General features: G+C 37.9%; 50 protein-coding genes (2 of these 50 cut by a window edge). 22 read left to right on the forward strand and 28 right to left on the reverse strand.

All coding sequences use genetic code 11. The features are described 5' to 3' along the window. On the reverse strand, positions 1–1,215 hold the 5' portion of the coding sequence (locus DSM106972_RS40255; RefSeq protein WP_127085961.1) for a serine/threonine-protein kinase. 552 nt of this gene lie to the left of the window's left edge; only the first 1,215 of its 1,767 coding nucleotides appear in the window; the start codon lies at positions 1,213–1,215; its stop codon lies beyond the left edge, outside the window. A 711-nt stretch (positions 1,216–1,926) separates the two neighbouring features. Between DSM106972_RS40255 and DSM106972_RS40260 the strand changes: the two genes are divergently transcribed. Then, positions 1,927–2,967, forward strand: coding sequence for a ribose-phosphate pyrophosphokinase (locus tag DSM106972_RS40260; protein ID WP_127085962.1), 1,041 nt, complete (start codon positions 1,927–1,929; stop codon positions 2,965–2,967). 172 nt (positions 2,968–3,139) lie between these two features. Here DSM106972_RS40260 and DSM106972_RS40265 read toward each other — a convergent pair whose 3' ends face one another. From DSM106972_RS40265 to DSM106972_RS55160, 3 genes are all read right to left on the reverse strand, one after another. Continuing rightward, positions 3,140–3,379: a hypothetical protein gene (locus DSM106972_RS40265; protein ID WP_127085963.1), complete on the reverse strand. Its 240-nt coding sequence runs from the start codon at positions 3,377–3,379 to the stop codon at positions 3,140–3,142. Between the two features lie 395 nt (positions 3,380–3,774). Next, positions 3,775–5,097: a serine/threonine-protein kinase gene (locus DSM106972_RS40270; RefSeq protein WP_127085964.1), complete on the reverse strand. Its 1,323-nt coding sequence runs from the start codon at positions 5,095–5,097 to the stop codon at positions 3,775–3,777. Positions 5,098–5,380: 283 nt separating this feature from the next. After that, positions 5,381–5,506, reverse strand: coding sequence for a hypothetical protein (locus DSM106972_RS55160; protein WP_267901214.1), 126 nt, complete (start codon positions 5,504–5,506; stop codon positions 5,381–5,383). 307 nt (positions 5,507–5,813) lie between these two features. On the opposite strand from DSM106972_RS55160, the gene typA reads away from it, so the two are divergent. The 4 genes from typA (at position 5,814) to DSM106972_RS40295 (ending at position 10,998) form a co-directional block, all read left to right on the forward strand. Continuing rightward, complete coding sequence (typA, locus tag DSM106972_RS40280) at positions 5,814–7,607, forward strand: translational GTPase TypA (RefSeq protein WP_127085965.1); 1,794 nt, start codon at positions 5,814–5,816, stop codon at positions 7,605–7,607. Between the two features lie 152 nt (positions 7,608–7,759). Next, on the forward strand, positions 7,760–8,134 hold the full coding sequence (locus DSM106972_RS40285) for a hypothetical protein (RefSeq protein ID WP_127085966.1): 375 nt from the start codon (positions 7,760–7,762) through the stop codon (positions 8,132–8,134). 90 nt (positions 8,135–8,224) lie between these two features. After that, positions 8,225–8,428 carry a hypothetical protein gene (locus DSM106972_RS40290; RefSeq protein WP_127085967.1) on the forward strand — a complete coding sequence of 68 codons (204 nt, stop codon included), beginning with the start codon at positions 8,225–8,227 and terminating at the stop codon, positions 8,426–8,428. Positions 8,429–8,646: 218 nt separating this feature from the next. Continuing rightward, a complete protein-coding gene (locus tag DSM106972_RS40295; RefSeq protein WP_127085968.1) occupies positions 8,647–10,998 on the forward strand; it encodes a serine/threonine-protein kinase in 2,352 nt (783 codons plus the stop codon). 19 nt (positions 10,999–11,017) lie between these two features. Here the strand turns inward: DSM106972_RS40295 and DSM106972_RS40300 are convergent, their stop codons facing one another. Genes DSM106972_RS40300 through DSM106972_RS40310 form a run of 3 tightly spaced genes read right to left on the reverse strand, consistent with a single transcriptional unit; the run spans position 11,018 to position 18,313 of the window. Beyond that, positions 11,018–13,729: a CHAT domain-containing protein gene (locus DSM106972_RS40300; RefSeq protein ID WP_127085969.1), complete on the reverse strand. Its 2,712-nt coding sequence runs from the start codon at positions 13,727–13,729 to the stop codon at positions 11,018–11,020. After that, the gene (locus DSM106972_RS40305) at positions 13,681–15,450 is read right to left on the reverse strand and encodes a ShlB/FhaC/HecB family hemolysin secretion/activation protein (protein ID WP_127085970.1); all 1,770 of its coding nucleotides are present in this window, start codon (positions 15,448–15,450) and stop codon (positions 13,681–13,683) included. The genes DSM106972_RS40300 and DSM106972_RS40305 overlap by 49 nt, the downstream gene beginning before the upstream one ends. After that, on the reverse strand, positions 15,440–18,313 hold the full coding sequence (locus tag DSM106972_RS40310) for a two-partner secretion domain-containing protein (RefSeq protein WP_158632958.1): 2,874 nt from the start codon (positions 18,311–18,313) through the stop codon (positions 15,440–15,442). The genes DSM106972_RS40305 and DSM106972_RS40310 overlap by 11 nt, the downstream gene beginning before the upstream one ends. A 140-nt stretch (positions 18,314–18,453) precedes the next feature. Between DSM106972_RS40310 and DSM106972_RS40315 the strand changes: the two genes are divergently transcribed. The 4 genes from DSM106972_RS40315 (at position 18,454) to DSM106972_RS40325 (ending at position 22,575) form a co-directional block, all read left to right on the forward strand. Further along, a complete protein-coding gene (locus DSM106972_RS40315) occupies positions 18,454–19,056 on the forward strand; it encodes a hypothetical protein (RefSeq protein WP_127085972.1) in 603 nt (200 codons plus the stop codon). Between the two features lie 299 nt (positions 19,057–19,355). After that, positions 19,356–21,533, forward strand: coding sequence for a serine/threonine-protein kinase (locus DSM106972_RS40320; RefSeq protein ID WP_127085973.1), 2,178 nt, complete (start codon positions 19,356–19,358; stop codon positions 21,531–21,533). Positions 21,534–21,562: 29 nt separating this feature from the next. Then, complete coding sequence (locus tag DSM106972_RS55165; protein ID WP_267901215.1) at positions 21,563–21,691, forward strand: hypothetical protein; 129 nt, start codon at positions 21,563–21,565, stop codon at positions 21,689–21,691. A gap of 122 nt (positions 21,692–21,813) precedes the next feature. Beyond that, complete coding sequence (locus DSM106972_RS40325) at positions 21,814–22,575, forward strand: Uma2 family endonuclease (RefSeq protein WP_127085974.1); 762 nt, start codon at positions 21,814–21,816, stop codon at positions 22,573–22,575. A 142-nt stretch (positions 22,576–22,717) separates the two neighbouring features. Here DSM106972_RS40325 and DSM106972_RS40330 read toward each other — a convergent pair whose 3' ends face one another. Further along, a complete protein-coding gene (locus DSM106972_RS40330) occupies positions 22,718–24,028 on the reverse strand; it encodes an ABC transporter substrate-binding protein (RefSeq protein ID WP_127085975.1) in 1,311 nt (436 codons plus the stop codon). Positions 24,029–24,074: 46 nt separating this feature from the next. Between DSM106972_RS40330 and DSM106972_RS40335 the strand changes: the two genes are divergently transcribed. Continuing rightward, positions 24,075–24,830, forward strand: coding sequence for a YebC/PmpR family DNA-binding transcriptional regulator (locus tag DSM106972_RS40335; protein WP_127085976.1), 756 nt, complete (start codon positions 24,075–24,077; stop codon positions 24,828–24,830). Positions 24,831–25,214: 384 nt separating this feature from the next. After that, positions 25,215–25,907, forward strand: a complete 693-nt coding sequence (locus tag DSM106972_RS40345) for a glycoside hydrolase family 24 protein (protein WP_127085977.1) — start codon at positions 25,215–25,217, stop codon at positions 25,905–25,907. Here the strand turns inward: DSM106972_RS40345 and menH are convergent. Both menH and DSM106972_RS40355 read right to left on the reverse strand, forming a co-directional pair. Beyond that, the gene (menH, locus tag DSM106972_RS40350) at positions 25,884–26,705 is read right to left on the reverse strand and encodes a 2-succinyl-6-hydroxy-2,4-cyclohexadiene-1-carboxylate synthase (protein WP_127085978.1); all 822 of its coding nucleotides are present in this window, start codon (positions 26,703–26,705) and stop codon (positions 25,884–25,886) included. The two genes, DSM106972_RS40345 and menH, sit on opposite strands and share 24 nt — an antisense overlap. Before the next feature lie 65 nt (positions 26,706–26,770). Beyond that, on the reverse strand, positions 26,771–27,175 hold the full coding sequence (locus tag DSM106972_RS40355) for a metal-sensing transcriptional repressor (RefSeq protein WP_127085979.1): 405 nt from the start codon (positions 27,173–27,175) through the stop codon (positions 26,771–26,773). A 323-nt stretch (positions 27,176–27,498) separates the two neighbouring features. Here DSM106972_RS40355 and DSM106972_RS40360 point away from each other — a divergent pair, with 323 nt between their 5' ends. After that, positions 27,499–28,719 (forward strand): HhoA/HhoB/HtrA family serine endopeptidase, encoded by a 1,221-nt coding sequence (locus DSM106972_RS40360; RefSeq protein WP_127085980.1) that lies wholly within the window; start codon positions 27,499–27,501, stop codon positions 28,717–28,719. Between the two features lie 175 nt (positions 28,720–28,894). Here the strand turns inward: DSM106972_RS40360 and DSM106972_RS40365 are convergent, their stop codons facing one another. Continuing rightward, positions 28,895–29,962, reverse strand: coding sequence for a WD40 repeat domain-containing protein (locus DSM106972_RS40365; RefSeq protein ID WP_127085981.1), 1,068 nt, complete (start codon positions 29,960–29,962; stop codon positions 28,895–28,897). A gap of 950 nt (positions 29,963–30,912) precedes the next feature. On the opposite strand from DSM106972_RS40365, the gene lysS reads away from it, so the two are divergent. The 5 genes from lysS to DSM106972_RS40390 all read left to right on the forward strand — a co-directional run bounded on the left by lysS (position 30,913) and on the right by DSM106972_RS40390 (position 35,050). Further along, positions 30,913–32,439 (forward strand): lysine--tRNA ligase, encoded by a 1,527-nt coding sequence (lysS, locus tag DSM106972_RS40370; RefSeq protein ID WP_127085982.1) that lies wholly within the window; start codon positions 30,913–30,915, stop codon positions 32,437–32,439. A gap of 104 nt (positions 32,440–32,543) precedes the next feature. Further along, positions 32,544–33,236 carry a hypothetical protein gene (locus tag DSM106972_RS40375; protein WP_127085983.1) on the forward strand — a complete coding sequence of 231 codons (693 nt, stop codon included), beginning with the start codon at positions 32,544–32,546 and terminating at the stop codon, positions 33,234–33,236. A gap of 91 nt (positions 33,237–33,327) precedes the next feature. Then, complete coding sequence (locus DSM106972_RS40380; RefSeq protein WP_127085984.1) at positions 33,328–33,750, forward strand: hypothetical protein; 423 nt, start codon at positions 33,328–33,330, stop codon at positions 33,748–33,750. A 134-nt stretch (positions 33,751–33,884) separates the two neighbouring features. Next, entirely contained in the window at positions 33,885–34,463 is a 579-nt protein-coding gene (locus DSM106972_RS40385) for an HdeD family acid-resistance protein (RefSeq protein WP_127085985.1), read from the forward strand. A 344-nt stretch (positions 34,464–34,807) separates the two neighbouring features. Further along, positions 34,808–35,050 carry a hypothetical protein gene (locus DSM106972_RS40390; RefSeq protein ID WP_127085986.1) on the forward strand — a complete coding sequence of 81 codons (243 nt, stop codon included), beginning with the start codon at positions 34,808–34,810 and terminating at the stop codon, positions 35,048–35,050. Positions 35,051–35,106: 56 nt separating this feature from the next. On the opposite strand, the gene DSM106972_RS40395 is transcribed toward DSM106972_RS40390, so the two are convergent. From DSM106972_RS40395 to DSM106972_RS40410, 4 genes are all read right to left on the reverse strand, one after another. After that, positions 35,107–35,862 carry a DUF4058 family protein gene (locus tag DSM106972_RS40395; protein ID WP_127085987.1) on the reverse strand — a complete coding sequence of 252 codons (756 nt, stop codon included), beginning with the start codon at positions 35,860–35,862 and terminating at the stop codon, positions 35,107–35,109. Positions 35,863–36,014: 152 nt separating this feature from the next. Then, positions 36,015–36,902, reverse strand: a complete 888-nt coding sequence (locus DSM106972_RS40400) for a hypothetical protein (protein WP_127085988.1) — start codon at positions 36,900–36,902, stop codon at positions 36,015–36,017. 3 nt (positions 36,903–36,905) lie between these two features. Next, positions 36,906–38,051: a GNAT family N-acetyltransferase gene (locus DSM106972_RS40405; protein WP_127085989.1), complete on the reverse strand. Its 1,146-nt coding sequence runs from the start codon at positions 38,049–38,051 to the stop codon at positions 36,906–36,908. A 12-nt stretch (positions 38,052–38,063) separates the two neighbouring features. Continuing rightward, entirely contained in the window at positions 38,064–38,471 is a 408-nt protein-coding gene (locus DSM106972_RS40410; protein ID WP_170213640.1) for a GNAT family N-acetyltransferase, read from the reverse strand. A 485-nt stretch (positions 38,472–38,956) separates the two neighbouring features. Between DSM106972_RS40410 and DSM106972_RS40415 the strand changes: the two genes are divergently transcribed. Continuing rightward, positions 38,957–39,331: a DUF4870 domain-containing protein gene (locus tag DSM106972_RS40415; RefSeq protein ID WP_127085991.1), complete on the forward strand. Its 375-nt coding sequence runs from the start codon at positions 38,957–38,959 to the stop codon at positions 39,329–39,331. A gap of 123 nt (positions 39,332–39,454) precedes the next feature. On the opposite strand, the gene DSM106972_RS40420 is transcribed toward DSM106972_RS40415, so the two are convergent. The 4 genes from DSM106972_RS40420 to DSM106972_RS40435 all read right to left on the reverse strand — a co-directional run bounded on the left by DSM106972_RS40420 (position 39,455) and on the right by DSM106972_RS40435 (position 42,753). Beyond that, a complete protein-coding gene (locus DSM106972_RS40420) occupies positions 39,455–39,874 on the reverse strand; it encodes a pentapeptide repeat-containing protein (protein ID WP_127085992.1) in 420 nt (139 codons plus the stop codon). 177 nt (positions 39,875–40,051) lie between these two features. Beyond that, positions 40,052–42,148, reverse strand: a complete 2,097-nt coding sequence (locus tag DSM106972_RS40425) for a GUN4 domain-containing protein (protein ID WP_127085993.1) — start codon at positions 42,146–42,148, stop codon at positions 40,052–40,054. A 114-nt stretch (positions 42,149–42,262) separates the two neighbouring features. Next, on the reverse strand, positions 42,263–42,526 hold the full coding sequence (locus DSM106972_RS40430) for a ParE family toxin-like protein (protein ID WP_127085994.1): 264 nt from the start codon (positions 42,524–42,526) through the stop codon (positions 42,263–42,265). After that, the gene (locus DSM106972_RS40435) at positions 42,523–42,753 is read right to left on the reverse strand and encodes a hypothetical protein (RefSeq protein WP_127085995.1); all 231 of its coding nucleotides are present in this window, start codon (positions 42,751–42,753) and stop codon (positions 42,523–42,525) included. Before DSM106972_RS40435 ends, DSM106972_RS40430 begins: the two co-directional genes overlap by 4 nt. Positions 42,754–43,058: 305 nt before the next feature. Here DSM106972_RS40435 and DSM106972_RS51795 point away from each other — a divergent pair, with 305 nt between their 5' ends. Beyond that, positions 43,059–43,199, forward strand: a complete 141-nt coding sequence (locus tag DSM106972_RS51795; protein WP_158632959.1) for a hypothetical protein — start codon at positions 43,059–43,061, stop codon at positions 43,197–43,199. Between the two features lie 322 nt (positions 43,200–43,521). Here DSM106972_RS51795 and DSM106972_RS40445 read toward each other — a convergent pair whose 3' ends face one another. The 3 genes from DSM106972_RS40445 to DSM106972_RS40455 all read right to left on the reverse strand — a co-directional run bounded on the left by DSM106972_RS40445 (position 43,522) and on the right by DSM106972_RS40455 (position 47,293). After that, positions 43,522–44,490 carry a protochlorophyllide reductase gene (locus tag DSM106972_RS40445; RefSeq protein ID WP_127085996.1) on the reverse strand — a complete coding sequence of 323 codons (969 nt, stop codon included), beginning with the start codon at positions 44,488–44,490 and terminating at the stop codon, positions 43,522–43,524. A gap of 333 nt (positions 44,491–44,823) precedes the next feature. After that, complete coding sequence (locus tag DSM106972_RS40450) at positions 44,824–45,351, reverse strand: HPP family protein (RefSeq protein WP_127085997.1); 528 nt, start codon at positions 45,349–45,351, stop codon at positions 44,824–44,826. A gap of 484 nt (positions 45,352–45,835) precedes the next feature. Next, positions 45,836–47,293 carry an IS200/IS605 family element transposase accessory protein TnpB gene (locus DSM106972_RS40455; RefSeq protein ID WP_127085998.1) on the reverse strand — a complete coding sequence of 486 codons (1,458 nt, stop codon included), beginning with the start codon at positions 47,291–47,293 and terminating at the stop codon, positions 45,836–45,838. A 416-nt stretch (positions 47,294–47,709) separates the two neighbouring features. Here DSM106972_RS40455 and DSM106972_RS40460 point away from each other — a divergent pair, with 416 nt between their 5' ends. After that, complete coding sequence (locus DSM106972_RS40460) at positions 47,710–47,877, forward strand: hypothetical protein (protein WP_233787007.1); 168 nt, start codon at positions 47,710–47,712, stop codon at positions 47,875–47,877. Continuing rightward, complete coding sequence (locus tag DSM106972_RS40465) at positions 47,878–48,126, forward strand: HNH endonuclease (RefSeq protein WP_127086000.1); 249 nt, start codon at positions 47,878–47,880, stop codon at positions 48,124–48,126. A gap of 7 nt (positions 48,127–48,133) precedes the next feature. Here DSM106972_RS40465 and dusB read toward each other — a convergent pair whose 3' ends face one another. The 5 genes from dusB to DSM106972_RS40490 form a co-directional block, all read right to left on the reverse strand. Beyond that, positions 48,134–49,186, reverse strand: a complete 1,053-nt coding sequence (dusB, locus tag DSM106972_RS40470; RefSeq protein WP_127086001.1) for a tRNA dihydrouridine synthase DusB — start codon at positions 49,184–49,186, stop codon at positions 48,134–48,136. A gap of 123 nt (positions 49,187–49,309) precedes the next feature. After that, complete coding sequence (locus DSM106972_RS40475; protein WP_127086002.1) at positions 49,310–49,465, reverse strand: antitoxin family protein; 156 nt, start codon at positions 49,463–49,465, stop codon at positions 49,310–49,312. Positions 49,466–49,604: 139 nt separating this feature from the next. Beyond that, entirely contained in the window at positions 49,605–52,580 is a 2,976-nt protein-coding gene (locus tag DSM106972_RS40480; RefSeq protein WP_127086003.1) for a WG repeat-containing protein, read from the reverse strand. Between the two features lie 362 nt (positions 52,581–52,942). Next, entirely contained in the window at positions 52,943–54,055 is a 1,113-nt protein-coding gene (locus tag DSM106972_RS40485) for a helix-turn-helix domain-containing protein (RefSeq protein WP_127086004.1), read from the reverse strand. A gap of 216 nt (positions 54,056–54,271) precedes the next feature. After that, complete coding sequence (locus DSM106972_RS40490) at positions 54,272–55,114, reverse strand: alpha/beta hydrolase (RefSeq protein WP_127086005.1); 843 nt, start codon at positions 55,112–55,114, stop codon at positions 54,272–54,274. Positions 55,115–55,349: 235 nt separating this feature from the next. Here DSM106972_RS40490 and DSM106972_RS40495 point away from each other — a divergent pair, with 235 nt between their 5' ends. Beyond that, positions 55,350–56,237 carry a helix-turn-helix domain-containing protein gene (locus DSM106972_RS40495; RefSeq protein WP_127086006.1) on the forward strand — a complete coding sequence of 296 codons (888 nt, stop codon included), beginning with the start codon at positions 55,350–55,352 and terminating at the stop codon, positions 56,235–56,237. A 55-nt stretch (positions 56,238–56,292) separates the two neighbouring features. On the opposite strand, the gene gatA is transcribed toward DSM106972_RS40495, so the two are convergent. Then, a protein-coding gene (gene gatA / locus DSM106972_RS40500) for an Asp-tRNA(Asn)/Glu-tRNA(Gln) amidotransferase subunit GatA (RefSeq protein ID WP_127086007.1) crosses the window boundary here: on the reverse strand, positions 56,293–57,671 show its 3' portion. The gene runs 85 nt beyond the window's last position; the window shows 1,379 of its 1,464 coding nt (coding positions 86–1,464); its start codon lies beyond the right edge, outside the window; the stop codon is at positions 56,293–56,295.

A 57,671-nucleotide genomic window follows, 5' to 3' on the forward strand; every position in this document is an offset into this window, starting at 1 on the left:
CGAGGTTGACGTAGGTGTTGGAGTTACCGTTGCGCTTTCACTAATTACAGGAGAAGGAAAAGTTTGCGGTGGTGTTTCTATTGGTGTTTGTGGTTTAGGTTGGTTACGAATTGTACTAACTAATGCCCAAGAACCAAATCCAGCTAGCACAACGACCGCAGCACCAATAGCTCCAACTGCCAAAGGATTATCTAATACCGAATTATTGCTATTGACAGGAGGAATAACTGGGTCGGGTCTGTTAGAAGCGCGTCCTTGGTATTCTTGTTCGATTGGTTGCAGTACTGGGTCTGGGCGCCGACCCACAGCAACAGTTTGTACGTTAGATAAATTATTAGCTCTGGGGTCAGGCTGTGTTAAACCATTGGTTAAACCATTTATAGAATCTAATGCTTGCTCAACATCGCGCGCGCTTTGATAACGCTCCCCAGGAATATACTTAAGCATTCGATTCAAAACTTGGGAAAAACGAGGATTAACTTTAGCAAAACGCTGCCAATTCCACAACGTCAAATTTTCATCATATAAATCTGCTGGTTCTTTGCCAGTTAACAAAACAATTGCGGTTACAGCTAAAGCATATAAATCACTATTAGGGTATGCTCTGCCAGTTTGCATTTGTTCACCAGGTGCATAACCCAACTTACCAACTGATGTCGCGTTAACAGTTCCACTTGGTGACTGTAACTTAGTCGCCAATTCTTTAACGACACCAAAATCTATTAGTACTGGTTTATTATCTATTTGACGTTGAATAATATTTTCTGGGGAAATATCGCGATGAATAATACCGCGATTGTGTAAATGTTCGAGTACAGGTAATAAAGAGCGTATAATATAGACAACTTCCTCTTCTGTAAAAGTACTTCCTGTAGCTTTACGTTCTTCGAGTAAATCGCGATAAGTTTTACCAGCAACGTAATCTTGCACCAAAAATAGCCGCTGGTCTTGCTCGAATCGTTCGCGAAATTGTGGAATTTGGGGATGCTGAATTTGATAGAGAATTTCGGCTTCGCGTTGAAAAAGCTCTTGTGCTTTCTCCCAAGCGGAAGTTGTACCAGTAGCATTGGGAATTAATTCTTTTATTGCACAAGGTTCATTAAAACGTCGCTGGTCTTCTGCCAGATAGGTTCTACCAAACCCGCCCTGACCCAAAATATTGATTATGCGATAACGATTTTGTAGGATAGTGCCAGTTGGAATGGGTGGTTGCATGGTGATGTTAATTTAAGAACGCCAATAAAAGCTTTATACGAGGATAAGCTATAAAGACAGACAGACGCACAACATAGTAAGTGCCGTAGACTTTAAACGGCTTGTGTAACTCTCAGATTGACAATTTTTACACTTACCATGAGTGTACTTCAGCAGAAAAATATGATTTTCCGCACTTCTTGGATATATTGTTAGATTTGCGACTCGAAATCAAGTATGTTGCATCATCAATATTAGTCCTTGATACAAAAGACGGCCTCGGTAACTCTCAAGCAAAGTGATTTGCATTACATCTAAAAATCAGCATTGCATTTGATAAGAGGAGTTACAACAGTGTAAACAATTTGCGACGAATAGCATAGAATATTGTACTGCCCCCTATCTGCACTCATAATAAGTGCTTTTGTAATTGCCGAAATAAAAACTGTACACAAAGTTAATTCAATAGTGATGCAAGAAGCTATAACTGATGAAGATAGAGACGCGATTAATCGCGTCTCTACAGAAAAAAACAAAAATAGGTCTTATATCCAGACTTCATGTCTGTTAAGCTGTCAAAAAGGTAGTTTTACTATTTTAAGACTGAAAAACTTAATAGTTATGTTTTGCGGAGTCATACGTGAAAGTTTTCATCAAAACTTCAAACAACAGACTATTCATTTTTCAGCAACTTCCGCGTAGAAAAGCCAAATCTCTGATGATAAGATTGCCATGAATGCACATCGAGGAACTGCTGTGCTTAGTTCTGCAACTTTAAAAATGCAGCCAGCGCCAACAGGATTTACCGAAAGTAATCGTCTGCGGCTATTTTCTGGCTCTGCTAATTTACAACTTTCCCAAGAAGTTGCCCGCTATTTGGGCATGGATTTGGGACCGATGATTCGCAAACGTTTTGCGGATGGAGAACTATATGTCCAAATACAGGAATCAATACGGGGTTGTGATGTTTACCTAATCCAGCCTTGTTGCAATCCTGTCAACGACAACTTGATGGAACTCCTAATCATGATTGATGCTTGTCGTCGTGCTTCCGCGCGGCAAGTCACGGCAGTAATTCCGTACTATGGATATGCACGCGCCGACCGTAAAACGGCAGGACGCGAATCAATCACCGCTAAATTGATTGCAAACCTAATTACGGAAGCAGGCGCCAATCGGGTTTTGGCGATGGACTTGCACTCTGCTCAAATTCAGGGTTATTTCGACATACCTCTCGACCATGTATACGGCTCGCCAGTACTTTTAGACTATCTGACGAGCAAAAAACTTGAGGATTTAGTCGTAGTATCACCTGACACAGGTGGTGTTGCAAGAGCGCGCGCATTTGCGAAAAAGCTCAATGATGCCCCGTTGGCAATCATTGACAAACGTCGTCAAGCGCACAACGTCGCTGAGGTATTAAATGTAATCGGTGATGTTAAAGGCAAAACAGCCGTACTAGTCGATGATATGATAGACACCGGCGGTACCATCACCGAAGGCGCCAAACTGTTGCGCGAAGAAGGCGCGAGACAAGTATACGCTTGTGCGACCCATGCGGTGTTCTCACCACCAGCAATCGAGCGTTTATCAAGCGGACTATTTGAAGAAGTAATCGTCACCAATACAATACCGATGTTAGGCGCCGACACTTCTATGGAATCGCTTCGTAAACGCTTCCCACAACTCGTAGTTCTGTCAGTGGCGAATCTACTCGGAGAAACGATTTGGCGCATACACGAAGATAGCTCTGTAAGTAGTATGTTCCGATAACAGCCTTTTTGTATGTGAGCTAGCCTACAAAAAGGACAAAACGCTTTAATGCACAAGGAAAGTAAGGGCAATAACCTTGTTCCTGCTTTCCCTTCCTCAATTATCTACGTAAAACTGTATAGAATTTATTCATAATTCATATTTGTTTACTTTTGTTTATAGTTATAGCCCCTTAGTTGCATCGGCACCACAAGCGAAAGCACCATTGGTAAACCTCATCAATTTCGGAGGCCTTCGCAGTCCCAAAAATGGCGCCCAAACGGTAACCCAAATTTGTCCAATTCATCTGTTGCAGCGTCTTCTCAGTATATACCTCACCATTGGCACCGTGATGCCAACCAGCAAAAAATCTAGCCCGACGATAATCTTCTAATCCATGTTCATCACTAAATTGGAACGTTATAGCTGTCATATCCACGCATCAAAAACTAAGCATCCCCAGAATATTGGTGTCGAAGCCATATAAAAAGCCAAAATTATACAAAGCATCACTTCTTGTGGAACAAAATCCCAGATGTGCATTATAAGTAATAATTTTTACTATAGATACTACTGAGGCACAGAGAAGCAACGTAGTGGTTCATGTCATAAGTTTTGGGGAGTTGGTTAGCAACGGATACAACGGATGTAACGGATGATTTATTTGATACAAACAAAATTTTTTTACGGCGCCTCCTTTAAACGAATCAATTATCCGTTACATCCGTTCATCATCCGTTGCCAATATCCCTACCCACCAAAACTTTTGACATGAACCACTAGGTTATGTGAAACCCAATATTTCCTTAAAAATGACACTTAAGCAAATTAATCATCACAGCTTTCAAGTTTCAATGCTATGGCAACTAACTCTACCCCACCTCTCCACTCATCCCATAATCTTGGAAGATGACCTTTAGGAGCATCAAGGCTAAATTTAATTTGAGAATAATAAGACCATTCTCTACTAGTCCAACTTGCAAACAAAATTTGGTGTTGCCTTGTACTTCTCCAACCTACAGTTTCTCCAAATTTTACCCAAGCTTCTTCATCAAACTTACCAATACAACCTCCACTATTCCTCCAAATCTCCTTTTGAACACTAAAACCAAAATGTCCATTACTGCACTTTACCCATAACGTGTCAAGAATACAAATATCTTGCGTGTTTATATCTAAAATACTTTCATAAGTAATATAATTTTCTACTTCTCTATTGCATAGCTTGAGCAGTATATTTTTTGTCTCTTTATCAGCTTCTTTCCATTTTCCATCTACTAATAGAGTTTCTAAAGAGCTATAATTATTTGCTTGTATTGAGATATGAGAGAATATATTTGTATAAATATCCTCAGAATCACTATTTAATAGCTGTAACCATGCTTTAATTGATTGAGGACGATTTTCTGGAACTAGCTCCAAACCTTTTAAAATAGCGTCATTTACTTTATTACTCAACCTTGGATTAAGTTCTTTGGGTGACGCAAGCGCGCAGTCCATCATTCTAGAAATAGAACCTTCTGGCTCTTGCCCCGTTAAAACTTTATACAAAGTTGCAGCTAAAGAATATACATCTGTAAAAGCACCACGTTTTGCACGAGGATTATATTGCTCTGGTGGAGCATAAAAAGGTGTTACATATTCTGTATGAGTTTGGGTTACATTTGGATTAAATTCACGTGCGATACCAAAATCTATTAAAACAGCTTCTGACTTATTTGCCCTAATAATTATATTATTTGGTTTCACATCTCTATGCAACAAACCTTTATTATGAACCATTTCTAATGCTTCACCAATCTGATTAATGTAAAATAAAGCTTCCTGCTCTGGCAACGGCAAGTTTTTATAAATTAACTCTTCACCTTCAACATATTCCATTACAATGCCCCACAAATCATCAACTTTTATGCATTCGTAAACTTTGACAATATGAGGGTGGACGCATTTAGCAAGTTTTAGCGCTTCGTTGACGAAATCTTGCTGACTTTTGCCAAAATCGTCGCCATCAGTTAGTTTTAAAGTTTTGATAACTACTTGATGACCAGTGTTACTTTTGGCAAGATAAGTAACACCAAAGCCACCTTGCCCCAACTTTCTCTCGACTATATATTTTCCATTGTCCAATTGCTGTCCAGATTGCCAAAACATAATTTACGTATAGTTTTATTGTCAATTATGTCTCATGATATGTTTATGTATTATACAGTACATATTCCATTAGGTAGGTTTACACTAACAGCGCTCAACAACGATTTAAATACTATCCTCTTGTTTTTCTGCCACTTCAACAATTAATTTAAGACCTAATGCCGCTAACCATTCTCTAAGATGATATATAGCTTCATCCGCGCTTTGTGCAAGCAATGTATCTAATTTTTATTGGTGCTGTTTAACTTGAACAGGCGCCATGTTATTTTGTTCACCGAGAGCTTCAGCAATGTCGGTTAATGCGGATTTTAGGAGTTATGTAAGCTGCTGCTAACTCAGGCTCTTTTTTCAAAGATTTAATAAGATACTCGTTATAACTATCACTCGTCGGCATTTTGTCGTTTTTCATAATATTAAGCCAAATTTATACCTTCTCTATGTCCTCTGTGTCTCTGTGGTAAAGAAAATTACTTATACTGCACAGGCAAGATACCTGTGCTACAAGATTACATATATGTTACAATGGATGGGTAATTAGCGGCGACTTTACTTTAATTTCAAAAAAGTCTTGTCAAAGCAAACAATGGTGAAGTATTAAGGTTAGAATATAATTGTTAAGGCTTCTTTACAGAGTTACACAAAAATTCCGTATTCTGTTACTACAGCCGTGTAAACAATATCTGAAAACCCCCTCTTAAATTATTGGAACGCGCACTATGACGCTCCCTATCCGTAACGTCGCTATTATCGCCCACGTAGACCACGGCAAAACCACCTTGGTTGATGCACTTTTGAAACAGTCCGGCATTTTCCGCGAAGGCGAAGACGTTCCGGACTGCGTTATGGACTCTAATGACCTAGAGCGCGAGCGTGGCATTACTATTCTTTCTAAAAATACAGCGGTTAAATATAAAGAGACGCTGATTAATATTGTTGATACTCCTGGACACGCGGACTTCGGTGGCGAAGTTGAGCGCGTACTTGGCATGGTTGATGGTTGTATCTTAATTGTGGATGCTAACGAAGGCCCAATGCCTCAAACTCGTTTCGTGTTAAAAAAAGCACTCGAAAAGGGTTTACGTCCTATTGTTGTTGTTAACAAGATTGACCGTCCTCAAGCTGAACCACACAGCGCTACCGATAAAGTTCTTGATTTGTTTTTAGAACTCGGCGCCGATGATGACCAGTGTGATTTTCCATACTTATTTGCTTCAGGTTTAGCTGGGTTCGCTAAAGATAAGTTAGAAGACGAATCCAAGGACATGGAGCCTTTATTTAATGCGATATTGCGCCATGTTCCACCACCAGTAGGTGACGTTAACAAGCCTTTACAATTACAAGTAACAACTCTTGATTACTCTGAGTACTTAGGACGTATTGTTATTGGTCGTATCCATAACGGTACAATCCGTATGGGACAACAAGCGGCATTAATCAACGATAAAGGCGCCATCATCAAAGGTAAAATCAGCAAGTTGATGGGCTTTGAAGGTTTGCGTCGTGTGGATATGGAAGAAGCTACCGCAGGTTACATTGTGGCGGTTGCTGGTTTTGCAGATGCGAACATTGGCGAAACAATTACTGACCCTAACGACCCACAAGCTTTACCACTAATTAAAGTAGACGAACCTACTTTACAAATGACCTTCTGGGTAAACGATTCCCCATTTGCAGGACAAGAAGGTAAGTTAGTAACATCGCGTCAAGTTAGAGACAGACTGATGCGTGAACTTGAAACAAACGTTGCTTTGCGTGTAGAAGAAACAGACTCCCCTGATAAATTCCTCGTTTCAGGACGTGGAGAATTACACTTGGGTATCTTAATCGAAACAATGCGCCGCGAAGGTTACGAATTCCAAGTTTCTCAGCCACAAGTAATTTACCGTGAAGTTAACGGTCAACCTTGCGAACCATACGAACTTTTAGTACTAGACGTTCCACAAGAATCTGTTGGTAGCTGTATCGAACGTTTGGGACAGCGCAAAGGCGAAATGCAAGACATGCAACCAGGTAACGGTGGACGTACCCAACTTGATTTTGTAATTCCTGCACGTGGTTTAATTGGTTTCCGTGGTGAGTTCATGCGGATGACTCGTGGTGAAGGTATTATGAACCACAGTTTCTTAGAATATCGTGGCTTAAGTGGTGACATTGAAGCACGTAACAAAGGTGTACTTATCTCCTTTGAAGAAGGTGTATCAACCTTCTACGCAATGAAGAACGCTGAAGACAGAGGCACATTCTTCATTACTCCCGGCATAAAAGTTTACAAAGGCATGATAGTCGGAGAACACAACCGTCCTCAAGACTTAGAACTCAACGTTTGTAAAACCAAGCAGTTAACTAACCACCGCGCATCTGGTGGTGATGAACTAGTACAATTACAGGCGCCTGTTGAAATGAGTTTAGAACGCGCGCTCGAATACATTGGTCCAGACGAACTTGTGGAAGTAACCCCCCAATCAATTCGTCTACGCAAAATGGCAAAGAAGCTCGCAGGTAGAAGGTAAGAGTTAGGAGTTATAAGTTAGGAGTTAGGAGTTAAGAATAAAGAATTATTTTTAACTTGTGACTTCCTCGCAAATTTATCAATATCGTATATTTATGGTAGAGACGTTATAAATAACGTCTCTATTTTATTTTTATTAAAAAGGTTATAAATATGACCAAAGTTTTAGAAGATGTTATAAATCAAATCTTTGCTGACGTAGAGAATAGAATATCGCAGGGCATCAAAGAAATTGACCAATTCTTTCAGTCAGAGAGAAGCCAAATAACGGCGCCGCAAGCAGAAGAATTTGTAACAAAGTATCAGCAATTATATTCAGAAGTTAAACAGGCGCCTTTATTAAGTTTAAAGCTGAAAGCATATCAGGAATTCAAGTCGTATTTAAGTCAAATCAAGACTCAGTATAATGAGGTACTACAAAAGCCTGTAATTAGAGTTATGGAGCAGATTGATTCGCATATTCAAGCTTTAAATTGTCATTCTGAGTGGAGTCTTACGGAACGTAAACGGAGTTTTCCCGCAGGGTAGAATCTAGGGTTTAGGCTATATACTGAGATGCTTCGTTCCTCAGCATGACATTCACAGACACTTTTCAAACATCCTCTTAAAGCTGCACAGTTGTGGGGTTGGGCACGTAGTACAGGACAATCCACTGCACAGTCGGCAGCACTTGATGGAGATGTTATTTTAGCTGCAACCGCAATTATTGCAGCACAAGATTTTGGTAAACGAGTTATTATTGCAACAACAAATGTTAAGGATTTACAGCGATACCATACAGATACGCATCACTGGGATGATGCTTGGTGGTTTGATGTGTAGAAACGTTACATGTAACGTCTCTACTACATATCACTGCAACATTAAATTATCTCTCAACATAAATTAATTAACATATTCCATTTTTCGGTAAAATACCATAAAATTACTTAGTTTTAAGAGCAAACACTGTAAATATACTAGAATTTGTATAAATAACTAGGCTATATGTTCAGCGAAACCTTAAATAAATTGATAAATGGTAACTTTTATTAAAATATATGTATCAACCTGAACACAGCCCAGGAGATATTATTCACGGGCGTTATAAAATTATTAACTTCATTAGCAGGGGAGGGTTTGGTGAGACTTACAAAGTGGAAGATGCACAACAAGCAAACCTCATTTGTCTGCTCAAATACCTCAGACCACAAAACAGCAGTCCAACGGTTTTGAGACTCGCAGAAGAAAAGTTTGCTCAAGAGGCAGATATTTTACGTCGTTTAGGAAGCCATAATCAAATTCCACAGCTTTATGATTACTTTGAGGAAAATCTCAAGTTTTATTTAGTTGAGGAATATATTGATGGTCAAAATCTTGCTAATGAACTACGTATGGAGTTATTCAGCGAGACAAAAGTTATTGAAGCTTTATATGATGTTTTAAAAATTTTAGATTATCTTTCTCAAAATTATGTTATTCATCGTGATATTAAACCTGAAAATTTAATTAGAAGAAGTTCTGATAACAAAATTGTTTTAGTTGACTTTGGAGCAGTTAAAGAAGTTGGTACCCTAGTAGTAAATGCTCAGGGGCAAACAATTTTAACAATGGCTATTGGCACACCTGGCTTTATGGCGCCTGAACAATTGGATGGAAAACCACAATTTGCTAGCGATATTTATGCTTTAGGTGTAACGGCATTATTTCTTTTAACAAGACAAATTCCTGTATTAAATCAATATAATAACTCAATTTTTAACGGAATACAAATCCAACCTCACTTCGCAAAAATTTTAGAAAACATGGTGCGTTATAAATATGAAGAACGCTATCATAATGCATCTGATGTTCTTGCAGATTTAGAACCATTAACTTTGTTAGGGCAAGTACTTAACCATCGCTACGAAATTAACAGTTATTTAGGTGGAGAAGGGTTGATTTACACCTATTCTGCCCAAGATAAGCAACGTCCTTATCAAGCTAATTGTATTATTAAACAATTGAAGCTTACACACTATAACCAAAGATTGCTGCAAGAAGCACAAAATCGTTTTTCAGCCGCAGTTCAATCACTAAGCAGATTACCTGCTCATCAGCAAATACCACAAATATCAGACCACTTTCAAAATAATAAAGAATTCTATTTAATTTATGATTTTATTGACGGAGAGTCTTTAAGTAAACAAATTACAGCAGTAAGCTTGAGCGAAGCTGAAGTGACTGCATTGTTGAAAGATGTTTTAAATATATTATCATTTATACATCAACATGGTGTTATTCATGGTGATATCAAGTCTTCTAATTTAATTAAAAGACATCAAGATGGGAAATTCTGTCTAATTAATTTTGCAGATTTGAAACAAATAACGAATTTAAGCTTTAATGGACAAAATATAATTGTTCCACCAAGAGGAACAAATGGATATATGGCGCCTGAGCAATTTCAAAATAGATTGCAAGCTAGCAGTGATATTTATTCTTTGGGCATGACAGCTATTCAAGCTTTAACAATAATTTATCCAGACCAATTACAAAGAGATTCTCAAGATGAAGTTATATGGCAAAAGCAAGCTCAAGTCAGTTCAAAGTTAACAAGAATATTAAATAAAATGGTACGTTTCCAAGCTGGAAAACGCTATCAATCTGCTCAAAGTATTTTAAATGATTTAAATACTCAAACTTGGCAGGAAAAATTAGAAAAATATTGGAAAGTCTTAGTTTTAATTGGTATAACTTTAAGTGCGCTTCTTGCTTTTCGTATTTATATAGTTTTACAAGAATTGCAAAGAGACAATTTTTTCAATCAAGGCTTTGAGAAAAAGCAGCAAGGAGATAATAAAAAAAATAACGGAGATATTATTGGCGCCAATAAAGCTTATGATGAAGCTATTCAAAAATTTAATCAAGCCTTAGAAATCGACTCAAGTTTTACAAAGGCTAAGGTGAATTTGGGTTATACTCATGTTCAGCGTGGTAGTTTTACAAAATCTTTAATAGCTTGTAATGATGCAAGAAAGGATGATTATAATAATCCGAAAATTTTTATTTGCTTGGGCAATGCAAAGCATGGTTTAAAACAATATGAAGAAGCTTTACAAGATTACGAGCAAAGTATTAAATTAGCTTCCAAACCCGATGATATTGACGATTTGGTAAAAGCTTTGACTAATAAAGGTGAACCATTACTCGCATTGCAGAAATTCAATGATGCCCTGGAAGCATATACACAAGCTACTCAAAAGCAGCCAAATAATTCTATTGCTTGGACTGGTAAGGGTAAAGCTCTGTTAAGTTTAGAAAAATATAATAATGCGCTCGATGCTTTTAGAAAAGCTCTTACTATCAAAAATGATTATAAACCTGCAATAGATGGTGAAAAAGAAGCGCGTAAACGATTAAATTTACCGTAGGGCAGTCAAAATACCTATCCTACAGCCAATTACCGACTAAAACAAAAGGCGCCCAATAAAAAGGATGATTAAACTTTTGAATTTTCAATAAAGATATTTGAGCATTGCGAAGTGCTTTTGCCCTAGACATTTTGCGTGTAATCAAATTTTGATAAAATTCTTTCATCAATTCGACCGTAGCATCATCTGATACAGACCATAAACTCGCGATAGTACTACTTGCTTCAGAACGTATTACTACACCAGCCATACCTAAAGCGGCTTTTTCATCTCCTGAAGCTGTTTGGCAAGCGCTGAGAACAAGCAATTCTATATTTTTATTGTTGGTACTATCTTGAGGATTGAGCAAATTCTGAAAATCATCTACATTAATAGTACTATTATTGCCAGTTACAAGAAATGTTCGTTCTCGATTAGAACTAAAAACACCGTGAGTTGCTAAATGCACAATAGTAGGAGAAGTTTTTATTTGTGTTTGCAAATTCTTTTGGTTAAAGTTTTTATTAGGAAGTATTGTAGTAGCTACTCCTACTTTTTCAAATTGTTTAATACTATTTAATTCTTTTTCTACTCCTCGAAGTCCTGGAAATGGCTCTTTACCGATATATTGAGTTTCACTAACACCTGCTGCTAAAATTTTCATATTGCTGCGTGACACAGGTTTTGTTTCCACCAGTTCTTGACCTAAATTTAAAACGACATTATATTTTTCAATTAGATATTTTTGAGACATCTTATCATGTAAAGCTGCTATAGGAATTTTTTGGAAGGCTCTATCTAGTAAAAAGACTAAAGTTTTGACATTGTTTGGGTCTAACTGATTATTTTCTTCCAAAGGTTTTATTAACCAATCATATACACGCTCAGAACTTTTCAAAAATTCTTGTTTATTTCTTTCTAATTTTTGCTGTTGAAATTCGTCTGTATCTAGGTTTCCCCCACTATTAATTAGAAGAGCCGAGTCTGATTTAAGCTCTGTGTTATTATATATAATGCTTGCTAAACTTTCTAAAGTATTTTTAACTTCATCTTCGTTGACAGGAAAATAATTGCTACTTGTTTGCCCTGAACGATAAAGAATGACCTCTAAGCGATTTTTCAAAATAATTGGATAAATCACAACAGCGTTTTGGTCAATCTTGTCTATTTGTACTGGTTTGGCAACAGGAGGAGAACACGGTTCTTGAAAAAAGTTATCCAGTTCTGCTAATTGTAGAGATTGCATAACTAGACGTGCTGTATCTAAGGGATTTTTTAGTGGTTTACCCTCTGTTTGTAGTACAAGCTGCTCAAAATCTATTTTATTTCTGTCTGCTTGCAATAGTAAATCGATAAACTCTCTATATATAGGTTCTACATTTTGACGAAACGAAAACTGATTATCTGTATTAGTTACTAAATCTGCTCGCAGTGACTGGAGTATATTCCATGCTTCTGCGTAAGATGATAATGCTGCTTTTATATCTCCTTGGGTTTTTAGAATGCGTCCTAACTGGTGTCTATGACGATATAATATTTGGCGCCTATCGGCATTAATTTCATTCGACAACAACAAAGCTTGTTCAGTTAGTTTCTTTGCTGTATCTAGGTTGAGCTTATCTTGTTGCGTTAAATTTCCTGTTTCCGGCGCCTGTATTTCATATAACCTCGCAAGATTTCCTACAGCTAATGTTTCTGCTTGCTTATCTCCTAAGTTGCGAGACTTCTGAATAGCTGTAGATAAAATTTTGGCAATTTTTTGTTCTGGATAATATTTTTTGTTACGATTCAGTTCAACTAAGCTGTTACTAAAATTAATATATGCATATACAGCTTCGCGATTCTCAGGTAATTTATCTAAATTTAACTCGACTTTTGGTAACTTCTCTGCCAGAATTTTATCTAGGTTTAATTGTAATTTTTCTAAATCAGCCTTGTTGATTTTGATAATTTGCTCAGTCCACCATTGTTTGTTTTCAACTAATAAACTTATTTGATTCAATTCAGCTTGAGTTTGTGTTAATATAGAAGATTGTTTCTTAGATAAATCATAGTTACTCATCGCTTGCTGATAGAGATTTAAAGTAAAATTAGCAGTATTAAAATTAGCATCTTCATCAAGAATATTGCTTACAATTATTTTATAATCTAAGCTATTTCTGTTTTTACTTGCTTTAATACGTTCGAGATTACCTAAGCTAATATATATAATGCTCTGATATTCTGGATATTGTTTTGATGCTTCTAAGCTTGTCTGTAAAACTGTATTTGCCAAATCTAACTCATCTAATCTTTGCAAAATATCACCAAGAAGACGTAAGCTAATTACTCTATTTATATTTGGTTGTCCTTGCAAACTATTTATAAATTTTTCCTGCACTAACTTAATATTATTACTATTTTTGTTATTCTTAATTAATTGGTCGCAGGTTAAATTTTTAATAAAGAGTTGAGTAATTTGATTACACGCTTCTGGATAAAGTCCCAAAGACTGTAGGGCTTGAGCTTTATTAATTAAATTCCTATTTTTACCTTTTTCATCTTTTTTATATGCATCTGCTGCTTGCTGCCATACTTTTACAGCTTCAGCAAAACGTCCAGCTTCGTAATATGAGTTACCTTGCTGTTCTAATTTTAAGGCATTAGATGCTTGAGATGGAATAGGAGCAATTATACTTAGAAAAAACGTGAATAATATTGATATTAAAATGGATTGTACTGTAAGGTGAAATAAAAACCTTTTTCTTGCCATGTTTTTTCCCTCGCATCAATATTTACTAAAGGAATGCCATAATCTAAACGCGCGTTAAATTGTTCACCCATTTGCCATTGCAACCCCAAGCCAACGGAAGCTAAAGTATTAGTATCTAAAGTACTCTCACTACCGCTGTTCCAAGTAGTTCCAACATCAACAAATGGAATTAACCTTAAAACATTATCTCCCGATGCTGTACTGTAAATAGGTAATTGCAAATCTGCTGAAACAAAAACACCGTTGTCACTAAATAAAGCATCTTGACGATAACCCCGCGCGCTAAAAATACCACCTAATGTAAACTGTTCATTTGGAACGAGTGCTGTATTAGCTAGTTGCACGTCAGAACGAACTAAAAGTCTAGGTGTAACACGAGGGTTATTACTTTTTGAACCAAGTAAACGTAACCACTGTAGTTGTCCCCTCCATGCAAAAAAACGACTATCAGGCGCCGAGTTATTAATTGTGGCATTAAATGCACCTACTCCCACGCTAAACTGAGAGCGTGCTAAAAACACTTCTTGAAAACTGCTTCGTCTCCACTCCTGAAAAAAACGCAGTGCTGAAATGCGGGTATTTCCTCGTGCATCTGCTCCTACAGAAATAGGAAAATCTACACCTAAAACAGAAGTATCACTTTCTCGTCGAGATAACGTTAAACCGAGTGCAAGTTCTTGTGTAAACTCTGCACGCGCGTTTTGTACTACTGGTTGACGCAAGCTAATTTCATAATTACGAGAGTTTGACTCAATATCTAAATCTTTAAATGGCGGCTCTATAATATTGTTTGAAGTTTTGCTATAGCTAAAACCAATAGTACCATTCCGCGAATTTATCGGTACCGTGTAGCTTGCATTTATGCCATTACTGCCATCAGTATTGTCATAACCTATATTTAACCTATCTCCTAACCCCGTTAAATTAGCTTCTTCTATTTCTACACCCCGTCTAAAACTACCCACACTAGGGTTTCTACTGTTATCTAATATAATTCCAATATTGCCAGTACTTGCTTCTCTAAATGTAACTTTCAGTAAATTAGTACCAGGAATAGTACCCGCAGATAATTCTGCTGATATGCTTTCAATTAAAGGATTTTGTTGCAGCAGTTGTAAAGCTTCGCGTAAACGTCGGATATTTAAAGGTTTGGCAATGCCTAACTCCAAACGTGAGCGCACATAACTATCATTTAATTGTTTAGAATTTGTGGGTTCTCTTGTAATACGCAGTTCTTGTAAGCTACCTTCAATAATTTGAATTTTAACAACACAACTTTTGGCGCCTTGCGACTTGACAAAACAACCAGTTAATGTTTGTTCTGGAATATAGCCGCCGGAAGTCACATATCCTTCTTTAATATAAAGGTTAGTAATTTTAGAAGCAGCTTGCAGCAGTTGTGTAAAAGTTATAGGTTGCTTTGTATTTGTAAACTCTTGAATTTCTTGACGCAGCCTTTGGTTACTAAATATATTAGAGCCATCAAAATCGAAACGCTCAATAGTAATTCTACCTGTAACGTTATCAAGATTTTGTTCAGGAGTAGGTGAGTCAGGAAAAATTCGTAGAAGTTCTTCTTGGGGAAGTAGAGGTTCAGGGGTTGGGGGAGTTGGAACAACTGGGTTAGGAACTTCAACAGGAGGAATATTTTGTGCGCGTGCGAACAAATATGTGTTACTCAAAACAACAAACCCCAACACAACCAAAAATTTAATATGCATGGCAGTTAGCTGTAGGTTGGGTGGAGGAACGGAACCCAACAGTATTAACAGTATTAACAGTATTAGCTGTAAGAAGAATTTCTCCTTTGTTATTAACTCCCCATCCTGTAGCTGGTCGTGGGTAATTAACTAAAGTAGCAGGAAGTTGCTCATTACTAGATGGCGCCGATACTCTTACAGATTCACTCTTTAATGGTTCTGTAGGACTGGGTGGTAGTCCACCTCGTCCGGTAATGAAAAATTGATTACGGTTTTTTCCGACTTCTGCGGTACAAGCAGATGCTACTTGGTTTTCTGGACTGAAAAAGTTTGTTGGTACGTCTGTTAATTCTTGGTTTGAGCCAACATCAGGAAGATTTATTTCAATAAGACCGTTAAATTGAGTTCCTAATTCTGAACTGGCAGTAATGGCAAAAGGAAAAGCAAATAGTCCTTGAGTTGTAATTCGTACATTACCCCCTTGTCTACCTGCATCTGCTTTAATACTGCTGTTTTCTAAAATCGCAATTGCACCTGCTTCTATTGTGATGTTACCGCCATTACTATTACTACCAGCAACAGTAGAAATTTGAGAGTTTCCACGCAACTGCAAAGAGTCTCGAATTTGTAGCGTTGTGTTGGCGCCAGTACCTACTACTGTTGCACCGCGTATAAAACCATCTTTTAATTTAACCGACTGAGCTTGTACTTGAAGTCTACCAGCAGGCCCACTACCACTAGCACTTACTGATAATTCGGCGCCATCTTGAATATTCAACAAACCAGTTGTAATTTCTAAGTTGCCACCTGTACCTGTAGCTTCATTTGCGGCAATAGTCGGTCTATCTTCTCCAGATAAAGCAAACAAACCACTAGCAAATGTACGTGTTTCTACTTGATTATTTCGTGTCAGTTGTACTTTACCAATGCCACTAAGTTCTACTGCATCTGAGGCATTAATAATTAAGTTACCTCCCTGACCTCCAGAAATACCACTTTCACCTCTACCACGAGTAGATGCAGAAATTCTTGCACCATCCTGAACTAGCAAACGACCAGTATTAACAGTTAAAGAACCTCCATCTTGAGTTCCTTCTGTGGCAGCAAATAAACCACTGCGACTGAAAATAGTAGTATTAGGAATAGCGCTAACTCCAATTAATTCTACAGACTCACGAGCTAATATATTAACTTCTCCAGAACGTCCCGTTCCAAAAGCTGTCACCGAAACATCTGCTCCATCGCTAACTCGTAGCTCTTTACTATCAATTGTGATGTTACCTGAATTGCCGGCGCCACGGGAAGTAGCGCTTAAAGTACTAAACTGCTGGGCAACTGTTGATGCACCAGTTACATTAATTGAATCTGCTAAAACAGTAATATTTCCACCTTGCCCAATACCTTCTGTAGCAGCTGACACTTGTGCCCCAGAGCGAATATTTAACTGCTCAGTTTCAATTTTGATATCTCCACCCTGACCTGTAGCTCTGCTAGGAACAATATTTGGGTTTGGTCTTTGCTCTCCAGATAAAGCAAACAAACCACTAATAAAGCGACCATCAGGACTGGCACCACTTAGTTCTATGTTTTTGGCATTAACCAGTAAATTACCACCTCGTCCCCCTGGTTTATTATCTTGACCTCTACCTCGCGTTGATACAGATACTCTTGCCCCATCCGTTACTTGTAATTTAGGGGTATTAATTGTGATATCACCACCGTTTTCTGTTCCTTCAGTTGCAGCAAACAAACCGCTACGACTAAAGTTTTGCCCCCCTGGACTAATGCCTGCACCTATTAATTCTACAAACTCAGAAGCATTGACGGTAAGATTTCCCCCCTTACCTGAGTTAAAAGTCGTTACAGATACATCGGCGCCATCTCTTGCAGTTAAGCGGTTAGTGTTAATATTTACACTCCCAGAATTTCCACTTCCCCTTGATGTCGCTGCAATTGTGCTAAATACTTGACCATTAGAACTGGCGCCACTGACGGTTACATTGTCAGCTTGGATATTTATGACACCAGCATTTCCGGCGCCTCCTGTTTCCACAGAAATTTTAGAACCATTCGTCACATTTAAATCTTGTGACCGGACAAAAATTTCGCCACCGTTTTGATTTAGCGCAGACTGTGATAATAATTGAATATCGCCAAAATTATTTACACGATTATATCCTAAAGTCCAGCCATTAGTTACTGGGTTTAAGCTAACTAAACTGTTGGCGCCAACACTACCTACTTCAATACGTCCTTGTGATGCTGTTAACTGACTACCATCTAGAATAATACCCCCACCTACTAAAGCGATAGTTTTTTCAGGAGAGACTTGCAGATTGGCGCCATTACTAATAATATTTGCTGGTATTGCTGGGAATTGCAAACCCAAAGGTACATTAATACTCAATAAAGATGTGGTTTGAGGACTAGTCGCGCTAAATTCACTACCATCAGCAAATATAATGCTACTTGCTGTACTAGATACAAAAGAACCACCAATATTTAACGTAGCATTGCGACCGAAGAAAACTCCATTAGGGTTAAGTAAAAATAAGTTAGCATTGCCTCTAGCTTGAAGCAAACCATCAATATTAGAGATAGACCCACCTGTAACCCTCGTCAAAATATTTTGAATATTCAAAGGGTTATTAAAAAAAGCTAATCCAGCAGTAGGGACAGAAAATTCTTGAAAACTGTGAAATAAGTTACTTCCTGCCACAGTACCACCATTTATCTCAAAATTGATGTTGCCAATCGGTGTGACAACTGAGTTAACTCGAAGAGTGTTATCTGGAACTATTTGCCCCAATGCAGGACTAGAAGCTATGGGCAAGCATAGACAAAGACTACAAACAAGCCAGGAAGGTAGAGCATTTCGTATCATGGGATACATAATTGCCGATAAATGGCAACAATGGTAATGATTATTGAAAAATACTACAAAAAATCAGTAATAGTCAAATAATGAGGTATTATTGCTAACGATTAAGCATTCGCACGAACAATGAACCCGTGAGCAGCCTTATGAATAAAGCTTTTATGACATTCCAAAAATCATTGTTGCTTAGTTTAACTGGAGTAATGACGATTGTTGCAACCCCAGCTTTCAGTCAATTGAACTCAGAAAATAAGGTTTCATTTCGTTGTGACACTTCGCAACTCATACCAGTAACCGTTGCATATAACCCCAGTAACCAGCAACAACAACCAATTAATATAATTACTTGGAAGCAAGAGCATATTGATTCACAGAATATTGAGCTTGATTGTAAGAAGGCAGCAGAAACATTAGGTAAACGTTTCAATTCAAAGGAACTTTCGGAGACAGATTATTCTTTGGGTGTTGAGACTAAATTATTGGACGATACTAACTCCCAAGATAAAATGACTTTATCTACCGTTTGCTTACTTCGTCGAAGTGGTGGAATTTGTCAACCCAATGGTAGCAATCAACTTGTTCGTATCAAAACTTTACTTAATAACGAAGAAGCTAGTGCTAAAACTTTCTCAGCAATTATTAACCCAGATTTTGCCGAATTAGGTAGAGCTAACCTTAGAACTGTTGGTGTAACCTACCCGCCAATTAAGTCTAGAACGTTTTGGAAGAGATTGTTTGGTTTAAGATGATATCCAGAGTAAGGGCGGGCAAGGATGCCCACCCCACAAGAAGTTTGTTAATTTAATCTTGGATAGGCGCCCGGATGCTTAGATATGAATGTTTATAGGTTTTAAACACATTATTGTAATATCGAATTATCTCTCAAAACAAATTAATAGTGTATTGCATTTTACGTTAATATGCCGTAAAATTACTTGGATACAAAAGCAAAAAATTGTAAATATACTAAGATTTACATAAATAGATGCGCTATTAATATAGCCAAACCAGAAATTACGATTAGAAGTGGCAAATTTAACCAAAATACATGCAGTATCAACCAGAACATAGCCCTGGAGATATGATTTATGGGCGTTATAAAATCATCAGTTTCATCAGTCGGGGAGGATTTGGTGAGACTTACAAAGCTGAAGATAAACAGCAACAAGGACTTATTTGTTTACTTAAGTACTTAAAACCTCTAACTACTAATTCATCATCTTTGAGAATTGCTCAAGAAAAGTTTTGTCAAGAAGCTTCGACGCTGCGTCGTTTGGGAACTCACAGTCAAATTCCAGAGTTGTATGACTACTTTGAAGAAAATCAAAAATTTTATTTAGTTGAAGAATATATCGATGGTCAGAATCTCGCTGACGAACTAAAAAATAGCGTATTTAGCGAAATACAAGTTATTCAAGTATTGTATGATACTTTGAAAATATTAGATTATCTGTATCAAAATAACGTTATTCACCGAGATATTAAACCAGCCAATTTAGTCAGGAGAAATTGTGATAAAAAAAATTTTTTAGTTGATTTTGGGGCAGTTAAAGAAATAAGTATTTTAACAATTGATTCTTACACAGAAACAATTTCAACAATGGTTGTGGGTACATTAAAGTACATACCACCTGAGCAAGCCGAAGGTCAAGCAAATTTTGCCAGTGATATCTATGCTTTGGGTATAACAGCACTAGAACTTTTAACGAAAAAGATTCCACATGGAACTCAGGAAGTTGAAAGTCTTTTAAACGAGCTTGAAATTAACCCAAACTTAGCAAAAATTTTGCAAAAAATGGTGCGATTTAATTATAAAGAGCGTTATCAAACACCATTAAATATTCTTTTCGACTTACAACCATTAATTTTATTAGGGCAAACACTTAACCAACGGTATAAGATAACAAAGTATTTAGGAGGAGGAGATTTTTACTATACATATTTGGCGGAAGATTTGAAATATCCTTTTCAATCTGATTGTATTATTAAGCAACTGCAATTGAACGTTAATAATCAGTATGTTTTGCAAGAAGCACAAAGTCGTTTTACTGACATACTAAATTTATTAGATAAACTTTCTCATGAACAGGTTCCACAACTTTTTGATGATTTTGAATATAATAAGGAATTTTACTTAGTTTATAAGTTTATACCAGGAGAATCTATAAGCGAGCAGTTAACAAAAGAAAATTGTTGGAGTGAAGCACAAGTAATTGCTTTACTGAAAGATGTGTTAAAAGTATTATCTTTTATGCATCGGCAAGGTATTATTCATGGTGATATTAAACCCTCTAATTTAATTAGGCGCCAGCAAGATGGCAAAATTTGTCTGATTTATTTAGCGGCGCCGGAACAACTTAGCAATAAAAAGAAATTGCAACCAGCTAGTGATATTTATGCTTTAGGAATGACAGCTATTCAAGCATTAACAGGAGTTCATCCTCAAGAATTAAAAGTAGATTTACATGGTGAAGTTTCATGGAAAAATCTATGTAATGTCAGCCCAAATTTAGCACTAATATTAGATAAAATGGTGCGTTGTCAAACTGAGAAACGTTACCAATCCGCACAAAAAGTTTTAGATGACTTAAATACTCAGGTATCGTGGGCAAAAATTGAAAAGTATTGGCGCCTAATAGCTATGTCTACCATTGCTATTAGCTTTAGTATTGTTTATTATATCTATTCAGGCGTTCAAGAACAGCAAGCAGTACATTATTTTAATCAAGGTACAGAAAAAATACTCTCTGGAGACAATCATAAAAAGACTGGTGATATTGAAAAAGCTAATAAATATTATAATGAAGCGATTGCAGCTTTTGAAAAAGCAACACAAATCAATCCAAAGTTCACAGAAGCTTGGGTTAATCAAGGGTATGCTTATGGTCAACGCAGAAAATTTGCAGAGCAAGCTCATGCATGTATTCAAGCACATACAATTAACTCAAATTCTCCTTTAGTTTGGATTTGTATTGGAAATGTTCAATTTGCAGCAAAGCAATATGAAGACTCAATTAAAAGGTTTACTCAAGCTACTCAAACTTGTAATTCTCAGCTTGAAAGTAAGAAAAATACTTGTGTTGCAGCTTGGAGCAATATAGGTGATGCTTACTTGGCTTTGAATAAACCTGAACAAGCATTAAATGCTTTTAATAAAGCCCTTCGTGTAAAAAAAGATTTTCAACAAGCAATTAATGGCAAAACAGAAGCACAAAAACATCTATAGTACAAACACGTGACGTCTTGACTTCTGTCATGCTGAGGAACGAAGCATCTCTATCATGTCATGCTGAGGAACGAAGCATCTCTCAAGTGCAATATAACCAGATAAATTATTATGCACTTGTGTTGACTCAGGTGCTGACCTCAAATCCGGCGCCGTAAGCATCACCAATAGCTAGCTCTAACAGCATTTTAGTCCCCGCAGCAATTACAAGCCTCTATATTATATAGAAGCTCGCGACTGCGCTACACTATAGCAAGAGTTAACTCTATTTTGTTACGTCATGGAAAATATCGAAACCTCAGAAATTCAAGTCCTGGAAGATACGTGTGAAGATGCACTCTCACGTGATATATTTCCTCAAGAGGAATTAGATAGTGACGAACCGCAATTGGAAACGTATCAACACTTGCAGCAAATGTTGCTGCTGATAAAATGCTTGGAATGGTGGTGGCAGGATAGAACCGATTTCTTTGCCGCAGGTAATTTAACAATTTTTTACAGCCGAAATCAAGACAAGTCAGAGGATTTTCGAGGGCCAGACTTTTTCGTGGTACTAGATACTGTCCGTAAACCTCGCAGCAGTTGGGTTGTATGGAATGAAAATAATAAGTATCCAAATGTTATTATCGAGGTTCTCTCTAAAAAGACGGCAAAAACTGATAGAGGATTTAAGAAAAAGCTTTATCAAGACACCTTTCGCACCCCTGATTATTTCTGGTTCGACCCTATTACATTAGAATTTAAGGGTTTTACCTTAGTTAATACTGTTTACGAACCTTTGCAACCGAACGCTCAAGATTTGTTATGGAGTCAGCAATTAGAGTTATATTTGGGAGTTTACCAGAAGCAACTGCGGTATTTTACACCTGATGGACAACTAATGCCAACTCCTGAAGAAGCTGAAAAAAAAGAAAAACAACGCGCTGAACAAGAAAAACAACGTGCTGATTTAGAAGCGCAGCGTGCTGAACAAGAAAAACGAGAAAAAGAGCGTCTTGCAGCAAAACTTAGAGAACTAGGTATAGACCCTGATGCTTTGTAGAAAATTCTTTGATAAACCATGCTAGTACACTGGGAAATAAGTTGCTTTTTTATATTGGCGTGAATACGAGAAACCAGGTTTCCTTTGATAATGCTGAAGATTGTTATGTTCAGTGCTGGGGAAACCTGGTTTCTGGGTTTGTTTAGTTGAAAATTAGGTCTAGGCGTTGTTGTGATTGTTTTAATGCTTCTGTGGGGGAGGTTTTGCCTAGCAGGACTGATTCTACTGCTCGACCTATGTTTTCTGAGACTCGGTTGTAACCTGGGAATATTGGACGAGAGCGTCCATATTTGGCTTGGTCTAAAAAGATTTTGACTGCGGGTTGTTTTTGGGCAAATTCTAGGTATTTGGGGTTTTGGCGAGATTTGATGTTTATGGGTAAATATCCTGTTCCGAGTGCTAGTTCGGTTTGAAATTCTTCGCTGAGTGCATATTCTGCAAATTTAAATGCGGCTTTTTCTCGTTCTGGCGCCGTTTTAAATAAAAATAGATTCTCACCACCAATACTTGTTGCTGGACGTTGACCAACTGGTATGGGGAATACACCAAAGTCTATACCTTTAGCTTGAAATTCTCCTAATGTCCAAGGGCCTGTTAATTGCATGGCTACTTTACCTGCTACCAAAGCATCGGTTTCATATCCGCGTTCGGGACCCGACAGCACAGCTGAACCATCTGTAATTAAATTTCGCCAAAGCTCTAATGCTGATATTGCTCCTTTATTATTTGCTAAATTAACGGCGCCAGCTACTTGACTTTTACCATTTATTAAATCACCGGCGCCGCTCCACATAAACGGCAACCAGGTAAATACTGTAAATTCTCCTTTCCCTAAAGGTAGAACCATACCATGTTGGTCAATTTGTCCGTCGTTATTTGTATCGCGCGTTAGTTTTTTTGCTACTTGTCGAAATTCTTCCCAAGTGTTTGGTACTTGCACCCCGGCAGCTTTAAACAAACTAGGACGGTAAAAAACACCGACGTTATTTGTTGCAAAAGGTACAGACCATATTTTCTGTTTGTATTCCATTGACTCGAACAGTGTCGGGTCAATCTCTGCTTTTACAGGAGACTTATTTAAGTATTCATCTAGAGGTATTAGCGCATTGAGTTCGACTAGCTGACCACCAATAGTTGGATTGTACCATAATAAATCAGGGGGTGCGTTTCCAACGACTGCCGCTAATATTTTCGGCATTTGCTGGTCTTGCTGCCCAACGTACAATGATTCAACTTGAATATCTGGATGAGTTTTATTGAATTTATCGACTAGCTTTTGTAGTACGTCACGGTTTGGTGGTGGGTTGACACCTTGCCACAATGTTAAGCGTATTACCCCACTATTATCAGAAGGCGCCTGACACCCTGTTATTAAGAATATGGTACACAGGAGTACTACTAGTAACCCACTGAAGGTGCTTCTATAATTGCGAGCGTTGAAAAAAAACGGCATAAGGCAAATACTTAATAAATATAGATGAGTTGACTTACGAACGATTATGGCAGGACACAGTAAATGGGCAAATATTAAACGCCAAAAAGCAGTGGTTGATGCGAAAAGAGGTAAAACCTTCACGCAAATGTCACGAGCGATTATTTTGGCGGCACGCAGTGGCATTCCAGACCCAACAGGAAATTTTCAACTGCGGACGGCTATCGAAAAAGCTAAAGCTGCTGGTATTCCCAATGATAATATTGAGCGTGCCATTGCTAAAGGCGCCGGGAATTTTGCTGGTGACGGTAGCCAACTAGAAGAAATTCGTTACGAAGGTTATGGCCCAGGTGGTGTAGCTATTTTAATTGAAGCGCTGACCGATAACCGTAATCGTACTGCTGCTGAATTGCGAGTATCGTTTAGCAAAAATGGCGGAAACCTTGGTGAAACTGGTTGTGTCAGTTGGATGTTTGCCCAAAAGGGCGTATGTATCGTAGAATCTGTTAAAAATGAAGATAAATTACTCGAAGCATCTATTGAAGGTGGCGCCGAATATTATGAAATGACCGACGAAGATACAGCCGAAGTATTTACCGAAGTGGCTGACCTCGAAACCCTTAGCCAAACCCTCAAAAATCAAGGCTTTAAAGTAACCGAAGTTGAACTACGCTGGATTCCTGATAATAGCGTTGAAGTTAGTGACGACCAACAAGCACGCACACTCCTCAAGTTAATTGACACCCTCGAAGCATTAGATGATGTCCAAAACGTCACAGCTAATTTTGAAATGCCAGAACAATTAATGGCGGCAATAGCTTAGTTGTGCTAGCGATGTCATACAAGGCATCGCCTACTACCTTACTATTTTTACATTCAAAACTCCACATTGGTTAAGTTAAGTTATAGCTAAATGAGTTTATAAGTTGTCCTTGTACGCCAAAATGAGAATCCCTGAATTTTGGTGATTCAACGGCGCCACACTACGGGTTTACGTCCTTAAAGGTCAAAAATACGAAGAAGTTCAAAATAGTCCAACATTTGAACCAGTACCAATAAAAGAAATTCCTCGCTTTATTACTGAAAGTCGAACTATTGGGCAATTAGCTGCTAAAAAAGCTTTTCGTGAATGGGTAGCTAGCTATATAAGCAAGTAGTTTATGTTTGAGGTGCCCATCGTTTACAGATATTTGTGCTAGATATTTAAATGAAGCTAGTTCAAGGAGCGGAATTTCTGAAAAACGTTGAAGCTAAAGGGGTTGAAAAACTTATTGCCCCACTTATTGCGCTGCTTGGTTTCGTGTTTTTAGTACAATGGCTAATACGCGGGGATTTACGCTCCGAGTTTTCTGACCCTACTTTTAAGCAACAACAGCCACCTTTGGTAATGAAGGGGGGAGACCCATATATCCGTGCGCTGATGCGAACGATTTCTGCTAGCGAGTCTAATACACCGCGTCCCTATTCTGTTTTATATGGTGGTAAAAATGTTAATGACCTAAGTCGTCATCCGCAAATTTGCGTCACAATAGTTAATGGACCGAATAAAGGTAACTGTTCTACTGCTGCTGGTCGCTACCAAATTATTAATACAACTTGGTATAGAATTGCTCCTCGCTATCATCCGAATCCATCAAATTTAATGTTTTGGACGAATTATAGCTTTGAGGCAGAGTACCAAGATATGGTAGTTCATCGCTGGTTAAGTGATTCACGTGTGTGGGGCGCCGATATTCCCCAATTATTACGTCAAGGTAAAATTAATGATGTATTAAAAAGATTATCTCCGACTTGGACTAGTTTAGGATATGGTATTGAAAATAACTCAATGAGCCGCTCTTTACCTGGTATTTATCAAAGAATGTTGCAAGATGAATTAAAAAATGCTAAAAAAGCTTGAAACTTTTTCTGCAAAAATCTCTGGCTGTTCAAAATGAATATTATGTCCGGCGCCTGAAATTATATTCAAGTTACAATATTTACAGGCATCTACCATTTTACTATTTATGTGAATAAATTTTTTATCGTATTCTCCAACTAATAAAAGTATTGGCAGTGTATTTGTCTTTATCTTTTCCCAAAGTGATGGTTGACTTCCTGTTCCCATCCAACATAACGATTTTGCTAATTCAGCAGGGGTATTTTTAAGCCGAGTTGTAATTAGTTTCTCGTACTGAGAATGATTTTTAATATTACCGAAAATAGATTGAGTATACCAAGCGGATAAAAAGACTGTAAAATCTTCACTTGTATTGATTCGGTTGAGCTTTCTGGCTATTTGATTATCACTTTTGACTCGTTCTGAACGCTGTGTTTCTGTAGATAAGCCAGGAGAGGCAGATTCTAGAATAACTTTTAAAAAACGTTCAGGAAAGTTTAATGTTAAATATAAAGCTAATCTACCACCCATTGAGTAACCAATCAAAAAGCAGTTAGATATTTTTAATTCGTTAAGTAAATTAATTAGACTTTGGACTGTAAATTCCATTGTGTAATAATCATTACTTTCTAACAGTTGACTTTTTCCATGCCCTGGTAAATCAACTGTTAAAAACGAAAAATCATTTAAATATGAAATTATTGATACAACGTCTTCAAATTCTTCACAGTCACCCATAAAACCGTGTAGAAATAGAATTGTCGGTTTACTCAAATCCCCTTGAATACAGTAGTTCAACTTATACTTATCACTCAACATTTTTTAAACTACTCACTACTCAGCACTCAGCACTCAGCACTCATTACTCAGCACTCATTACTCTATTAAGGTAAAAATCTATCTAAGGCAGCTTTGAGTTGCTCGATTTCTGTTTCAATATTACCTTCTTTCGAGGCTCTAGAAATACACTCGCTTAAGTGTTCATCCAAAACGATGCGGGCTACTCGGTCTAAGGCACCACGCACAGCAGCAATTTGTAATAGTACATCTGGACAGGGACTATTTTGTTGTACCATTGTTTTTATGCCGCGAACATGTCCTTCAATTCGCGATAGTCGGTTTACAATACGTCTAAGAGACTCTTCGCTATGTACATGAGGATGGGCTGAGTGGTCATGTGAATGGTCATGTTGATCATGTTCGATTTTGAGAGAGGAAATATCCGAGACATTTTTTAGTGAATCAGAAACAGGCAAAGGTTCTTTTTTGAGTCGGTTGGTTCCATTCATGAGTAGTAAGCAAGAAGTGTTATTAAAATCAATCCTAGCCTAGATGCAAGCTAGAAAGTGGAATTACAAAGATGATAACTGTCAGGTGTAAAACCCGAATGGGCAAGTACGGATGTCTATAATAGCTTTTCCCTTACATTTACAAATAACTTTGATAATAAGTGGTTTATGCTGTACTGCTAGGAAAACTTATCCGTTTGTTGGAGCAAGAAGTGCAACCATTAGGCGCCTTTCTTCGTCTGTTTTCTAGAGATTTAAACCAATACGCGCGGTTTTCACACTCCCATCACTTTATTTATTGAACGAAAAATTAGGTTGTAGATATGCGATTTTCCAAACTACCTCGGTCACTCCGCCAATTTGGTACGCATGTATTAGCTATAATTATGGGGGTCATGCTAACAGTTGGCACCCTAAGCGTATCTCCTTCCATTGCTTCCCCTGTATCTAATGACACGGCGCCAGAATTAATGCCGGAGTTAGTAGCTCAACGTCCATCAAATGCGAACGCTGCTATTGGTAACAGTAGTTTTGTAACTGCCGCAGTTAACCGAGTTGGTTCGGCAGTTGTTCGTATTGATACTGAACGTACAGTTACACGACGTACTGCTGACCCTTTTTTTGATGACCCATTTTTCCGTCGCTTCTTTGGCGATAGTTTCCCACAACAGGCGCCGAGTCAACAGCAACGCGGTTTAGGTTCTGGTTTTATCATTGACAAAAGTAGATTAATTTTAACCAATGCCCACGTCGTCGATAAAGCTGATAGAGTTACAGTCAGACTCAAAGATGGTCGTACTCTACAAGGAAAAGTCCAGGGTGTCGATGAAGTTACCGATTTGGCGTTAGTAAAAGTTAATGCAGGCGCCGATTTACCAGTAGCAGCGTTAGGTTCATCTTCAGATGTACAAGTTGGAGACTGGGCGATTGCAGTAGGCAACCCTCTGGGACTAGATAACACAGTAACTTTAGGTATTGTAAGTACTTTACGTCGTACTAGTCGAGATGTTGGTATTGGTAATAAACGACTCGAATTTATTCAAACCGATGCAGCGATTAACCCAGGTAACTCTGGTGGACCACTTTTAAACGCACAAGGTGAAGTAATTGGTATTAACACTGCAATTCGCGGTGATGCAATGGGTATTGGATTTGCAATTCCTATCGACAGAGCAAAATCGATTGCCTCTCAACTTCAACGTGGTGAACAAGTTTCTCACCCGTTTATTGGTATTGGCATGGAAGATTTAACTCCCGAAACGGCAAGACAATTCAATTCAAATCCTAATTCTCCTATTCAAGTGCCAGAAGTTAATGGTATTTTAGTCGCGCGTGTTGTTCCTAACTCTCCTGCTGCTGCTGCGGGAATTCGTATTGGAGACGTTGTACTTCAAGTCGATGGTAAGCGTGTAACCAAAGGTGAAGATTTACTCAATATTGTTGAGCAAAGTCGCATCGGTCAAACTTTACAATTGAAAGTTCAGCGCGGTAGCCAAACACAGCAACTTTCTATACGTACCGCACAACTACAAGACCCTTCTTAAAGATTAGAAAAATCCCCCCAACCCCCCTTGATAAGGGGGGCTAAAAATGCCTCTTTTTCCCCCTTATTAAGGGGGGCTAGGGGGGATTCTTCTACAGTTTAAAATTAGTAAAGGGCGCAAAGCCAAAGCTTTACACCCTTCAAGTGATTATTAGCATGAATTATTTTTGGTATAATTAACCACGTTGCCAAACTTTAACGGCGCCATTAGCACCAGCACTTACTAGCATTTGGCCATCTGGACTAAACACTAATTTTTTAACGCTGGATTCATGTCCGGTAAGAGTTGTAATTTCTTCGCCAGTTTGTAAATTCCAAAGTTTAATGGTTTTATCGGCACAGCCCGAAGCAAGTACAGTACTATCACTGTTTATAGCTACAGAATATACTTCGTCGCTATGACCAACAATTACTCCAACAAACTCTCCGGTCTGCCAGTTCCACAACTTAATTTTTCCATCAGCACAACCACAAACAAATAGTCGTGTATCTGGACTAAACGCAATTGAGAATACTGGGGACTGCGCGTTGAAGGTCGCAATTTCAGTTTTTGTATTCAGATTCCACAGTTTTATGGTTTCGTCATAACTTCCACTCGCAAGAATTGCACCGTTACCACTAATTGCCAGAGCATTTACCCAATCGTCATGCTTGACAAAAGTAGCTGTTGCATGTTCTTCGTCTGCATTCCAAATTTGAACTGTTTTACCTCTGTCACCGGAAACGAAAGTTTTACCATCTGCACCGAACACTAGTGCATTTACTCCATACGCATGAGTAACATATTCACGAATTTGCTCACCACTAATAGTATTCCATAACTCAATACGCTGACTCAAACCAGTACTAATTAAGGTTTTGCCATCGGGACTAAAGGCAAGTGACTTTAAAATACCAGAGTTGCGCTTGATTGTATGAATTACTTCACCAGTCTGCAAATCCCACAGTTTAATCTCTATACTACCAGTCGCTAGCATTGTTCCATCGGGACTAAATGCTACTGCCTGCGAGTTTCTCAAAAAATTATGGATGCACTTCCAACTCGTAGCTCTAAGTAACGAAGCAGTTTTTTTAACTACCTCTACTGCTACTTCTGCTAATCCTAATGTTACCGTCTTCCCTGATGATTCCTGCACAGGCGATAACACAGCACTTTTAGCTGAAGCTTCTATTGAAGACACACGGTTTGCAGCACTTGCGGTGGATTCGGAAACAAAATTCGATATACGTGATGGTAAAAACATAGTCCCGCTCAAAAAATTTTAGTATTTGTGTTCTAGTAGGAGGGCGCCTATTTAAAGAGGCATTAAAAAGTGCTGCGAACACGGTAGACACAGGTTCAGTAACCTTGGGTACAAGCGCGCAACAGCTTGTTGGTAAAGGGTTGAGTGAGCAATCACTCGATAAATTCTCTACTTTTTGTCAACTTTCCGGCTTAAACATTACCGATTTCATGAACAAAAGTTAAAAACTGTGGATGAAAGTTGCTGTTTTTTAATTTTCTATGACAACCCTTAACTATATTTTCCATTCTAATGCAAGAAAATAAACATAACTTTATAAAATGTTAATAGTTAATGGTTAACATATGTTAATTTTATTGTTAATCTTTGTTAGTTAACAATAAATAATCAATTGCGCTTTGGTGAGCAATGCTACTGAAAATGTATGTAAACAGTAGTATCCAAGAGCAATAACAGCAAAATTCTCCTTTTTAACCTTGTTGATGATGACGTAGTATAAGCGTGTTTTTACGCTTGTCGAAATTTGATGCTAACTGAGTAACAATGTATAAATACTTACTCAAATTATTAAGAGATTATTAATTTTGCTCAGATATTCTAGCAGCAGCTAAAGGAAATACATAAGCAAAACAATTTAGGGAAACACCACAGCATCAATTTCACTTACGTTGTAGCTTATTAAAAGTACTCATGCCACTCGTAGTTATACGGAAGAGCAAAGGAATTTTGCTTTAAATTTGTTAACAATTAAAAGTCGAATCATTTACGCAAAAATCCAAGAAACCTGGTTTCCTGTTCGATGATTTGTAATAAAAACGACGATTTTGCGGTAAAAACCAGGTTTCTGAGACTTTTAAGTTTTATCTTTAGATAGCCAAGAAAGAATTTAAAATTCTGGTGGCGTATCGACGGTTCTATAATTGATTCTTGCCCTTAATAGTTCGTAAACCATGTCGGAAGAAGATATCCGTGCCACAAGGCTAGAGAAAGCAGAGCAGTTTAGACAGCTAGGAATAAATCCCTACGCTTATCGTTGGGAGTCAACCCACCATACAGCCCAGTTGCAACAAAAATTCGTTGACTTGCCAAGTGGCGAAGAAGCGGATGTTGAAGTTGCTGTTGCTGGACGTGTAATGGGGCGCCGCTTTATGGGAAAGCTGGCTTTTTGTACCCTTGAAGATGATACAGGTAAAATTCAACTATATATAGAGAAGCAAGTTATAGACGAAGGTATGGCTTCAACAATTCCCAATGCCTTCAAAACACTTGACAAACTTGTAGATGTGGGTGACATCATCGGCGTTAAAGGTACTATTAAACGAACTCAAAAGGGTGAATTGTCGGTATTTGTCAAGCAATTTAATATTTTGAGTAAATCTTTATTGCCTTTGCCCGACAAATGGCATGGGTTAACAGATATTACCAAGCGCTATCGTCAGCGATATGTTGACTTAATTGTTAACCCCGAAGTTAAACAAACTTTTCGGCGCCGTGCCCAAATTACGGCGGGTATTCGTCGCTATTTGGAAGAACGCGATTTTCTGGAGATTGAAACCCCAGTTTTACAAAGCGAAGCAGGAGGCGCCGACGCTAGACCGTTTATTACCTACCACAACACCTTAGAAATGGAGTTGTACTTACGTATCGCTACCGAGTTACACTTAAAACGGTTGATAGTAGGTGGGTTTGAAAAAGTTTTTGAAATGGGGCGGATTTTCCGCAACGAGGGTATTTCGACTCGTCATAATCCTGAATTTACATCCGTTGAAATTTACCAGGCATATGTTGATTATAACGACATGATGGATTTGACAGAAGGGGTTATTACCACCGTTGCTGAATCTGTTTTAGGAACCTTGAAAATCAACTATCAAGGACAGGAAATCGATTTAACACCACCGTGGCGCCGTGTGACAATGCATGATTTAGTCAAAGAAGCCACAGGTATAGATATCACTACTTGCAGTTTAGATGAAGCAAAAGGCGCCTTATTGAGTGCAGGTGTACCAAATGTAGACGAATGTAAATCGATAGGTAAGCTATTAAATTTGGCATTTGAAGAAAAAGTAGAAACAACTTTAATTCAGCCAACATTTGTAATAGACTATCCAGTTGAAATTTCACCTCTAGCAAAACCGCATCGTTCCAAACCAGGTTTAGTAGAACGGTTTGAATTATTTATAGTGGGAAGAGAAACAGCAAACAGTTTCTCAGAACTTACCGACCCCATCGACCAACGTCAACGCTTAGAAGCACAAGCAGCACGTAAAGCGGAGGGAGACTTAGAAGCACAAGGTGTAGATGAAGATTTTCTCACGGCCTTGGAATATGGAATGCCACCAACAGGAGGATTAGGTATAGGTATAGACAGATTAGTCATGCTACTTACCGACTCTGCGAGCATCCGTGACGTTATCGCATTCCCTCTCCTAAAACCAGAAAAACCCGACTCAGAAAAAGCTGAAACAGAAAAATAAATAACATTTGTAAGGGTGGGTTGAAAAGCCTACCCTTTTTTAAGTGTCCAAAAAATCTTAAAATCTCTTTCGAGCGTGAGTATTTCTCCAAGGAAAAGTGCAGAGTGCAAGCAACAGAGTTAAAAGAAAGGCTGAAATCATTGATAGAGTCAGCTTTTGAGGTAGATATGAATTTAGCAAGGAGGTTAGAGGAATTAAATCGTTGGGTAAAAAATGTCAAACCTGGTTTACTGACAGCCAAACCTTTGGTAAGTTTACTTTTGTTACAAATAATTCAAGATGCAGAAGCTTGGCTGATACTCCAATCAATGCCATCCGAAGAAGAACGACTTGCTGCGTTAAATGTCCTCAGTCCTGCATTAAGATATTGGTATAGTGACTTATTCCCCAAATGGTTAAACGAGAACGACCCCAAATTTTATGTTTGGAGACAGAAAATTATGGCGGGTGAGTTTACTCAAAAAGACGGCGCCTTGATAGAATCTGTGAGTTCGGAGATACAAAAACGTAATAGTGAAATTGTTCGACGCTATATAGCTGACTTATCGATGGCAACTGATATAATAGTTTGTAGTCGTTTCAAACCGCTTTGTGTACAACTCACAAGTCTAAGAGATGAACACTCACAATATAAATCGGATGAATGGGAAAATACACTACGTATATGGGCAATAGAAAGAGGGCTATTTTTGAGTTACAACCCCGCCACAAGTAACTATGTGAGTCAAATTGTAAATATAATAATATATAACAGCAATAATCTGGCGCCTGCTACTTATCTTAAATTTAACTTATAACCCCATGCCATCACACTAATTTTTTTTGATTCTAATTTCAAACACTTAAAACAATTATTACATTACTATTACTTAGAGAATAACAGTCATCATGGTAAATAAGCCCATTGACCGTCAGCAAAGACTAGAAAAGTTTGTGCAAGCTGTTTCTTCTGCCCAACAACTGCAAGATAATATAATTAGATATGGAATAAATGCCGCTTATCTATATTATGAAGATGTAGATAGAGACTGGTTATCAAAATGGGGAGACGATGACACACCATCAGAATTAATAACAAGTTTTCTCCTAAGTAATGATTTGGTAGCATTAAATTTACGAGATATGCTTCACGACAAATCAATTCCAGAAATATCTGATTACTTAGACAACTGCATGAATATTTCCACAGAAGAAAATAGAATATTTGCAGTTAAAGATTTACTGATAAGTAGTATCAACAATAAAAGTGGAATTGACTTATTAAATTTAGCGCAACAACTTGTAGATAAACTAGAACATATAATCAAATAACTTTGGATACATATATCAAATAATTCTTTCAGCAGATAAAATTATACCTACAGTTCTACCTTAGGGTGATGCAAAACACCCTCGAAATTACCTAGCCTTAAGGTTAAGGAATTTCAAGCAACAAGAAGGTATTTATGGTAGCTAACTCCAGCGAAATTAAAAAAAGTGTAAACGGTGCCCTCATATCAGGTATAGTACTAACAGTTCTGGGAATAGTAGGAATTGCATTACCAGTAGTATCTACAATATTTGCAGAGACTTGGGTAGCTTTAATCTTAATTACAGCAGGATTTACTAAATTAGTGTATGCCACCCAAACCCGTCATGAAGGTGGTTTCATCTGGAAGATTTTACTCAGCGCTTTATATATAGCAACAGGTATAATGCTATTTGTCTACCCATTAACAGGAATTTTAACTTTAACACTGTTACTTGGTAGCTTCTTACTAACCGAAGGCACATTCGAGTTAATTCTAGCATTCCGTATTCGTCCACAACAAAACTGGACATGGGCATTAGGTAATGGTATTGTCACTTTAATATTAGGCGCCTTAATATGGTTCCAATTTCCATATAACGCACCTTGGTTAATTGGTACAGGTCTAGGCGCCAGCATTTTAGCAACAGGTGTATCACGAGTAATGCTATCAATCAACGCACGTTCAGCATTAAACAGCGCAGACCAAAGTTTAGACCAAGGCGCCAGTGCGTAAGTAAAGAAGGTATAATTAGGGACGGGCAAGGATGCCCATCCCACAAGAATTATACTTCTCACTCCCTCCCTCCTGTCATGCTGAGGAACGTTAACGCAGTTTTCCCGCAGGGTAGCATCTCTCTTCTTTGTCATGCTGAGGAACGAAGCATCTTATGGTATATATTTACCACAGAGACACAGAGAGAAGAGAAAGAGATTTAAGATTGGCGCCTGCTTCCAAAAATAAATGATATAAAGTAATACTATTATATTAATCCCAAATTAAGTTACCTAGAAAAATCCGAAAAGCTCTTATCAAGTATTGTAAGTGTATACATATAATAGACTCAAACTACAAAACTTATGAGCGAACCTACATTTCACACAGTTGATTCTGAATCGCTTAAAAACATTACAATAGACCAAATACTAGCTCCAAAGAACCCGTTAGAAAAAGCAGACTACAATACACCTGTTCCGACGGAAGATAAAAGCATTCCTACTCAAGATAAAGATAACCATTATATCCGTATGGTTTATGGTTTAGATGCAACTCCTGTTCCTAAATTTAATAATAGTCATCGCGGTAAAATAGGCGGATGTTAAGGAATTAATATAGTTTACGAGTGGGTTGGATATCTGTATCCACCCATTTTATATTTCTATAAAATTATACTTCGTAACCAGGCTTCACTTTCTTTAGATAATTTAGGCGTACAACCTTTATTATAATCAATACCTAACTTAAACCTAGCGCGGTCATAAACTTTATGTAACAAAGATTGTAAATCTAAAACAGGTTCATTTTCACCACTACGTAACGGAATAGGAATAGCTGGTATAGGCTGTTGCAAATTAAAAGCGTATAATTCTGCTTTTGGACGTAGATAACTACGACTAATAATAATTCGATAATCAGAAGGAAAAGCGGCGCCCATTGTGAAAGCATTACCACCTCGTAATAAATCTATTTCAACTAAATGAGTTGCGCTGACTAAAATCTTTTGCCGTTTTTGTAAATAGGTACTACGCCCCTCACCCGCACGCTTATTTTTCGGCGATATTAGTTCAATAACTGTAATTACAGTTCCAGTAACAACTTCACGAATTTCTAAAAATCGCTCTTGTACTTCCTCAGCAATTGGGATTTCAATGGATATAGGTTGGGTAATTGGCTCTAAAGTCGCTATTTGTGTTGTGCTTTGTAAAGAAGTAGTAACAGATACATCTGGAATTCCAATTAACACATTATCACCGTCATCACTAAGGTAGACGCGCTTTTCTACTGCAACACGATAATCTTCACTAAGGCTATCATCCAGCGCATCAGCAATTGCCACAATCATACGACTGTGAAATTCTGACCAAAACTCTGGATTTTCTAGGTAAGGGTTCATGCCAGGTAGAGGTGAGGGCATGGCTGTATTATTTTTAATTGGTTTTATATTACTTATTTTAATCCAGTTTAATCACTATGATCTAATATACTGTAAAACTATTTTATTATTTTGACGGGCAAGATGCCCGTTCCACAAGAGGCAGTTCCACAAGAGGCAGTTCCACAAGACATTTAATTTGCTAGCCAGAGGGCTACATTTTTAACATAAGTATGGATATCATCTAGTGCGCGTGGTTCTGTTTTCATTCCATTTCCGGGTGGTTCATCTACAAAACTGGGGCAACCTTTTTCAATGTCCCAGTTATAATCTACTATGTGATGAAAGCTGGAGTTTGTGACGGCACGTCCTAAGTTATTTCCTTGGGCATCTTGATGATGGTCGATAGCTACTACTAAGTTAAAGTCACGTCCTGTTATTATACTTTTACTTTTTGCGATTACACGCGCGTATTTATTATTTGCAGGCGCCCCTATACCTCCTTCGTGTGGATGTGCTGGGAAGTATTCGATAGTTCCCGATGGTGAGTTGGGGTTTTTAAAAAGTTCGTGTGGTTCGAGTACGGTTATTTTTTGATAGTCACCGTTGGCACCAGAATGATAGTTGGGAAAGTTAATATAAGTTGTATAAGGGTCATCACGAGTTAAACGTGCTGTATCTGGGTCAGGGTTCTTGGTATGGAAGTAATGAGTATCACCTATATCTATTAACCCACACATCGAACATCCCATATCTTGATGGTCGCGTGTCGTTAAAATACCACCACCACGTTGACGAAATGCATTGATACCTGCTATGTCTTTTTCGGTTAATCCTTCACCAACATCTAAGGCAAATAACCAAAGTTCGTCAAAGTCAGATTGGTCAAGCGAGCTTAATATTGGGTCATTACCTTCAATATCTGTCACCCTGTCACGTCCAAATACTTCAAACAAAGCATTTCCAGATTCATCGCGTAACGATGCTAGATAATTTTGTAGCATTGAGAAACGCGCGATACTCCAATCGTCTTCGGTAGTTGGAATTGTGGTTTGCAAAAGAATGCGAATTGGTCTAAGCATTATTTACTCTCTTTGAGATAACGCACTTTTTCGATTTATTTTATATATATGAACTATTTTGTCGCACCATAGTGACTCTTTGACAAACTCCATGCCTATTTTTTGTAAAACTCTTACTGATGCTGTATTTTCTGGTTCCACAATACCTAGTAAATATTCTAGATTTAATGTATCAAATGCGTAACTTATACAACTACTAGCTGCTTCTGTTGCAAAACCCTGGCGCCAAAAATGTGAGTCAAATCGATAACCTAGTTCGTTTTCTAAATTATTATCTATTTCTTCTATTGCTATTCCGCAGTAACCAATTAATTTTCCTGTATTACGGTGAATTACTGCCCATTTCCCATACCCATGTTGTTGATATGAGTCTATATAACTTTTGATTTTGACTGCTGTTTCTTCGGTAGATATGGCGCCAGTAGGAGAAAAATGCATTACTTCTGGTTTACTTAGAATATACGCTAAGTCATCTACGTCTGACATTGTAAATTCACGTATAATTAAACGTGGAGTTTCAATAATTACCTGTATTTTATGCGTATTATCGATTAAATACTTGTCCAACCACTTGTTTTTTGAGCCTTGCCATAAAGTTAAAAGTAAAGCTATATGTAAAACAAGCGTTACTTGTGCATATGGTTGAATCGAGAAATCATAAATAGTTAACCAATCTCCTCGAAAACCTGTGAACGAAACAAGTGGATAGAAAATTAAAGAGTAAACTAACTGAGCAATAGCAAAAGTATAAAATAATTCTTTTAATGAAGGCTTTTTAACTAGAGGCAGTATTAATATAGCAATAATACCTAGTAAAATTGAAATTAAATTACCACTAAACGCTATCCACCAAATTTGGTCTGTGGTAAAATTACCAACAGGAACAACATAACCCCAAAAAAGGCGCCATTGAAACTCTCGAACTTGACCACCAAACAGCCAAGTTGCAATAGCATGTCCCAATTCATGAAAAAATACTCCGAATGGAATTAGTATAAAAGCTGCTGTTCGCTGAATTAAAAGCTTATCTTTTGCTGTTATAGAATCATCCCAAACAGAACTCCAAGTTTGTGATAAACGAATAATAGTATCAAGACTGATAATGCTGTAAAGTATAGAAATTAAATCGAATGATGAATTGCTAAACATAGATATACACCGTCAATGCTCGTTTCCATCATAAATCCACATCGCCTGACTATTTCCAGCTTTATTAAACCCACACTTCTCATAAAAAGCAATAGCTTCGCCATCTGCGACTAACATTTGCATATGGAAACCCTCGTACCTTCTCTTCAACATCTCTACCAAAGTTTTTCCTATTCCTTGCCCTTGATAGTCTGGATGTACTAGCAAATGAGGATAATAAACTACCAACGAACCATCAGAAATAGCATTTCCTACACCGACTAATTGTCTATCATCCCACGCGGAAACGAGATAATGCGAGTTTAGCAAAGCTTGATGTAATGAATGTGGCTTCATAACTGAAGACCAACGGTTAGCTTTGTACAACAGAACAACCTGTATCATTTCAATATCCCGCGTTTCAGAAAATACAATAGTCATAAATTTATTTATACAGGCAGTCATTAAAGGAAATTACACATAAAACGGGTTTGACAAAATCACAACAGGAAGTCTGTGTATAATTTAAATCCACCTCGCATACAGTAATTATGATGCATCTGCTGAAAAACATCTGTTAATCGCAAACCGGGCTATATTAAACCTTATAAATTATTTCCGCAAGATTTGTGGTGACTTGATGTTCAAATTAGTACTTTTGTAACAAAAAGTTAACTTGTTGTGGGATGGGAGTCCATATATCTGGGCGGGCGCTCCACAAGATGATAAATTGAATTAAAGAAAGTTCCTCAATAGTTCGGTAAACCTCATCAACTCTTCAAGCACTGGCGAAGAAATAGCGTAGAAAATTAAGCAACTGTAAGCAAAAGCGACAAAAACAGCTAGAGTACGGTAAGCTCATAACGCGCGTTTATATAAACGATTGTTACAATCAAAGTAAGAAAACAAGTAGAGGAGCAACCAGGATGCAAACGTCATACGGTTTTGATAAGCGTAAACTGTTGTCTTGCCTGTCTCATGGAGCGATTTTCTTAAGTACAACGTTTTTATCAGTGGGTATTCCGATTGCAATTTACTTTGTTTCGGATGACCCAGTAGTTAGGAACAACGCTAAAGAGTCAATAAACTTTCACTTTAATGTTTGGTTCTGGGCAACTGTGATTGGTGTGCCCATTGGTATTTTATCTTTTATTACTTTTGGTCTTGGTGGAATTTTATTCTTTCCAGTAGTTGCGCTTGGCTTTGCAATACACTGGGGTTTAACTATCATCGCGCTGCTGCACTGTATTGGTAATGCCGATGAACCATTCCGTTACCCATTTATTTTTAGAGTATTTTAGTTGATTTTTAGAGAATTGTCATGCTGAACGTAGTGAAGCATCTTTGATATACAGTCATATTATAGATTCTTCGCTGCGCTCAGAATGACAGTTTATGCCTATTTAATGACAGTTTATGCCTATTTACTTATACATATTTCCATCAGGCATTATGGCGCCGTCCCATGTTGCTCCAATAGTATATGCTCCGTAAAGGTTTGCTTCGAGTAATTCTGCTGCCGTTAAATCTGCATCTATTAAATGCGCCATTTTTAATTCTGCTTTCTTTAATACAGCACCGGTAAGTTTCGCTTCATATAATTTTGCGCCACTTAGATTTGCACCGCTTAGGTCGGCGCCACTTAGATTTGCACCAACAAGTGACGCTTCGGTTAAATCAGCACCTATTAAGTTTGCTTGACTTAAATCTGCTTCACAAATCGTGGCGCCGTGTAAATTTGCCCCACTCAAATCCACACCGTTGAGATAACTACCAATCAGATTTACGCCTTTAAAATTCCTTTCACCTGATTTGTATCTCAATAAAAGTTCGTCGATACTCATAACACTCTGATTAAAACTTGTTTTATTAGATTCACTAATATTTTAACATTTAACTGTAATTATTGTTACTTATCGTTTAATTGAAAAAGTTTTATACTATTCTAAATCTAAAATCCAGCGATTTATTTGTACAACTAATAACATATAAATATTATTTTCATAATTTAGTTTCACTCTCTAATCATTATCTAATCGACTAAAAAAACACACACATTGTTGCCACCAGCGAGCTGTTAAAATCATGCTATTCATTTCCCATATTCCCAAAAGCTTTATTCTCCAAGGGTTTTCTATAAAGCTAAAAAACGGTAAATGACCAAAAGCAGCATCTAAACTAAAATTCAAATCATCATAGTCTAACCAGTTATCTTTAAGTCTCCAACCTACACGGGTTGCAAAATCGATACCTGTTTCACCAAATTTGACATTATCTTTACCAATGACCATTGCTAAAACATAATCGTTAGGTTTGGTTGATTTTAAAGTTTCCCAAATTTGCTTCTGAACACTAAAACCAAAACGTCCACCGCTATACTTTACCCAAAGACTATCAATAATATAAATGTCTTCACAAGGTAAATTATTAATATCTTCTAGCTTGAGATAGATGTTTTGATGAGCAAGCTCAAGTAAAATATGCGTTGTTTCATTATTTGCTTCTTGCCATTTCCCAGATTTGAGTAAATCGTGTAATTTTTGGTAATTGGCGCCAAAATTTAAAGATATGTCTTCTATATTTACTTTGTCTGTGAACAATGTTTGATTTAGCAGAATTTCAATAATGCCTTTTGTTCCCCATAACCAAAAGTATGGTTTAATATTTGATGAAGCTAACTCGATTTGTAATTGAGTAATCCAACTTGCTGCCGTTAACCCTGATGCTTGGCGCCTTTGTTTTAAAGTAGTAAGTAGAATATTTGTGAATTGTTCTAAATTTTCCCCAGGTGATGCGGCAATTACACATTGTCCTTTATTATTATGATGTAGAGACGTTACATGTAACGTCTCTACCCATTCCCGCACCATATTTGGGCAATCTAAAATAATAATTTGTTGCAGATTTGGTATTTTTTGCAACTGTTTTTTCAACCACGAACGAGTCATCTTTAAAGTTGGCGATAATTCGAGCAATGTTTCACCATCGGATGTTTTTTCAATACTCGCACGTAAATACAACAAAACGGCGCCATGTTCCAATTCCAATAGTTTAGTTATACTAGAACGTAAATCAGCCGATGTTGCAGGTTGAAATAGATAGTCCACGTCAAAACCACCATCAGCACGTAGTATTTTAATAATCCCTTGACAAGCATCACTCTTGTGAAGTCCTTCAATAACTAAAGCTTTTCGCAAAGGATGCTGTTTACCTTTACTACTTTTCAAACCCAAAATTAATTGTCCTACCCCTTCAACTATTCGCTTAGGAGTTTGCAAAGAATATTCTTGATAAGCTTGAGTAATTCCAATACTTCGGTTCTGCTGGTTAATTAATCTTAATTGTTGATTTGTCTTATCTATATATGAGAGCGTTTGCTGATAAACATACTTATATAAACCATCTGCATCTATTACACCTTGTGCATCTGCCGCATCACCAAGCAACCCTTGCATGAGATAATACGTAAATAATCCATGTTCCAACTCTGAAAATTCCCAAGATAGCTGGTCTTGGTCACAAGATAGTAAAGCATAAAATCCTTTACTTTTAGCCGCACGTTGTCGCAACAAGTTTACCAGCTGGTTCGTAGGATTTTCTTCGTTTTCATTATCTCCTTTGGCGCCAAATAAAGTCATCCCTCCACTGTGACAAGCATCTAACCAAACCACCTGCTGCTGTGCTGGACAAGTTTCGAGGGTTTGTAACAATTCCTGTAGACTTAAACCCGTGGCGCCTAAAGTGTCCTTATGCGTATCTTGTAAACAAAGAACTACACGCTCGCTACTATCAATAATTCCATGCCCAGAAAAGTAAAATATTACCGTATCTTGAGGTTTTGCCGAGGTAGCAATTTTTCGTAAACTGGCACGAACTGCTTCTAAGTATGGAACTTCTAAAGCAAAATCATGATGAACTATAACTTGCTTCTGTGGAAATGCTTGTGTAGCCTGTTGTAAAGCATCTGCTAAACCCTGACAATCTTGAGCCGAATAATTTAAACAAGGTATTTGCTTATCTTGGTATTGATTTACACCTATTAACAACTGCCATATTTTGGCGGCGCCTGTTTCTAAAGCATTAATTGAGTTACTGATACGAATAGCTACAGGACACATTTTAGAAGCGCAAAAGTAAGGTGTACAGTTTAATTATGGATTGTCAACCCAGTAAAAAAACAATTTTGTGGAATGGGCATCCTTGCCCGTTCTATATACTTAATATTAAATTAACTAACCAAAAAAATTATCATAATCATCATGATTGCCAATCCAGAACCATGTCACAGTATCACCATCTAAAATGCCAACTGCTCTATACATTATGGTTATTCGGACAGACCAAACATTGTCTTTTTGATTAATGCACTTAAAACGTAAAGATGGATGAAAGGGATTCTCTCTCCATAGGTAGTAAGCTTTTTTTGCGCTACGTTTCGTACTGCTATCAAGAGTAAAATATTCTTCCCAAAAGGATGGAAGAGTAATAGATTTCATAGCTTATCGTAGTCCATCGGCTCCGCAAGTCCTTCCGCTATTTGTTGTCTCGCACGTTTAGCAGCTGCCGAAAGTTTCGATTGTGTTTTTGCAAAAGTCTTATCCCATTTTAGCTCGTCTTCTAGGTCAAGAATATATTCTCGAAGATGCTCTGCAACACGGTTTTGTGTATCTTCCGGTAATGATTCCATCATCTTAATAACAGTGGCAATCGCGTTTGATGACATAGCTTGCTGTGTTTAATAACTTTTCATTTATACTCTAACACTGCTGCTATTTTACTCACGTTACATCAAAATAATTCTAATAGAAGTCGTTGACACAGAAGCCAGCGCGGCGTACTTCTAGCAACACAAATACCGTGGTTGTGCAGTAATCTCAGAGACTATCAACGGTTTAATCAGCTTGAATGGGATTTTGCTAATACACACGGCGCCCTTGCGTGGGCAAGATGTTTTTAATTTTCGCGTCCTACCTGCTCTGGATAAAGATGCGTAGCTAGAAGGCGCCAATTTCTAAAAAAGAAGTTGATTTGCAGTCAAAATCAGAAATTGTTGAGAAGTTAATACAGATACGTCAAGAGATTGTAAATTATGGTACACCTTTACTGACAGATGCAGAAATAGATATGGAAGTTGCAGAACGACGTGGAGGCTATCAGGAAACAGAATGATTCGGACATTTCTTGATGCAGGAGTATTAATTGCCGCTACTCGTGGTGAGGTGCAGTAAAATTTCTTACCCATGAAAAACCTGAAAAATCAATTTACCGCACAAAAAGCATTCAAGTTATTTCTATGCGTCCAGCGTCGAACTAAACTCTCTCTATCGAAGGTGCATTATACTCAGCCAAAGCACTTTCAAATAAAAAATATTCAAAATTTTATTGTGGGGTTTATTGTGGGGTGGGTGTCCCCGCCCGCCCTGAGTCTGGAACGGGCAAGGATGCCCATTCCACTCTTAGATGAGCATTTTACAAGAGTTTTTACACAGTGTTATGCGAGTCCGACTAGTTTTTCAGTGAGTTCCCACATGCGTTTTGCTGTTGTATCGTCTGTGGCTTTTTCTGAAAGTTCTTGTACGAAGGACTGGCGCCCTTCTTTTTGACGGTTGCCCCAACTCCAATGGGCGCCAGATTGGTTAAACTCTGGGTCAGCAACGACTTGTGCGACTCGTTCACCAGATAGTTCCTGAGAAACATATCCTCCTGTAATGTTTTTTTGGAACCAAGGGAATATTTTTTGGAATAGTGGGTAGCTGTTGCGGAATAAAGGTGTGTCAGCTACGCATCCTGGATATAGCGAACTAAAAGTAATGCCTGTAGAGTCGTGATAACGTTTGTGTAATTCGCGCACGGTAATCATGTTACATAACTTGCTATCTTTGTAAGCTTTACCTGCTTTGAATTGCTTACCGTCTATCATACTAATAGGCGCCTTAAACCCAGCTTCTAATCCCTTTAAGTCTCCCAAATCTGCTGGCGCCGGAATAGGTATCTTTCCTCCCAACTCTTTAGAATTCGCTGTTACTGTTCCTAAAATAACCAGTCTTGGCTCTTTGGCGCCTGAATTTTTCAAATCTTCCAGCATCAAGTTACACAGCAGGAAGTGTCCAAAATGGTTTGTGGCAACGCTTAACTCGTAACCATCTGGACTATACAATGGTTCCTTCAACAAAGGCATATACACAGCAGCGTTACATAGCAATGCATCCAGCGATTTGCCAGTTTCTCGAAAACTGTTTACAAACGTCCGTACACTGTTTAAGCTGCCTAAGTCGAGATGAATAACTCTGTAGCTGTCCTTTGGCATTCCCAAAGAAACTGCTGCTTGTTCTGCCTTTTCTAAATTTCGACACGCCATTATCACGTACCAACCACGTTTAGCCAGCGCATTCGCAGCGTGCAAACCTACTCCCGAAGAGGCGCCTGTAATGATTACCGTGGGTTTTTGACCTTCTACCATTTGTTAAAACCTCATCAAAACAGAATTAAATTTTTTCACTATTTCTAGAATCTCATGCGATGTTCGCAATTCGTCAAACAAAAATAATTATCGTGAAATGATAATAAAAGATTCTACATAAGTTATTATTAAAAATTTATATTTTTTAATTATTCTCGCAGATGCGTATAAGTTGAAAACAAGCAATGGTAGGCATTAAGCTGTTTTGTGGCATTATTTCTATGTTAGTATTTATCAAATTAAATTTACAAAACTTTGTTAAGGAATGTTAACTAATACAAATCCCTGGCAACGGATTACAACGGATGTAACGGATGATTAGTTTTTTAATTATTAAATCCAATGTTTGGGGTAAGTTCTTTTTGCTACTAAATTATTGAAAGCATATGTGCAGGAGAGTATAATTATTGACCCTGCTAAGACTGGAGCAAATAGAAATCCCCACGAAGCGTGACTCATTGCTCCAACTAGTGCTACTGCTCCACCTGGTGGATGAAGTGTTTTTGTTAGCAGCATTAATTTAATTGCTACTGCAACAGAAGCTGCTTGAACCCACGGAGCTGACCCAAATAAATGAACCAAAATAATACAGGTTAAAGCTCCGAGAATATTCCCTCCGATTACGTTACGAGGTTGTGCAAGAGGACTTTCTGGTACCGCATATAACAGTACTGCACTTGCTCCGAAAGGCGCCGCTATTAATGGATAGTTTGTATGTAATGATAGGTATACAAGAGATGCTATACCTAAAAAGCTGCCTATGCCTGAGAGTAAAATCTGTCTATAGGAGAAGCTTGGCTGATGTACAGAACTTCTATAGAGTTTTAAAAAATATCGTTTTACTTTATCTGACTTTTGCATAAATATTGCCATTGCCTAAATCGCTCACGGGGGCGCCTTCATTGGTTGATGGTGCGTGATTTCCTTTGTATTCTGTCATGATAACTTAATATTTGAATCAAATGTAGCTAAATATACAGAATTACTGTTTGACTTTATTGATAGCAATAATAATTAGAAGCAATGCTAGCCAATACTACATTACAACCAGTTTGTAGATTCACTGCGGGCTTGCCTGTCTACACCTAAAGAGCGCATTGAGCAGCACTATACTAGACTTAAAAGAAGTAACAACTTCATCCAAATCTATAAATGTGAGTAATCAGCATGTGGTATGAGTAATTCGGGATAAACCGGACACTCGCTTTGTGATCCTGTTTGATACACCAATCAGAAAGACGACGGAACTAGCCGCTACTTTATACGATGGTATCTCGTTACCCTTCGGGTCAACCAGTTTGCCACGACGGAAACCGACCGTGGCAACAGGTTGACCGATGTAACACTACGCACAAGACCAGGCAGGAATCACCACTTTCCCTTTACCCACAGGCTCCGGTAGCCAAACAACACAACCTCTGGGCAAACCTGCATTTTTAAAAACTACAGGCTTTTCAAATTTTGCAGCCAGGTATTTTAAACCAATGTTTCTAGCTGCATTTTCACCAGAACATAATATTTTACCATCTGGCGTTTTAACTAATTTTCCTAAACCTGAATCACTCCATAAATAAAGGTTAAGTACACCAACTTGTGAACCTCTTAAACATTTACCACCATTGTGCGAATCCGTAATGCTAGTAAATGCTGGGTTAACTCTAACAGTATAAATAGAGTGCCTGTTTAAAGCTTTCTGCTCAACTCGTTTTTGTATTTTCTTTGCAACCCAAAACGAACGTTTTATGTTGCTTCGACGCGAGTACTTACCACGTTGAGGCTTTAAAGTTTTGAGATTTTCAAAAACAATTACATTACAATTGTGGTCATTAGCAATTTCCACAATTGAGTGTGATATTGTTTCAATAAGTTCCTTTTCTAAATTTTTAATTCGCTGCCATAACTTGGAACATAAGTTTTCAGGAGGCAACACGCCCAACTCTGTTTTAGTATTAGTCAAACTTTTTGCTTTGGCAATCTTACCTAGATAGCGCTTCCTAAGATGATGGAGTCGATTGTTTCCTTTTATCCGTAGATTGGCTAACTCTACAACAACGCTCGTATCTTCGTACCCTTCTAATACCTTGCCTACAACTATCGGGTCGTCTAAGTTGAGATCAATGCTTAGAACTCGGAGCTTACCATAAGCTTTTATATAGTCTACTAACTTTCCTTTTGATAGCGTATTTTTCTGAATTACCCAAACAAGTTTTAGTCTACTTTCATCATAAATTAAAGAGAAAGTTCCTTTGACGTAATCAGGTGGTAATTCACGACACTTATAACTAACTTTCTGAAATTGCCATGTTTTTCCTGTCCAAAGTTTTACAACTAGGGTGTCTCCAGTATCGTCTTTAAACATACCTGAATAAACCTGAATTGGAAAATTAGTGGATTGTGGTAAAATTGGCGGTTTGCCTGCCTTCTTTTTTAACCTTGTACGTTTTTTGAGTGTATGACAGGTCTTTGACCTTTCAATTCGTTTCATCCATCGCTCAAAATTCGTGTACCAAGACTTGACAACACCTGCAGCTTTTTTTATTGCAGCACGTCTCAGGTCTTGAGGAATACGAGCAGCACTAAGAACTGGCTCGCTAGTTATTCGTTTTTCATAAACATTGTAAAGCGAATCTGAGGATGTGGAAAGAAATAATTTTAGATTCGATGACATTTGAGAAACATAAAACATCACACAGTCGTTGAACAGTAACTGTGTCAGCTTAACATACTCAGGTGTTGCTGTTTCTACAGTTGCTAAAATTGACTCGTTGATTTGAAAGTGACCTTTTTGTTTCTTCAATGCCATATATTAACCACCTCTCTATTTAGCAATATTTATTTAGATATTTATAAGTATATATTTTTTTGACAAAAAAACAATATTTATCTAATATTTAAATATCTGATTGAAGTTGCCAAGAATTGATAAGTTTTATTAATTTTTAATGAAAGGGCACTTGTTCTGATATTTCATCATATCAAAATTTCAAGTTTTAAAATGTGGACTATAACTATTCATTCTATAGAACTATTGAGAAAATTATAGTCAGATGCTTGCATGACGCACACAATTATGTAAACTTTACTCAAAGCAATGTAGAATTTGTAATTTTGTATTAAAGTCAGTCCGTTTTACTCGGATATTGTCCAATATGTACAGAAAAAGCTCTATCTAGTACTACGTCTGAGGTAATTGAGATACCAGCGGAATTAACGCCATTTTTGCTTCCTAGCGCAGTTCAAAACCGTCTTCAATTTTTGTTAGACCGTCAGGATGCAGGCGAACTGTTGAGTGACGAAGAACGTCAAGAAGCAGAAGGATTAGTCGAATTGTCAGATTTTTTATCTCTACTTCGCTTAAGGTCACAGCGAGTTACGAAAAAACTATAAATGTCAACATCAATTTCAGCTTCTTTGCGTAGATTAGTTATTCAAAGGGCGGGTAATCGCTGCGAGTATTGCGGTTTATCTCAAGCAGGACAAGAAGCGACATTTCACATTGACCATGTCACACCTGTTGTGGCAGGTGGGCAAACGGTAGAAAATAATTTAGCGCTTGCTTGTGTATCCTGCTCATTACATAAATCTGCTCGACAAATGGTTAAACACCCGCAAACAGGCAGGCATCCACCACCATAAAACTTTATTATTGTGACATCACAACTTCTTTTTCCTCGATAACTTCGTAGCCTGTAGCTAATTTGTCAATTGCTTTGTCGAGTAATTCAACTCCTTGCTTTACGGTTTCTATTTTATTCAACTCACCACGTAAATCAGAGGCGCCAACAAATCCCTTTGCGTACCAAGCCATATGTTTACGCGCTTGGTAAATACCGCGTTCTCCTTTATATTCATACAACGCTTCTAAATGTTCTTTGGCACATTCGAGTCTTTGTATAAGTGTTGGCGCCGCTAATATTTCCCCTGTTTTTAAAAAATAATCAATTTCTCCCACTAAAAACGGATATCCCAAAGTACCGCGCGAACACATTACACCATCGGCGCCTGTTTCTTCCAAGCATCGCGCTGCTGACTCTACAGAAAATATATCCCCATTGGCAATTACTGGAATATCTAATACTCGTTTTACCTTTCCTATCCATTCCCAACGCGCATTACCTGTATAACCTTGGGCACGTGTACGACCATGTATAGTTATCATTTGGGCGCCTGCATCTTGCATACGAAGAGCAAAATCTAGTATCGTAATCTCTGCATCATCCCAACCAATGCGTGTTTTTACGGTGACTGGTACATCAACTGCCTTAACTATTTCTCTTACTATTTCTTCTGCTACTTCTGGTTGTCGTAACAGCGAAGAACCCCCACCCTTGCGAGTAATTTTATTTACCGGACACCCCATATTAATATCCACAGTATCGGCGCCTTCGGCAACCGCTTTTTGTGCAGCTTCAGCTAAAAAATGTGGACGGCAATCAAATAATTGAATACTTACCGGGCGTTCGTTCGGGTCAATTTCCATAATAATGGGAATTTCCTTTAAATGCTGCAACCTAGAAGCGTGAACCATCTCGGTATATAACATTGACTCTGGAGCATAACGACGAACTAGGCGCCGGAACACTAAATCTGTTACACCAGATAAAGGAGATTGAAGCACACGACTGTTGATTTCTAAGGCGCCTATTTTTAGAGGTGTAGCGAGTCTCGCTTTGAGATGAGGAGTTAATTGCAGCATAAAAAGATAAATATAAAATTCACATAGCTTCTATATTTTTACATTACGTAGGGTGCGCTCTGAGCAATCACAAACTAGAAACGAAGCAAATAATTAAACTGCTCAGAGCGCACCATCGAATATTTATAAGCTCTTTTTGCTTTCTACATCATAAATTGGTGGCGCCACAACATTAGAATATTTCACAAATAACTCAACTTCAGAACCTTCTGGTATATCATAACTTGTTTGCAATATAAAGGTGCCATTCGTGTAAGTTGCTTTTAAAATTTGGGGCATATAGATAACTTTATGTTAATCTGGATAACTACATGTTAGATATTTATTCTAATCTATTGCTGCGTCACAGCATTTAGAAATGTTTGAAAAGTAATATTTATTAGGCAATCCTATATTTTGGTTATATGGAACGCTATATTTAAAGCCTAACGCTGAGTGTGTCATATTTCGCTCGTGCTTGTTGCGCTTCCTCATAAAGTTCAAGCTGTTCTAAAATATCTATTTTGCCTTGCCATGCTTGTGTGTTATTAGGAGCGATTTCAATTACTTTATTGTAAGCTTTTAACGCTTGCCCATAATAACCTGATATCTTTAAAATCCAGGCAGCCTCTAACCATATCGATTTTACAGATTCTTTTTTCTTAAATTTAACAGCTTTTTGACAAGTATCCCACACTTCATCTTCACGACCGAGTAGTCGCAAAATCATGATTTTATCACACCATTGCCAGACTTGGTTTGAATTCATTTCAATCGCCTTATTATAACAATTTAGGGCTTCTTCGTAGCGTTCTAATTCTCTTAAAATAAACCCTTTATTTCGCCAGATAGTACCATCTTTACCTCTTGTTTGTTGAATTGCTTGTTCACTAATTAAAAGTGCTTCTTCATAACAGCCTTGCTTTTGGAGTATATATATTTTTCTTTCCCATCCCCAGGCATCACTAGGATTTGATTGGATATATTCATCAACAGCTTTTATTTGTGCCTCGATTTTTTCTTCATACCATTCATACCGTCCTAACAAGTCAATCAAACAGCGTCGTGTGTAGCGATTATAAGAACCTAACTCTATTGCTCTATTATAAGCGGGTATTGCTTCTTCATAAATACCTAATTTTCTTAAAGTTGATGCTTTACATTCCCATGACCAAGTGTTGTTAGGTTCCAGTCGAAGCGCACGATTATAATTTTGTAGCGCTATATGAGGTCGATAGTCTTCAAAGATTAAACCTAATAATTGAAATACTAATGCAGGTTTAAGTATAAAATATACAAAACAACTAATCAGTATAACTAATACTGCGTACCAGCGGTCAAACAAGTTCCAACCAACCCACGCCGGGTCTGGTGAAATTCCTGAAATAGCTGCTAAAATTCCTGTCAAGACAAGAATAGGAAATACAATTATTGGAATAAATAGTGGGATGATGAACACAACTATTAATCCTATCAGCGATGCAATACCATTACGGTCTTGTAATCGGTATGGCAACCATTTCTCTAACATTTTATAGCCATCTAATGGAGGAATTGGCATCAAGTTTAAAAACGCCATTAGGAACTGTAAGCTAATAAAGAAAGCGAGAAATGCAGTTAACCAATAGGGAAAATTATATTTTAAGCTCAGATGATATACAGGAACTAAGAGTAAACCAAATAGTATACTAGCAATTGGACCTGCCGCTGCTGTCGCGGTTATCCAAAATCGGTTCCTAATTTTTTCAAATTCAATGTAAACTGCGGCGCCTGGTAAAGGTATTCCACCCGCAATAAAAAAGAAAATAACAGGTAAGATAAAACTGTGCAAAGGATGAAAATATCGACTTGGGTTAAAACTTAAATAACCTTTATCTTTCACAGAAGTATCGCCACCCCAATATGCGACAATTGCATGTCCAAATTCATGACAACTAATGGCAATAACCCAAAGTAAACACGCCATAAATGCAATTAACAGTTTAACCTGAGTCGGATACATTTTGCTAATTAACTTATGGGTAATATATTGTGGAAATGTTTCACCTTTAGAGTTAATGTAAAGTGGCTGTAACCAAGAACCTGCTGACGTATTGGTATTTTGGCGAACTTGAGCAATACCGTAAGAGTCAAACGGACTACATGCTGAAAATTGAGGTTTAATAGCGAGTTTACCTTGTTTGTCGATATAGCCGCATTTTCCGTCTGTGGCAACAGTTGCAAGCCCGTGAGAGAATCGGTGTCGTACAATATTTTTCGAAGACGGTTCTAGTTGGTGTGCATATTCTTTAAAAGAATTTAATAAATCTTTAGACTCACCGATATATCCAGACTCAGCACTTGGAAAATATTGCGGCTTGATTACAACTTTCCCAGCTTCGTTAATAAAACCTATTTTGCCATCTTTAATAATTAAACCACGTTCTTCAACCAGACTATCTGCATAATCAAATTGCGGACTAACTACAAAGAAGCCTGTTTTATCTATATATCCCCATTTATCTTGAACACGAACAGCTGCTAAGGAATGTGAAAAGCTTTGACAGCCATCAAATTGTGGCTTAATAACAACCTTTCCTTGTTCGTCTTGAAACCCACATTTTAAGCCATTTGAAGAGATAAACCCATATTCAGATGTAGCTACTACTGGGGGAAAATCAGGTTTCTGCCACAAGTTTTGCTCTATTATCGCAAGTCCTTCCTGAAACTCTCTAGCAACACTAGGAGGGTAGTTAACACTAATTAATTGCCCTGATTTATCGAAGTAGTACAAATTTAAACTATTTGTTCGCTGTCCTATTTTATCTAGGGTGTCTATATTAATCTTGGCTATTCCTTGAAAAAAGTTAATTGGATGTGGATACTTGTTTACAGGTGAAACTATCCAGTTGCCTTGTCGATTAATGGCGCCCCATAAATTATTAATGCTAGCATTTGCTATACCATCAGAGAATTGCTGAACTTTATCAAACTGATAGGGAATAACAAGTTGCCCGGTTTCATCAATAAACCCCCATTTGCCGTTAAGTTTAACGCCTACCAAACCGGATGAAAAAGAACTCGATGGAACACGATACAAATCATCTTCTTTAGTTTCTGGTATTTCATTAATACGCAGCGATTCACCTACCATATCATATTGAGGAGGAATGCTCACTTCTCCCTTCAAGTTGATAAAACCCCATTTGCCATTAACTTTTACGGGCGCTTTATTAGCTGAAGTAAACAGTCTAGCATCATAAAACTTTGGTTGAACAACTAACTCGTAAGCTTGGTTGATATAACCAGATTTGTCAATAAACTTAACACGATATAAGTTTTCGGTTTTAGGCACTTCGACTTTTTGAAGCCACAAAGCGCAAAAGAATGTTAGCAGCAACAGAACGAGTAGCCAAACCTTTATCCGTGTCGTCATAACTTTTGTCGGTGATGCAGTTATACATATAACTACTTCCTGTCAGACGTAACTTATGCAAATAAACCTAGTCAACTTGGATGTAGTATTCATTACTATTTCCAGTCAAGTAAGATTTTTTATACATAGTATTAAAATGCCCCTAGCCCCCGAAATTCGGGGGATCAAACCTATATAGGTACAAAAACTGATGCCATACAAGCAACAACAAAGCTAATCTATTCGTATATGTAAAAATTAATACTAAACCTCAAAAGATTTCATTTATCTTGTGGGGTGGGCATCCTTGCCCGCCCTATATATTTGGAACATATTTGGAACGGGCAAGGATGCCCATTCCACAAGAGCAATTTAAACATGCTTTACAAAGCTTCAGGTGCTGCAATGCCGGCGCCTACTGAAACTTGACCGTTAGATTGTAATCCAGGTTTAGTATTTGTTTCTTTGTCTTGGGGTGTTTTAGTGAAAGATGAAGTTGAAGATGTGTTTGTGTCGGGGAGTAGTCGTTTTGCTTCTGCTTGCTGTGACATTAATGATAATCCACTAACGGCGCCAGCTACGAGTGCTGTATAACCGACATATAAATGCATCGGTTTAATATCAAATCCGATTCCACTACTACCAGAGCTTTTCTGTTCTTTATACCAAACTGGTGCAATTGTTTTTACGGGTTCGGGAGCTGGTAAAGTCGCAACTAAATTAGTTCCATTAAGTCCCAATGCATTACCCATAACACGAATAAATCCGCGAACATATACTTCTTCAGGTAGATTTTCCCATTTCCCATTTTCAATTGCTTCCATTTGATGGACGGGTACATGGGTATAGATATTCAACTGAGTCAGTGACATTCCTTTCAACTCACGTGCTTGTCGCAATTGTTGACCAATGTCGTTTAAAGTTTTGATGCGTTGTTCTGCTGCTGCAAGTCTAGCAAGTTCTGCTTTGGAAGGTTTTTTGTTTTTGTTCTTGTTCAACCACGATAACGGTAAGTTTGATTTAACAGCGCTTTTAACTTCTACACTAGGTGAATTACCATTGTCTACTACTGCATCAGTTTCGTGTTCTGCTTTGGAATGAAACTTTGCACTGGTTAAGCATTCTGATAAATCACCGTTCGGTTCTAGGTTATGTTCAACAGAATGATTAACGTTTTCTTCTAATTCAGCTTTTTCTTCGTTACTTACAGAATTGGGAGATGAAGCAGCACCTGGTTGGACTTCCTCTATTTGTTGCTGCTGTTTAGCAAACTGATGAAAAGCTAAACCTATTGCTTCCCGTCCCACAGCTTTAAATAACTGACTTGCTTGTTCAGAAGATTCTCCGAACATTTTTTTTACAGTAGCTAACGCACGACGGTAAACTTTACTGCGATGTAGCTCTGCTTCAATTTCGCCTAAGATTGACCGTAGTTCGTCTTGGCTGATCTCAATAGCTGATTTTCCAGGAATACTTAGTGAGTATACAGCTGTCATAATTTTTGTCTAAACCAATAATATTTATAAGAGCGAAAAAGCTTTCTCTGTGTAATTTATTCTCTTGAATGCGGGTGATTCCGGATTTTTGTGTATCAATCCATCAGGTATTTTGAACCACCAAAGTCATTTTTATAGACGCACTAAAATATCAACAATTACATCCCCACTTAGGTGTAATTGCTGAAATCGGCGCCTGTCAGAAACCTGGTTTCTCTAATAAATAGTTGGTCGTTTCGCTTCAATTAGTTTTATAAAAGACTGCACAGCTTTTAGATATACAGACGGAGCGAACTCTCCAACGTTGTTATGGTCTGCACCAGGAACAATTAGTACTTCTTTGGGCTTTGGAGCCGCATTATACAGCTGTTTACTCATAAACGCTGGAACTGTTGAATCCTCTGCGCCGTGAATTAATAGGATAGGTATTTTTATCAGTGGTATTTTACTGATTGAATCAAAATTTTGTTTCAGAATTAACTTGACGGGGAAAAACCGGAAAAGTTTCCGAGCTACAATCACATTTCGTATTGATGTGAAAGTGCTTTCTACAATCAACCCGGCAGCTTCTGGATGCTTTGTGACTAATTCTATCGCAACGGCGCCACCTAACGAGTGTCCATATATATAGATGTTGTGAGCAGCTACTTTTCTTTGTGTTACCAAATAATTCCAAGCTGTGGACGCATCTTCGTAAACACTCTTTTCAGTAGGATGCTTACCAATACTCAGCCCAAACCCTCGATAATCAATTAACAATACTGAAAACCCTGCTTTGTAATATCCAGTTGCTGCATAAAGATTGGCGCCAATGTTAGCTGCGTTACCGTGGAGATAGAGTAGCACTTTACCATTTGAGTACTTAGAATTATCCATCCACCAAGCGTAAATTCGCTCATTGCCATTGGAACTTACGGGTATCCAAACTTCTTCAAAAGATACATCATAAGCAGCAGGTGTTTTTTCAATCTCTGACGAAGGATAAAAAAGATACTTGTGCTGTCGTGCGTATAAAAATAAGCACGTTGCGATATAAGCAAAAATAACCAGCAGCCCCATACCAAGAAGAAACTTGGGGAGTAAATGTATTATATGTATCAGCTTTCCTGCCCTCCTTCAGGTAATTCTAAACACAATCATTATTATTTTTGTGATTAAATTTGGTACTCTATTAAATTAGAGATACGATTGTCAAATATGAATTCTTATAATTGGGATTAATTAGTTTAATTATATACACAAAAATCAGTACTTTCTCTATTGAATAAGCATAGGTGGATAAGAGGAGAATCAAGTGAAGTTAGCGACTGAGGCTCAAATAGAGCAATTAAGGGAGATTGGGGCTTACTTACGCAAACGACGCGAAGACAAATCTATAAGTATAGATGAAATCGCAGTACATACGCGGATACGCCCAGCGTTCATACAAGCCATAGAAGAAGGAAATGCCGAGGTTCTTCCTGAAGCAGTTTTCGTACAGGGATTCATTCGCCGTTATTGTGATGCTATTGGCATTGATGGCGCCGCACTAACCACAAACTTTGGTGATGTATTTTTACCCGTACCCACTGAAAGCGAACCACAAGACATCGAAAAAAAACAAAATTTATATATACCTCTAGCCGTACCGTATATCTTACTACTAGTTGCCGCCTCTTTAGGACTTATTTATATTCTTGTTCCTCGTCGAGGAGCTGAGTCGGTAGCTCAAAGCAAAAGTAATACTACTAAAACAGCAGTTATTTCTAAAACTTCTCCGGTAGTATCATCGTTACCAAAACCAACATCAAGTCCAACAAGCTCTCAAGAAATCGCGTTAGCATCACCGTCACCAACACTGACTTCTACCCCTCAAACTACTCCTACTCCTACTCCTACTCCTACTCCTACACCAACTATTCAAGCTGGGGAAGGGGTTGAAGTTGGTGTAGAACTGCAAGACAGTTCGTGGGTACGAGTCAAAGTCGATGGAAAAACTGATTTTGAAGGAACCTTAAATAAAGGAGAAAAAAGAACGTGGAAAGCTTTGAAAGAAGTTTCGATACGTTCGGGTAATGCTGGTGCTGTTTTAGTATCCCAAAATAAACAACCTGCTACAGCTATGGGTCCTGAAGGTAGTATCCGAGATGTGAAGTATACTCCTGAAACTGGCGCCACACCAACGCCTTCCCCAACACCATAAAAATGTAGAGACGTTACATGTAACGTCTCTACAACAACGGTTTGTTTTTTATTTTTTAAATTTTGGGTTCGCGTGAATGCCAGTCTGTTGCTTGCTCGTATGCATAAGCAACTTGGAACAACAAATCTTCCCGCAACGCATTACCCACCAACTGTAAACCTATTGGCATTCCCTCATTATCAAAACCACATGGTACACTTATACCAGGCAATCCAGCTAAGTTAACAGGGATCGTCATCAAGTCAATTAAATACATACTTAATGGGTCGGTTGTTTTCTCTCCTGCTTTGAATGCAGTTGTGGGAGCAACAGGAGATACTAAAACATCGACTTTTTCAAATGCGCTCTCAAAGTCTTGTTTAATTAAAGTGCGGACTTTTTGGGCTTTGAGATAATACGCATCGTAGTAACCTGAAGACAGTGCGTAGGTACCTATCATGATACGACGTTTGACTTCGGCGCCGAAACCATTAGCACGAGTGCGGGTGTACATTGATAGTAAATTTTCTGCATCTTCTGCGCGCATACCATATTTAACACCGTCGTAACGGGCTAAATTCGCAGAAGCTTCTGAGGGAGCAATAATGTAATAGCTTGGTAAACCATAGCGGAAACGAGGACAAGAAATTTCAACGATTTCTGCTCCTAGTTCTTTAAGTTTTTCAATAGCAGTATTGACAGATTGCTCAACAGTGGCATCTAAACCTTCACCAAAAGTTTCCTTGATAATACCAATACGAATTTTTCTGCCGTTATACGACATTGAACCAGGTTTGAGATTTGTCGCATAATCAGGAATTTCAACTTTTAAACTCGTCGAGTCTTTAGGGTCATATCCGGCTATAGCATTTAGTAGAATAGCCGAATCTTCAACGCTACGTGAAAAAGGTCCAATTTGGTCGAGGGAAGAAGCAAATGCGACTAACCCATAGCGTGAGACAAGTCCATAAGTAGGTTTGATACCTACAACACCACAAAACGAAGCAGGTTGACGAATGGAACCACCTGTATCTGAACCTATTGACACAACACATTCACCTGCTGCAACTGCTGCTGCTGAACCTCCCGATGAACCACCTGGTACACGTGATAAGTCCCAAGGATTAGCTGTTTTTTTATAAGCTGATGTTTCTGTGGAACCTCCCATCGCAAACTCATCAAGATTCGTTTTACCAACCATTACGGCGCCTGCATCGAATAGCTTTTGCGTTACCGTTGATTCATAAGGTGGGACAAAATTCTCTAAAATACGTGAAGCGCAAGTTGTAGCAATTCCCTTTGTACACATATTATCTTTGATCCCAATGGGAATACCAGCTAACATGCCTATTTCTTCACCTGCTGAAATTTTCGCATCCACAGCGCGTGCTTGTTCCATTGCCTTTTCAGCCGTCACGCATAAAAAACTTTGTACCTTTGGTTCCAACGTTTCTA

Source organism: Dulcicalothrix desertica PCC 7102 (assembly GCF_003991905.1).
Taxonomy (GTDB): Bacteria; Cyanobacteriota; Cyanobacteriia; order Cyanobacteriales; family Nostocaceae; genus Dulcicalothrix; species Dulcicalothrix desertica.

Bases quoted from the DNA above. Each gene is read 5' to 3' on its own strand.
- DSM106972_RS40315 (WP_127085972.1), top strand. From the start codon at position 18,454: ATGAATAAAGCTTTTATGACATTCCAAAAATCATTGTTGCTTAGTTTA.
- DSM106972_RS40420 (WP_127085992.1), bottom strand. From the start codon at position 39,874: ATGAGTATCGACGAACTTTTATTGAGATACAAATCAGGTGAAAGGAAT.
- DSM106972_RS40415 (WP_127085991.1), top strand. From the start codon at position 38,957: ATGCAAACGTCATACGGTTTTGATAAGCGTAAACTGTTGTCTTGCCTG.
- DSM106972_RS40430 (WP_127085994.1), bottom strand. From the start codon at position 42,526: ATGAAATCTATTACTCTTCCATCCTTTTGGGAAGAATATTTTACTCTT.
- DSM106972_RS40405 (WP_127085989.1), bottom strand. From the start codon at position 38,051: ATGTTTAGCAATTCATCATTCGATTTAATTTCTATACTTTACAGCATT.
- DSM106972_RS40485 (WP_127086004.1), bottom strand. From the start codon at position 54,055: ATGACAGCTGTATACTCACTAAGTATTCCTGGAAAATCAGCTATTGAG.
- DSM106972_RS40400 (WP_127085988.1), bottom strand. From the start codon at position 36,902: ATGCTTAGACCAATTCGCATTCTTTTGCAAACCACAATTCCAACTACC.
- DSM106972_RS40465 (WP_127086000.1), top strand. From the start codon at position 47,878: ATGTCAACATCAATTTCAGCTTCTTTGCGTAGATTAGTTATTCAAAGG.
- DSM106972_RS40365 (WP_127085981.1), bottom strand. From the start codon at position 29,962: ATGTTTTTACCATCACGTATATCGAATTTTGTTTCCGAATCCACCGCA.
- DSM106972_RS40445 (WP_127085996.1), bottom strand. From the start codon at position 44,490: ATGGTAGAAGGTCAAAAACCCACGGTAATCATTACAGGCGCCTCTTCG.
- DSM106972_RS40480 (WP_127086003.1), bottom strand. From the start codon at position 52,580: ATGACGACACGGATAAAGGTTTGGCTACTCGTTCTGTTGCTGCTAACA.
- DSM106972_RS40380 (WP_127085984.1), top strand. From the start codon at position 33,328: ATGGTAAATAAGCCCATTGACCGTCAGCAAAGACTAGAAAAGTTTGTG.
- DSM106972_RS40410 (WP_170213640.1), bottom strand. From the start codon at position 38,471: ATGACTATTGTATTTTCTGAAACGCGGGATATTGAAATGATACAGGTT.
- DSM106972_RS40490 (WP_127086005.1), bottom strand. From the start codon at position 55,114: ATGGGGCTGCTGGTTATTTTTGCTTATATCGCAACGTGCTTATTTTTA.
- DSM106972_RS40425 (WP_127085993.1), bottom strand. From the start codon at position 42,148: ATGTGTCCTGTAGCTATTCGTATCAGTAACTCAATTAATGCTTTAGAA.
- DSM106972_RS40360 (WP_127085980.1), top strand. From the start codon at position 27,499: ATGCGATTTTCCAAACTACCTCGGTCACTCCGCCAATTTGGTACGCAT.
- DSM106972_RS40335 (WP_127085976.1), top strand. From the start codon at position 24,075: ATGGCAGGACACAGTAAATGGGCAAATATTAAACGCCAAAAAGCAGTG.
- DSM106972_RS40395 (WP_127085987.1), bottom strand. From the start codon at position 35,862: ATGCCCTCACCTCTACCTGGCATGAACCCTTACCTAGAAAATCCAGAG.
- DSM106972_RS40330 (WP_127085975.1), bottom strand. From the start codon at position 24,028: ATGCCGTTTTTTTTCAACGCTCGCAATTATAGAAGCACCTTCAGTGGG.
- DSM106972_RS40475 (WP_127086002.1), bottom strand. From the start codon at position 49,465: ATGCCCCAAATTTTAAAAGCAACTTACACGAATGGCACCTTTATATTG.
- DSM106972_RS40325 (WP_127085974.1), top strand. From the start codon at position 21,814: ATGGAAAATATCGAAACCTCAGAAATTCAAGTCCTGGAAGATACGTGT.
- DSM106972_RS40260 (WP_127085962.1), top strand. From the start codon at position 1,927: ATGAATGCACATCGAGGAACTGCTGTGCTTAGTTCTGCAACTTTAAAA.
- DSM106972_RS40455 (WP_127085998.1), bottom strand. From the start codon at position 47,293: ATGGCATTGAAGAAACAAAAAGGTCACTTTCAAATCAACGAGTCAATT.
- dusB (WP_127086001.1), bottom strand. From the start codon at position 49,186: ATGCTGCAATTAACTCCTCATCTCAAAGCGAGACTCGCTACACCTCTA.
- DSM106972_RS40310 (WP_158632958.1), bottom strand. From the start codon at position 18,313: ATGATACGAAATGCTCTACCTTCCTGGCTTGTTTGTAGTCTTTGTCTA.
- DSM106972_RS40320 (WP_127085973.1), top strand. From the start codon at position 19,356: ATGCAGTATCAACCAGAACATAGCCCTGGAGATATGATTTATGGGCGT.
- DSM106972_RS40345 (WP_127085977.1), top strand. From the start codon at position 25,215: ATGAAGCTAGTTCAAGGAGCGGAATTTCTGAAAAACGTTGAAGCTAAA.
- DSM106972_RS55165 (WP_267901215.1), top strand. From the start codon at position 21,563: ATGCTGAGGAACGAAGCATCTCTATCATGTCATGCTGAGGAACGAAGC.
- typA (WP_127085965.1), top strand. From the start codon at position 5,814: ATGACGCTCCCTATCCGTAACGTCGCTATTATCGCCCACGTAGACCAC.
- DSM106972_RS40355 (WP_127085979.1), bottom strand. From the start codon at position 27,175: ATGAATGGAACCAACCGACTCAAAAAAGAACCTTTGCCTGTTTCTGAT.
- DSM106972_RS40435 (WP_127085995.1), bottom strand. From the start codon at position 42,753: ATGTCATCAAACGCGATTGCCACTGTTATTAAGATGATGGAATCATTA.
- DSM106972_RS40305 (WP_127085970.1), bottom strand. From the start codon at position 15,450: ATGCATATTAAATTTTTGGTTGTGTTGGGGTTTGTTGTTTTGAGTAAC.
- DSM106972_RS40270 (WP_127085964.1), bottom strand. From the start codon at position 5,097: ATGTTTTGGCAATCTGGACAGCAATTGGACAATGGAAAATATATAGTC.
- DSM106972_RS40390 (WP_127085986.1), top strand. From the start codon at position 34,808: ATGAGCGAACCTACATTTCACACAGTTGATTCTGAATCGCTTAAAAAC.
- DSM106972_RS40300 (WP_127085969.1), bottom strand. From the start codon at position 13,729: ATGGCAAGAAAAAGGTTTTTATTTCACCTTACAGTACAATCCATTTTA.
- DSM106972_RS40450 (WP_127085997.1), bottom strand. From the start codon at position 45,351: ATGCAAAAGTCAGATAAAGTAAAACGATATTTTTTAAAACTCTATAGA.
- menH (WP_127085978.1), bottom strand. From the start codon at position 26,705: ATGTTGAGTGATAAGTATAAGTTGAACTACTGTATTCAAGGGGATTTG.
- DSM106972_RS55160 (WP_267901214.1), bottom strand. From the start codon at position 5,506: ATGAAAAACGACAAAATGCCGACGAGTGATAGTTATAACGAGTATCTT.
- DSM106972_RS40295 (WP_127085968.1), top strand. From the start codon at position 8,647: ATGTATCAACCTGAACACAGCCCAGGAGATATTATTCACGGGCGTTAT.
- DSM106972_RS40285 (WP_127085966.1), top strand. From the start codon at position 7,760: ATGACCAAAGTTTTAGAAGATGTTATAAATCAAATCTTTGCTGACGTA.
- DSM106972_RS40265 (WP_127085963.1), bottom strand. From the start codon at position 3,379: ATGACAGCTATAACGTTCCAATTTAGTGATGAACATGGATTAGAAGAT.
- DSM106972_RS40385 (WP_127085985.1), top strand. From the start codon at position 33,885: ATGGTAGCTAACTCCAGCGAAATTAAAAAAAGTGTAAACGGTGCCCTC.
- lysS (WP_127085982.1), top strand. From the start codon at position 30,913: ATGTCGGAAGAAGATATCCGTGCCACAAGGCTAGAGAAAGCAGAGCAG.